At 32.2% G+C, this 57,671-nt stretch carries 67 protein-coding genes, 1 tRNA gene and 2 pseudogenes (1 of these 70 running past the window's edge); 52 read left to right on the forward strand and 18 right to left on the reverse strand.

Features of this window, described 5'->3' with window-relative positions:
- Positions 1 to 142: 142 nt before the first annotated feature.
- From CQA57_RS04040 to CQA57_RS04240, 41 genes and pseudogenes are all read left to right on the forward strand, one after another.
- Complete coding sequence (locus CQA57_RS04040) at positions 143 to 607, forward strand: MaoC/PaaZ C-terminal domain-containing protein (RefSeq protein ID WP_115578954.1); 465 nt, start codon at positions 143 to 145, stop codon at positions 605 to 607.
- An 80-nt stretch (positions 608 to 687) separates the two neighbouring features.
- Complete coding sequence (locus tag CQA57_RS04045; protein WP_115578955.1) at positions 688 to 1,524, forward strand: hypothetical protein; 837 nt, start codon at positions 688 to 690, stop codon at positions 1,522 to 1,524.
- A gap of 41 nt (positions 1,525 to 1,565) precedes the next feature.
- Complete coding sequence (locus CQA57_RS04050; protein ID WP_115578956.1) at positions 1,566 to 1,796, forward strand: acyl carrier protein; 231 nt, start codon at positions 1,566 to 1,568, stop codon at positions 1,794 to 1,796.
- Positions 1,780 to 2,189, forward strand: a pseudogene (locus CQA57_RS04055) (VOC family protein). The gene CQA57_RS04050 and the pseudogene CQA57_RS04055 overlap by 17 nt, the downstream one beginning before the upstream one ends.
- Entirely contained in the window at positions 2,186 to 3,763 is a 1,578-nt protein-coding gene (locus tag CQA57_RS04060) for an HAD-IIIC family phosphatase (protein ID WP_115578957.1), read from the forward strand. Before CQA57_RS04055 ends, CQA57_RS04060 begins: the two are co-directional and overlap by 4 nt.
- Positions 3,760 to 4,839, forward strand: coding sequence for a beta-ketoacyl-ACP synthase III (locus tag CQA57_RS04065; protein WP_115578958.1), 1,080 nt, complete (start codon positions 3,760 to 3,762; stop codon positions 4,837 to 4,839). The genes CQA57_RS04060 and CQA57_RS04065 overlap by 4 nt, the downstream gene beginning before the upstream one ends.
- Before the next feature lie 10 nt (positions 4,840 to 4,849).
- Positions 4,850 to 5,080, forward strand: a complete 231-nt coding sequence (locus CQA57_RS04070) for an acyl carrier protein (RefSeq protein WP_115578959.1) — start codon at positions 4,850 to 4,852, stop codon at positions 5,078 to 5,080.
- A complete protein-coding gene (locus tag CQA57_RS04075; RefSeq protein ID WP_115578960.1) occupies positions 5,077 to 5,835 on the forward strand; it encodes an SDR family NAD(P)-dependent oxidoreductase in 759 nt (252 codons plus the stop codon). The genes CQA57_RS04070 and CQA57_RS04075 overlap by 4 nt, the downstream gene beginning before the upstream one ends.
- Entirely contained in the window at positions 5,832 to 6,452 is a 621-nt protein-coding gene (locus tag CQA57_RS04080) for an acyltransferase (RefSeq protein ID WP_115578961.1), read from the forward strand. The genes CQA57_RS04075 and CQA57_RS04080 overlap by 4 nt, the downstream gene beginning before the upstream one ends.
- A 28-nt stretch (positions 6,453 to 6,480) precedes the next feature.
- Complete coding sequence (locus CQA57_RS04085; RefSeq protein WP_245941853.1) at positions 6,481 to 7,068, forward strand: acyltransferase; 588 nt, start codon at positions 6,481 to 6,483, stop codon at positions 7,066 to 7,068.
- 20 nt (positions 7,069 to 7,088) lie between these two features.
- Positions 7,089 to 8,096, forward strand: a complete 1,008-nt coding sequence (neuB, locus tag CQA57_RS04090; protein ID WP_115578962.1) for an N-acetylneuraminate synthase — start codon at positions 7,089 to 7,091, stop codon at positions 8,094 to 8,096.
- A 15-nt stretch (positions 8,097 to 8,111) separates the two neighbouring features.
- Positions 8,112 to 8,309 (forward strand): hypothetical protein, encoded by a 198-nt coding sequence (locus CQA57_RS04095; protein ID WP_115578963.1) that lies wholly within the window; start codon positions 8,112 to 8,114, stop codon positions 8,307 to 8,309.
- Positions 8,310 to 8,326: 17 nt separating this feature from the next.
- A complete protein-coding gene (locus CQA57_RS04100; protein WP_245941854.1) occupies positions 8,327 to 8,836 on the forward strand; it encodes a class I SAM-dependent methyltransferase in 510 nt (169 codons plus the stop codon).
- Positions 8,836 to 9,750 carry an NAD-dependent epimerase/dehydratase family protein gene (locus CQA57_RS04105; RefSeq protein ID WP_115578965.1) on the forward strand — a complete coding sequence of 305 codons (915 nt, stop codon included), beginning with the start codon at positions 8,836 to 8,838 and terminating at the stop codon, positions 9,748 to 9,750. The genes CQA57_RS04100 and CQA57_RS04105 overlap by 1 nt, the downstream gene beginning before the upstream one ends.
- Complete coding sequence (locus CQA57_RS04110) at positions 9,747 to 10,874, forward strand: DegT/DnrJ/EryC1/StrS family aminotransferase (RefSeq protein ID WP_115578966.1); 1,128 nt, start codon at positions 9,747 to 9,749, stop codon at positions 10,872 to 10,874. Before CQA57_RS04105 ends, CQA57_RS04110 begins: the two co-directional genes overlap by 4 nt.
- A 2-nt stretch (positions 10,875 to 10,876) precedes the next feature.
- A complete protein-coding gene (locus tag CQA57_RS04115) occupies positions 10,877 to 11,917 on the forward strand; it encodes an ATP-grasp domain-containing protein (RefSeq protein WP_170126819.1) in 1,041 nt (346 codons plus the stop codon).
- Positions 11,917 to 12,573 carry an HAD family hydrolase gene (locus CQA57_RS04120; protein ID WP_170126820.1) on the forward strand — a complete coding sequence of 219 codons (657 nt, stop codon included), beginning with the start codon at positions 11,917 to 11,919 and terminating at the stop codon, positions 12,571 to 12,573. Before CQA57_RS04115 ends, CQA57_RS04120 begins: the two co-directional genes overlap by 1 nt.
- A complete protein-coding gene (gene neuC / locus CQA57_RS04125; RefSeq protein WP_115578968.1) occupies positions 12,570 to 13,736 on the forward strand; it encodes a UDP-N-acetylglucosamine 2-epimerase in 1,167 nt (388 codons plus the stop codon). Before CQA57_RS04120 ends, neuC (CQA57_RS04125) begins: the two co-directional genes overlap by 4 nt.
- A complete protein-coding gene (locus CQA57_RS04130) occupies positions 13,714 to 14,442 on the forward strand; it encodes a PIG-L deacetylase family protein (RefSeq protein WP_115578969.1) in 729 nt (242 codons plus the stop codon). Before neuC (CQA57_RS04125) ends, CQA57_RS04130 begins: the two co-directional genes overlap by 23 nt.
- Entirely contained in the window at positions 14,387 to 15,601 is a 1,215-nt protein-coding gene (gene neuC, locus CQA57_RS04135; protein ID WP_245941855.1) for a UDP-N-acetylglucosamine 2-epimerase, read from the forward strand. Before CQA57_RS04130 ends, neuC (CQA57_RS04135) begins: the two co-directional genes overlap by 56 nt.
- A gap of 66 nt (positions 15,602 to 15,667) precedes the next feature.
- A complete protein-coding gene (locus CQA57_RS04140; RefSeq protein ID WP_115579026.1) occupies positions 15,668 to 16,717 on the forward strand; it encodes a nucleotidyltransferase family protein in 1,050 nt (349 codons plus the stop codon).
- Between the two features lie 2 nt (positions 16,718 to 16,719).
- Positions 16,720 to 17,439, forward strand: coding sequence for an acylneuraminate cytidylyltransferase family protein (locus tag CQA57_RS04145; RefSeq protein ID WP_115578971.1), 720 nt, complete (start codon positions 16,720 to 16,722; stop codon positions 17,437 to 17,439).
- Positions 17,440 to 17,448: 9 nt separating this feature from the next.
- Entirely contained in the window at positions 17,449 to 18,741 is a 1,293-nt protein-coding gene (locus tag CQA57_RS04150; RefSeq protein ID WP_115578972.1) for a glutamate-1-semialdehyde 2,1-aminomutase, read from the forward strand.
- 8 nt (positions 18,742 to 18,749) lie between these two features.
- Entirely contained in the window at positions 18,750 to 19,436 is a 687-nt protein-coding gene (locus tag CQA57_RS04155) for a GNAT family N-acetyltransferase (protein ID WP_115578973.1), read from the forward strand.
- 28 nt (positions 19,437 to 19,464) lie between these two features.
- A complete protein-coding gene (ptmA, locus tag CQA57_RS04160; protein ID WP_115578974.1) occupies positions 19,465 to 20,232 on the forward strand; it encodes a flagellin modification protein PtmA in 768 nt (255 codons plus the stop codon).
- Positions 20,229 to 21,629: a hypothetical protein gene (locus CQA57_RS04165; protein ID WP_115578975.1), complete on the forward strand. Its 1,401-nt coding sequence runs from the start codon at positions 20,229 to 20,231 to the stop codon at positions 21,627 to 21,629. Before ptmA ends, CQA57_RS04165 begins: the two co-directional genes overlap by 4 nt.
- Positions 21,613 to 23,022 carry a hypothetical protein gene (locus CQA57_RS04170; RefSeq protein WP_115578976.1) on the forward strand — a complete coding sequence of 470 codons (1,410 nt, stop codon included), beginning with the start codon at positions 21,613 to 21,615 and terminating at the stop codon, positions 23,020 to 23,022. Before CQA57_RS04165 ends, CQA57_RS04170 begins: the two co-directional genes overlap by 17 nt.
- Entirely contained in the window at positions 23,023 to 23,928 is a 906-nt protein-coding gene (locus CQA57_RS04175) for a glycosyltransferase (RefSeq protein ID WP_115578977.1), read from the forward strand.
- Positions 23,925 to 25,157, forward strand: a complete 1,233-nt coding sequence (locus CQA57_RS04180; RefSeq protein ID WP_115578978.1) for a glycosyltransferase — start codon at positions 23,925 to 23,927, stop codon at positions 25,155 to 25,157. The genes CQA57_RS04175 and CQA57_RS04180 overlap by 4 nt, the downstream gene beginning before the upstream one ends.
- On the forward strand, positions 25,154 to 25,855 hold the full coding sequence (locus tag CQA57_RS08280; protein WP_115578979.1) for a class I SAM-dependent methyltransferase: 702 nt from the start codon (positions 25,154 to 25,156) through the stop codon (positions 25,853 to 25,855). The genes CQA57_RS04180 and CQA57_RS08280 overlap by 4 nt, the downstream gene beginning before the upstream one ends.
- Positions 25,852 to 26,829 (forward strand): polysaccharide deacetylase family protein, encoded by a 978-nt coding sequence (locus CQA57_RS04190; protein ID WP_115578980.1) that lies wholly within the window; start codon positions 25,852 to 25,854, stop codon positions 26,827 to 26,829. The genes CQA57_RS08280 and CQA57_RS04190 overlap by 4 nt, the downstream gene beginning before the upstream one ends.
- Positions 26,830 to 26,842: 13 nt before the next feature.
- The gene (locus tag CQA57_RS04195) at positions 26,843 to 27,736 is read left to right on the forward strand and encodes a class I SAM-dependent methyltransferase (RefSeq protein ID WP_115578981.1); all 894 of its coding nucleotides are present in this window, start codon (positions 26,843 to 26,845) and stop codon (positions 27,734 to 27,736) included.
- Positions 27,737 to 27,773: 37 nt separating this feature from the next.
- Complete coding sequence (locus CQA57_RS04200) at positions 27,774 to 29,096, forward strand: UDP-glucose dehydrogenase family protein (RefSeq protein WP_115578982.1); 1,323 nt, start codon at positions 27,774 to 27,776, stop codon at positions 29,094 to 29,096.
- On the forward strand, positions 29,097 to 29,939 hold the full coding sequence (locus CQA57_RS04205) for a glycosyltransferase family 2 protein (protein ID WP_115578983.1): 843 nt from the start codon (positions 29,097 to 29,099) through the stop codon (positions 29,937 to 29,939).
- Positions 29,929 to 31,029, forward strand: a complete 1,101-nt coding sequence (locus CQA57_RS04210; RefSeq protein ID WP_115578984.1) for a glycosyltransferase — start codon at positions 29,929 to 29,931, stop codon at positions 31,027 to 31,029. The genes CQA57_RS04205 and CQA57_RS04210 overlap by 11 nt, the downstream gene beginning before the upstream one ends.
- Positions 31,029 to 32,087 (forward strand): non-hydrolyzing UDP-N-acetylglucosamine 2-epimerase, encoded by a 1,059-nt coding sequence (gene wecB / locus CQA57_RS04215; protein ID WP_245941856.1) that lies wholly within the window; start codon positions 31,029 to 31,031, stop codon positions 32,085 to 32,087. The genes CQA57_RS04210 and wecB overlap by 1 nt, the downstream gene beginning before the upstream one ends.
- Positions 32,084 to 33,025 carry a Gfo/Idh/MocA family protein gene (locus CQA57_RS04220; protein WP_115578986.1) on the forward strand — a complete coding sequence of 314 codons (942 nt, stop codon included), beginning with the start codon at positions 32,084 to 32,086 and terminating at the stop codon, positions 33,023 to 33,025. The genes wecB and CQA57_RS04220 overlap by 4 nt, the downstream gene beginning before the upstream one ends.
- Positions 33,007 to 33,597, forward strand: a complete 591-nt coding sequence (locus tag CQA57_RS04225; RefSeq protein WP_115578987.1) for an acyltransferase — start codon at positions 33,007 to 33,009, stop codon at positions 33,595 to 33,597. Before CQA57_RS04220 ends, CQA57_RS04225 begins: the two co-directional genes overlap by 19 nt.
- A complete protein-coding gene (locus tag CQA57_RS04230) occupies positions 33,590 to 34,687 on the forward strand; it encodes a DegT/DnrJ/EryC1/StrS family aminotransferase (RefSeq protein WP_115578988.1) in 1,098 nt (365 codons plus the stop codon). The genes CQA57_RS04225 and CQA57_RS04230 overlap by 8 nt, the downstream gene beginning before the upstream one ends.
- The gene (locus CQA57_RS04235; RefSeq protein ID WP_115578989.1) at positions 34,680 to 35,930 is read left to right on the forward strand and encodes a nucleotide sugar dehydrogenase; all 1,251 of its coding nucleotides are present in this window, start codon (positions 34,680 to 34,682) and stop codon (positions 35,928 to 35,930) included. The genes CQA57_RS04230 and CQA57_RS04235 overlap by 8 nt, the downstream gene beginning before the upstream one ends.
- 64 nt (positions 35,931 to 35,994) lie before the next feature.
- Positions 35,995 to 36,069: transfer RNA gene (locus tag CQA57_RS04240), tRNA-Asn, on the forward strand.
- Positions 36,070 to 36,124: 55 nt separating this feature from the next.
- Here the strand turns inward: CQA57_RS04240 and CQA57_RS04245 are convergent.
- Entirely contained in the window at positions 36,125 to 36,343 is a 219-nt protein-coding gene (locus CQA57_RS04245; protein WP_115578990.1) for a hypothetical protein, read from the reverse strand.
- Positions 36,344 to 36,434: 91 nt separating this feature from the next.
- Here CQA57_RS04245 and CQA57_RS04250 point away from each other — a divergent pair, with 91 nt between their 5' ends.
- The 9 genes and pseudogenes from CQA57_RS04250 to CQA57_RS04290 all read left to right on the forward strand — a co-directional run bounded on the left by CQA57_RS04250 (position 36,435) and on the right by CQA57_RS04290 (position 44,234).
- On the forward strand, positions 36,435 to 38,831 hold the full coding sequence (locus CQA57_RS04250) for a molybdopterin guanine dinucleotide-containing S/N-oxide reductase (protein ID WP_115578991.1): 2,397 nt from the start codon (positions 36,435 to 36,437) through the stop codon (positions 38,829 to 38,831).
- A gap of 2 nt (positions 38,832 to 38,833) precedes the next feature.
- Positions 38,834 to 39,385 carry a hypothetical protein gene (locus CQA57_RS04255; RefSeq protein WP_115578992.1) on the forward strand — a complete coding sequence of 184 codons (552 nt, stop codon included), beginning with the start codon at positions 38,834 to 38,836 and terminating at the stop codon, positions 39,383 to 39,385.
- Positions 39,382 to 39,747, forward strand: a complete 366-nt coding sequence (locus CQA57_RS04260; protein ID WP_115578993.1) for a hypothetical protein — start codon at positions 39,382 to 39,384, stop codon at positions 39,745 to 39,747. The genes CQA57_RS04255 and CQA57_RS04260 overlap by 4 nt, the downstream gene beginning before the upstream one ends.
- Entirely contained in the window at positions 39,734 to 40,339 is a 606-nt protein-coding gene (gene rsmD / locus CQA57_RS04265) for a 16S rRNA (guanine(966)-N(2))-methyltransferase RsmD (RefSeq protein WP_115578994.1), read from the forward strand. The genes CQA57_RS04260 and rsmD overlap by 14 nt, the downstream gene beginning before the upstream one ends.
- A 2-nt stretch (positions 40,340 to 40,341) precedes the next feature.
- A pseudogene (gene fliL, locus CQA57_RS04270) lies at positions 40,342 to 40,870 on the forward strand (flagellar basal body-associated protein FliL).
- A 3-nt stretch (positions 40,871 to 40,873) separates the two neighbouring features.
- Positions 40,874 to 41,224, forward strand: a complete 351-nt coding sequence (gene acpS, locus CQA57_RS04275) for a holo-ACP synthase (protein ID WP_115578995.1) — start codon at positions 40,874 to 40,876, stop codon at positions 41,222 to 41,224.
- A gap of 112 nt (positions 41,225 to 41,336) precedes the next feature.
- Positions 41,337 to 42,515 carry a NifS family cysteine desulfurase gene (locus CQA57_RS04280; RefSeq protein ID WP_115578996.1) on the forward strand — a complete coding sequence of 393 codons (1,179 nt, stop codon included), beginning with the start codon at positions 41,337 to 41,339 and terminating at the stop codon, positions 42,513 to 42,515.
- Positions 42,515 to 43,495, forward strand: a complete 981-nt coding sequence (locus CQA57_RS04285; protein WP_115578997.1) for an iron-sulfur cluster assembly scaffold protein — start codon at positions 42,515 to 42,517, stop codon at positions 43,493 to 43,495. The genes CQA57_RS04280 and CQA57_RS04285 overlap by 1 nt, the downstream gene beginning before the upstream one ends.
- Before the next feature lie 37 nt (positions 43,496 to 43,532).
- On the forward strand, positions 43,533 to 44,234 hold the full coding sequence (locus CQA57_RS04290) for an outer membrane beta-barrel protein (protein ID WP_115578998.1): 702 nt from the start codon (positions 43,533 to 43,535) through the stop codon (positions 44,232 to 44,234).
- 3 nt (positions 44,235 to 44,237) lie between these two features.
- On the opposite strand, the gene CQA57_RS04295 is transcribed toward CQA57_RS04290, so the two are convergent.
- The 4 genes from CQA57_RS04295 to fliQ are packed head-to-tail and all read right to left on the reverse strand — an operon-like array spanning position 44,238 to position 47,284.
- Complete coding sequence (locus CQA57_RS04295) at positions 44,238 to 44,438, reverse strand: tautomerase family protein (protein WP_115578999.1); 201 nt, start codon at positions 44,436 to 44,438, stop codon at positions 44,238 to 44,240.
- Between the two features lie 14 nt (positions 44,439 to 44,452).
- Positions 44,453 to 46,213 (reverse strand): conjugal transfer protein TraF, encoded by a 1,761-nt coding sequence (gene traF / locus CQA57_RS04300; RefSeq protein WP_115579000.1) that lies wholly within the window; start codon positions 46,211 to 46,213, stop codon positions 44,453 to 44,455.
- 21 nt (positions 46,214 to 46,234) lie between these two features.
- Positions 46,235 to 47,014: a UDP-N-acetylmuramate dehydrogenase gene (locus CQA57_RS04305; RefSeq protein ID WP_342767475.1), complete on the reverse strand. Its 780-nt coding sequence runs from the start codon at positions 47,012 to 47,014 to the stop codon at positions 46,235 to 46,237.
- A gap of 3 nt (positions 47,015 to 47,017) precedes the next feature.
- Positions 47,018 to 47,284: a flagellar biosynthesis protein FliQ gene (gene fliQ, locus CQA57_RS04310; RefSeq protein WP_115579002.1), complete on the reverse strand. Its 267-nt coding sequence runs from the start codon at positions 47,282 to 47,284 to the stop codon at positions 47,018 to 47,020.
- A 108-nt stretch (positions 47,285 to 47,392) separates the two neighbouring features.
- On the opposite strand from fliQ, the gene CQA57_RS04315 reads away from it, so the two are divergent.
- Positions 47,393 to 48,805 carry a beta/alpha barrel domain-containing protein gene (locus CQA57_RS04315; protein WP_170126821.1) on the forward strand — a complete coding sequence of 471 codons (1,413 nt, stop codon included), beginning with the start codon at positions 47,393 to 47,395 and terminating at the stop codon, positions 48,803 to 48,805.
- Between the two features lie 4 nt (positions 48,806 to 48,809).
- On the opposite strand, the gene mnmE is transcribed toward CQA57_RS04315, so the two are convergent.
- The 13 genes from mnmE to rdgB all read right to left on the reverse strand — a co-directional run bounded on the left by mnmE (position 48,810) and on the right by rdgB (position 57,136).
- Entirely contained in the window at positions 48,810 to 50,174 is a 1,365-nt protein-coding gene (mnmE, locus tag CQA57_RS04320; RefSeq protein ID WP_115579004.1) for a tRNA uridine-5-carboxymethylaminomethyl(34) synthesis GTPase MnmE, read from the reverse strand.
- Positions 50,174 to 50,845 (reverse strand): Jag N-terminal domain-containing protein, encoded by a 672-nt coding sequence (locus CQA57_RS04325; protein ID WP_115579005.1) that lies wholly within the window; start codon positions 50,843 to 50,845, stop codon positions 50,174 to 50,176. The genes mnmE and CQA57_RS04325 overlap by 1 nt, the downstream gene beginning before the upstream one ends.
- Entirely contained in the window at positions 50,832 to 52,472 is a 1,641-nt protein-coding gene (gene yidC, locus CQA57_RS04330) for a membrane protein insertase YidC (RefSeq protein WP_115579006.1), read from the reverse strand. Before yidC ends, CQA57_RS04325 begins: the two co-directional genes overlap by 14 nt.
- Positions 52,462 to 52,800: a membrane protein insertion efficiency factor YidD gene (gene yidD, locus CQA57_RS04335; RefSeq protein ID WP_115579007.1), complete on the reverse strand. Its 339-nt coding sequence runs from the start codon at positions 52,798 to 52,800 to the stop codon at positions 52,462 to 52,464. Before yidD ends, yidC begins: the two co-directional genes overlap by 11 nt.
- Before the next feature lie 3 nt (positions 52,801 to 52,803).
- Positions 52,804 to 53,136 (reverse strand): ribonuclease P protein component, encoded by a 333-nt coding sequence (rnpA, locus tag CQA57_RS04340; RefSeq protein WP_115579008.1) that lies wholly within the window; start codon positions 53,134 to 53,136, stop codon positions 52,804 to 52,806.
- A 4-nt stretch (positions 53,137 to 53,140) separates the two neighbouring features.
- Positions 53,141 to 53,275, reverse strand: coding sequence for a 50S ribosomal protein L34 (gene rpmH / locus CQA57_RS04345; protein ID WP_115579009.1), 135 nt, complete (start codon positions 53,273 to 53,275; stop codon positions 53,141 to 53,143).
- 64 nt (positions 53,276 to 53,339) lie between these two features.
- Entirely contained in the window at positions 53,340 to 53,735 is a 396-nt protein-coding gene (locus tag CQA57_RS04350) for an ExbD/TolR family protein (RefSeq protein ID WP_115579010.1), read from the reverse strand.
- Positions 53,735 to 54,193: a TonB-system energizer ExbB gene (gene exbB, locus CQA57_RS04355; RefSeq protein ID WP_115579011.1), complete on the reverse strand. Its 459-nt coding sequence runs from the start codon at positions 54,191 to 54,193 to the stop codon at positions 53,735 to 53,737. Before exbB ends, CQA57_RS04350 begins: the two co-directional genes overlap by 1 nt.
- On the reverse strand, positions 54,190 to 54,654 hold the full coding sequence (gene smpB, locus CQA57_RS04360) for an SsrA-binding protein SmpB (protein WP_115579012.1): 465 nt from the start codon (positions 54,652 to 54,654) through the stop codon (positions 54,190 to 54,192). The genes exbB and smpB overlap by 4 nt, the downstream gene beginning before the upstream one ends.
- A gap of 2 nt (positions 54,655 to 54,656) precedes the next feature.
- Entirely contained in the window at positions 54,657 to 55,439 is a 783-nt protein-coding gene (locus tag CQA57_RS04365) for a 4-(cytidine 5'-diphospho)-2-C-methyl-D-erythritol kinase (protein ID WP_115579013.1), read from the reverse strand.
- Complete coding sequence (locus CQA57_RS04370) at positions 55,433 to 55,675, reverse strand: carbon storage regulator (protein WP_115579014.1); 243 nt, start codon at positions 55,673 to 55,675, stop codon at positions 55,433 to 55,435. Before CQA57_RS04370 ends, CQA57_RS04365 begins: the two co-directional genes overlap by 7 nt.
- Positions 55,669 to 56,502, reverse strand: coding sequence for a tRNA pseudouridine(55) synthase TruB (gene truB / locus CQA57_RS04375; protein ID WP_115579015.1), 834 nt, complete (start codon positions 56,500 to 56,502; stop codon positions 55,669 to 55,671). Before truB ends, CQA57_RS04370 begins: the two co-directional genes overlap by 7 nt.
- The gene (rdgB, locus tag CQA57_RS04380) at positions 56,495 to 57,136 is read right to left on the reverse strand and encodes an RdgB/HAM1 family non-canonical purine NTP pyrophosphatase (RefSeq protein ID WP_245941857.1); all 642 of its coding nucleotides are present in this window, start codon (positions 57,134 to 57,136) and stop codon (positions 56,495 to 56,497) included. Before rdgB ends, truB begins: the two co-directional genes overlap by 8 nt.
- A gap of 90 nt (positions 57,137 to 57,226) precedes the next feature.
- On the opposite strand from rdgB, the gene CQA57_RS04385 reads away from it, so the two are divergent.
- Positions 57,227 to 57,671: the 5' end (the start) of an MFS transporter gene (locus CQA57_RS04385; protein ID WP_115579016.1), read on the forward strand. It continues 881 nt past the right edge of the window; 445 of the gene's 1,326 nt are visible here — the first part of the coding sequence; the start codon lies at positions 57,227 to 57,229; the stop codon falls past the right edge of the window.

Below are 57,671 nucleotides of genomic sequence, written 5' to 3' on the forward strand. Positions count from 1 at the left end.
AATCCGATCATTTTGTAAAGGAAAAATAGAAAATTACAAAATACCCTCAAAAGTAGTTGTAGTAGAATCTCTTGAAATTAGTGAGAGATTTAAGAAAAAGCGGTTATAATTCACCAAATCATTTAAATCAGAGGTTTAAAAAATGCAACAAATAAAAATCCCTGATAAGCATCTAAAAATCTTTGCTAAATTAAGTGGGGATTTCAATCCTATTCATCTTGATAAGACTTATGCTTCAAAATCAATTTTTAAAACTAAAATTATTTATGGTATTTTTCAAGTTTTTCTTGCTCTTGAAAAATTTCTAACAACAAACAAATCTCCTATACATCTATTAAAAATTTCAGCAAATTTTTTAACCCCCATACTTCATGGAGATAAATTTTATATACAAATAGATCAATCTCATAATAATGTAACATGCAACATATATCTTTCCAATCAGAACAAACCTGTCAGTAATATACATTTTTATTTTAAAAATAGTAAAAAACTGTTGGGATATAGAAAAAATTCTCATTTTCTTAATAAACAACCAATGGAGATAAATGAACTTTTACAGGGGGGGGGGGGGCTACAGAACTATTTTTCAATCCAGAGTTACTAAGAATAATTTTTCCAAATTGCCATAGAAAACTTGATAATTTTAGCACTGCAACCCTCCTAGCAATAACTAGAATAGTTGGTATGCAATGTCCTGGGCTAAATAGCATTTTTTCTTCTATGGAATTAGAATTTCCTCCATCCTATCCAAAGCCTATAAAGACATTATTTTATGATTTTAAAATACATCCTATTTTAAATTGCGCAAATATTTCAATCAACAACTTGCTAAAAGGAAAAATCAAAGCCTTTATTAGGCCAAAACCTATTGAAAATATAAAAACCAACACTCTACTCTTTAAATACCCATCCTTAAAAAAAGAGTTGCCATTCAAACATCAGCGCGCATTAGTCATTGGCGCAAGTAATGGGCTAGGTAATACTTGTTCAAAACTTTTGTCTATAGGTGGTGCAAGTGTTTTAGCAAGCTTTAACAATACTAAAGTTTTAGAAAGAGACTCTAATATCCATTTTTTTCAATACAATGCACTTAACCCAACAAAAGAGATGCTAACAACAATTGTAAATTTTTCACCAACGCATCTTTATTATTTTTCAACACCTAAAATTCAATCCATAAAAAACCCATATATCCAAGAAGAAAATTTACAAGATTTTATAAATCATTATATCTTTGGTTTAAACAAAATTTTAAAATTAAATATCATATCCCTAACAACAATCTTTTGTCCCTCTACTGCTTTTATAGAAACTCGTCCTCAAGACTTTAAAGAATACATCTTAGCAAAAAGCCTTTTAGAATCTTTTCTCTCCTTTTTATCACAACAATACATATGCATATATCCAAGAATAGAAAAAACCCTTACAAATCAAACTTTAGAAATCACAAAACAAAATCTACCGACCACAGATGAAGTCATCCTAAAAGAAATTCTTACCTTAAAAGCTAAAAATATGTGATAACATTCTAATTTCAATAGCATAAAAAGGATGTTAAAATTATGAAACAAAAGGTATATGAGATACTCAGTAAGATTTTAAAAACCAAAGTTGATGATACTACTTCAGTCTCTATGCAAAATTCTCAAGAATGGTCTTCAATTGTGCATATAGATATCATTATGAGTTTAGAAGAAGAATTTGATATTTTGTTTGCTGAAAATGATTTGGCTTCCCTAACATCGCAAGAATCCATCATAGCAAAAGTAGAAGAACTTGCTAAAGCTCAATAATCCCATCCATCATATCGGTGTTGCAACACAAAGTATTGACGTTGAATTTCCATTGTTTCAAAAACTTGGTTTTACATTAGAAGATGAGTTTATTGATGAAAATCAAGGAGTTAGAGGCTTATTTATCAAAAACCAATCCTATCGTCTAGAACTCCTAGAAAATCTCGATGACAAAGGACCTCTTTGCAACTATTTAAAAAATAATACAAAAATGTATCATATTGCCTATGAAACACAAGATATTTATAAGGATTTAGAAATACTAAGAAAGCGTGACATTCAGGGGGGGGGGGCATTATTGTGAAACCGGTTATGCCTGCTACATATTTCAAAAGACTTTGTTTTGTTATGATGAAAAATTATATGCTAATTGAACTTGTGGAGAAAAAATGAACATATTTTCAAATAACCTTAAGCGTACAGAAATATTAGATGCTAAAGATAAAATAAATCCATCTATTTTAAAACAAATTAAAATAAATATACATAGAAATCATGCCTTTGAACCCATAGAGAGTATTATTGCTCCTTTTTTAGCCTTTAGTAAAATATGGGCAAGATTCTTAATTGGATCTTATGATGATAGTCTTAGTTTTGACAATTTTCAAAAAAGTGATTTAGAAATTATATGGCTTGATCTTTCACGCTATAAAAACAACCCTACAGAGCATATCAACAAACAACTAAAATACCTAAAAAATCTAACAACAGATCCTATACTCATAATATTTATGGACTTAGAAATCAAACATCTAGTAGAGTTATCAGAATCAAACTTGAAAGTCATTAAACTTTCTGATTTTTTAACATCAAATGATCTTGATGATTCAAAATCAAGCATTACAGGAACCAGACTTAGCAATAAAGCTTGCATAAAAATAGCCCAAATGCTTGGATTAAAACATATTCCATCTTTACTTCTTCCTACACTAAAAGCCATTGTGCTAGATCTAGATAACACGCTATATCAAGGTATAATTGGCGAAGATGGTATAGAAAATATCAAGCTTACACAAGAGCATATAAAATTGCAAGAAAAAATTTTGGAATATAAAAAGCAAGGCTTTCTTTTGGCAATTGCCTCAAAAAATGAAGAAGAGGATGCTAAAAAACTTTTTGAAACAAGAAAGGATTTTATTCTTAAATGGGATGATTTTGATATCAAAAAAATCAATTGGGATCCAAAAGCCGAGAATATTAAATCCATAGCACAAATTTTTAACATAGGATTAGATTCTATACTTTTTATCGATGATAATATCGCAGAAATAGAATCTGTTAAAATCTTAGATATAAAAACAATCCTTGCCACATCTCCAAAAGAAGTTCTAGAGATTTTAAATCTTTTCCCACAAATGCAAAAAAACAATATCTTAAAAGAAGATCTTATCCGTTCACAAGATATCCAAGCAAACCAAATTCGAAAAAGTATTAAAAATCTCTCTCAGGAAGAATATTTTAAAAATTTAAAAATTACTTTGGACTTTTCTATCGACAATAAAGAACATATACAAAGAATTACAGAGCTACTTAATAAAACCAATCAATTTATTTCAAACTATACACGCCCAAGTCCTGAACAAGTCAATCAATGGTTTATTGATAAAACCATAGCAATAGTGACCATATCTATGGGTGATAAATTAAGTGATAGTGGCATTATTGCTATTTTTATTGGAAAACAGCATAAAGAAAAAATTGAAATTATAGATTTATGTATCAGTTGCAGAGCACTAGGCAGAAAACTTGAAGAAATCATGTTTTTTTATGCTATCAAACTAATAAGCAAAAAACTATCACTCCCATATGATGAATTTGATGTCTTTTTTCAAAATGGTGAAAGAAATGGTCCATTTTTAGAATTTTTGAGTAAAATAAGCCATCAGAAAAATATCAATCCTCCTTTTGTCACAATCAAGCCTAAAGAAATAAAGCTTGAGGGATTATGTATCAAGGAAAATGCATGAGAACTTCTTTTGAAAATGTCCAAATTAGTGGTATATCTGTCGTAGTGCCTTCTCATAAAATTAATATAGACGATGAACTTCATACAATCTATAATGGAGATATCCAAGCCCTTAAGAGAATTAAAAAAGTTATTGGTTTGCAAAGTCGCCATATTGCGAAAGACAATACAACTGCTAGCGATTTGGCTATTATGGCTATTTCTAGCTTGTTGCGCGATATGCATATTGATGTTAAAAATATAGATGCAATCATCATGGTTACACAAACTCCAGATTATTTCTTGCCAGCCACTGCGTGTTATATCCATGGAAAACTAAACTTTCCTGTCTCCACAATCGCTATGGATATCAATCAAGCCTGTGCTGGATATCTCTATGGACTATATATTGCTCATTCCTTAATAGAAAATGGTGGATGTAAAAAAGTTCTTTTAATCTGTGGAGATACCCTGAGTAAATATATAAATCCTCTAGATTCTAATCTCGCCCCTATTATTGGCGATGGTGTTAGTGCAACTCTTTTAGAATCACAAGAAAAAAAGCAAGAAAAAAGTTTTTTTGACTTAGGAACAGAAGGAAAAAAATTCTATCAACTTATTATTCCAGAAGGTGCATCAAGAATACCTGATCCACAAATCATACCAGAACCAAAAATATGGGAAACTTCAGAAAAAAGAAATCTAAGACAACTTTATATGGATGGATCAGAAATTTTTAATTTTGCAATCATGCAAGAACCAAAAGCTTTTTTAGAAATGCTTGATTATGCACAACAAGATAAAGATTCTTTAGATTTTGCTTTCTTTCATCAAGCAAATAAATATATCGTTGATAATATAACAAGACGCTTAAAGTTAGATCCTACTAAAGTACCTAACGCCACAACAAATAAATATGGAAATCTCAGTGGATGCTCAATTCCTGCAACAATCTGTGATACACTCAATACACAAGAAAACTCTTTAACAAAAAATCTAAGAGTTTCTCTTGCTGGTTTTGGAGCTGGTTTAAGTTGGGGGAATGCTATAATAACTCTCAATCAAAATTTTTATTGCAGAAATGTTCAATTCTATTAAAGGAGTTTATATGACACAACAAGAATTATTACTTCAAATCCAAGATGCATTACAAAGAGATGAGGCACTGGAACTTTCCACAAAGTTAAATGAAATTGAAGAATGGGATAGCCTTGCTATCGTATCAATGATTAGTTTATATGATACACTTTTTCATTTAAGCGTAACTGGAAATGAACTTAGAAACTGTAAAAGTGTTCAAGATTTAGTAGATATAGTAAAAGACAAACTTTCAAAATGAAAATAGATTTTTTTTCCAAACGATTTCTTATTACTGGTGCTAGCAGTGGAATGGGAGCACATATTGCTCTCACATTAAATACTCTTGGTGCAGAAATCATTGCTATAGCTAGAGATGAGCAAAAACTTTTAAAACAAAAATCATTTGCAAAGAATAAAGACCTTTTTCATATCTTACAAAAAGATATTTCAGAAATAAATAGTTTGGATAAATGGGCTCTAGAAATTACCAAACAATATGGCAGTTTTGATGGGGCGGTGCTATCTGCTGGTATCCAGCAGATAGCACCGATTTCATCGGTGCTGTCTGTAGAATCCGCGATCCCACTTTTTAATACAAACTATTTTGGGAATCTGCAAATTATTAAGGGATTAATTGATAGAAGAGCAAAAAGCAATAAAAATGCTAGCTTTGTATTTTTGAGCTCAAACTCAAGTGTCAAAGCACAAAAAGGCTTAACAAACTATGCCGCCACAAAAGGTGCAATAAATACGGCTATTAAATCTATAGCATTGGAGATTGCTCCATTATCATATCGTATCAATGCCATCTCTCCAGGTTTTGTCATGACAGAAATGATAGAAGATTGGAGCAAAGTCTATGACTCTACATATATTGAAAATATTAAAAAAGAATATCCTCTAGGAATAGGAAAAGTTGAAGATATTACTCCACTGATATGCTTTCTACTCTCTGAATATTCACATTGGATTACAGGACAAAATATAGTCATAGATGGTGGAGCAAGCCTGTGAAAGACTTTTTTCTCTCACAATACAATGAAGGGTTTTATACTCAAGATGAATTGAAACAAATTGGATTTGCATCTATTGGGAAAAATGTCCTTATTTCTAGGCTAGCTAGAATCTATGGAGCTTCAAATATCTCTATTGGAAACAATGTAAGAATTGATGATTTTGTAATTTTAAGTGGCAAAATAGAAATAGGAAGTTTTGTGCATATTGGAGCTTCTAGCAATATAACAGGTTCAGATGCTGGGATAGTAATTAAAGATTTTTGTGGAATTAGCAATCATGTCAAAGTACTAGCCATAACAGATGATTATAGCGGAGTAAGTATGACAAACCCATGTATTCCAGAGCAATATAAAAATAATTATAAGAAAAAAATTATTCTAGAAAAGCACTGTATCATTGGCTCTAGTAGTCTTATCTTGCCAGATGCTTATCTTGCAGAAGGGGTTGCTATCGGTGCTATGAGTATGGTAATAAGAAAAACAAACCCTTGGGGTATTTACTTTGGTATCCCAGCAAAAAGAATCAAAGAAAGACAAAAAGAGATACTCAAACTCGAGAAAGATTTTCTAGAAAACTTTATAAATAATCAGGGGGGGGGGATAAGCGCAAAATAATCTCCATAATCCCACAAAGGATTGCATCGTGAATACCCTAATGCAATCTCAATACAATGAAGGATTTTATACTCAAGAAGAGTTAAAAAATCTAGGTTTTGCCTCAATTGGTAAAGGGGTGCTAATATCAAAACTGACGAGAATCTATGGAGCTTCAAATATCTCTATTGGAAACAATGTGAGAATTGATGATTTTGTAATTTTAAGTGGCAAAATAGAAATAGGAAGTTTTGTGCATATTGGAGCTTTTGCTTCAATCACAGGAGGAAAAGCAGGAGTAAAAATTGGAGATTTTTGTGGAATGAGCTCGCAATCCAAAATATTTGCCGTAAGTGATGACTTTATCAATGGTTATCTTGTAGGACCTTGTGTGCCGATGCAATTCAGAAATGTGATAGAAAAACCAGTAATACTTACAAAACACTGCCACATTGGTAGTCACAGTTTGGTATTGCCTGGAAGTATCTTTTTGTTAGGTGCTTGTCTTGGACCAATGAGTCTAAATATGGGAAGAAAATTAAAAGAATGGAGTTACTATATAGGAAATCCTGCAAAAAAAGTGTATGATATCGATAAAAAAAAGATTACTGATCTGGAAATAAAACTAGAATATTAGATTTCTTAAGGATTATTAAAATGCAAAGAACCCTTATTATAGCTGAAGCTGGTGTTAATCATAACGGAGATTTAAATCTAGCAAAAAGACTTATAGAAGTTGCAAAAGAATCTGGTGCTGATATCATAAAGTTTCAAACAGGAAAGCCAGAAAATGTCATTAGTCGGTTTGCTCCAAAAGCTCAATATCAGATAGAAAATACAAAAAATTCTCAAGAAAATCAATTAGAAATGGTTAAAAAACTTGCTCTTAGAGATGATGATTGGACAACGCTCATTCAGCACTGCAAAAAAGTAGGAATCGAATTTCTCTCTACACCATTTGATTTTGAAAGCATTGAGCTGCTTGACAAACTTGGAATACAAACTTTCAAAATCCCAAGTGGAGAGATTACAAATCTCCCCTATCTTAGAAAAATTGGAAAGTTTAATAAAAACATCATCCTCTCCACAGGGATGTCAAACCTTGGAGAGATAGAGACGGCAATCTCTATCCTCACTGATGCAGGGACAAAACGAGAAAATATCACTATCTTGCATTGCAATACAGAATACCCTACCCCTATGCAAGATGTCAATCTCAAAGCTATGCAAACCATTGCCAATGCCTTTCATCTCCCTGTGGGTTATTCTGATCACACTCAAGGGATTCATATCCCCATCGCAGCCGTGGCAATGGGTGCAAAAGTGATAGAAAAGCACTTCACACTTGATAAAAATATGGATGGACCAGATCACAAGGCAAGTCTCGAACCTCATGAGCTCAAAGAGATGATTCGATGCATCAGAGAGATTGAGGTCGCACTTGGCAATGGTATCAAGCAAGAGAGTGAAAGTGAGAAAAAAAATAAACCAATCGCAAGAAAATCCATTGTCGCAAATAGAGTCATCAAAGCAGGTGAAGTTTTTAGCGAAGAAAATCTCTATGTCAAGCGTCCAGCAAATGGACTTTCTCCAATGGAATGGGATAATGTCATTGGAAAAATTGCAAAAAGAGATTTTGTTGAAGATGAAATTATTATATTGTAAAAATAAGGAGTAAAAATGGAAGACATTAAAAAACAATATTGGGAAGAGAGTTATAAAAGGCAAGAGAATTATATGTTTTACCCAAAAGAAGAGACTGTAAAATTTCTCAATCGCTTTATCCGCAAAAAAATAGGTTTTAATTCATATGGAGAATTCCTTATAGGGGGGGGGGGGCAGATAAAATTAGAGGTCTTGATTTCGGATGTGGAATAGGAAGAATCACGGCTTTGATGTGTGAATTTGGAATAGATGCCCATGGGATTGATATATCAGAAAATGCAATTTCTGAAGCAAAAAATGTGCTAGAACTTGCAGGTTTCAATACTTCAATAGTATCTATATACGATGGACAAAACATTCCTTTTAATAATAATTTTTTTGATTTTACCATCAGTGAGGGGGTAATAGATTCTCTACCATTTTCATTGGCCAAAAAACTATTAAAAGAAATAGAAAGAGTTACTAAGAAATTTTTCTATTTTAGTCTAATTAGTTCTTCTAGCGTTTCTCTTTTTAATTCTAATTCTTATCAAAAAGATGGAGAATTTAATGGAGAATTTGTAGTACAAGAAAAGCACGAGTTTGGCACAATACAGAGCTTTTATAATATGAAAAAAATAAAAGAATTAATCAAAGAAACAAAATTTCAAATAGTTTGGGGAGAGCTTATAGAAAATCATGATATTTTTACAAAGTATTCTCATGGAAGATATCATTTAGTATTGGAGAAAATAACTTAATGCAAACTATCCTTGTTACGGGTGCTACAGGTTTTTTAGGGACAGAGGTATGCAAACACCTTCTCTCCCTTGGATATCAAGTTATAGGAGTAGGAAGAAAAAAATATGGTTTTCTCCCACAAGAGGTTATTAATCATCCAAGCTTTTATTTTAAGCAACTTGAACTTAAAAATTTAGATGAAAAAACTTTTCAAAATTTTGACATAGACTCTTGCATTCATCTCGCTTCTATGGTAGAATACGCAAGTCATGATTATCATGATTATCATGATTACACGATTACACCAACTCTCAATCTCTTAAAATTAGCAAAGAGTAACAAACTACAGAAGATTATCTACTCCTCAACCTTTAGTGTTTTAGCAAACTCTCCTTCACTCATCACAAGCGAAGAAACTCCTGTCAATCCAAACACCAACTATGGATTAAGTAAATATATTTGTGAAAAATTATTAGAAATCGAATGTCTCAAAAACCCTTCCCTTTCTTGTATTGTTTTAAGATTCCCAGCAATCTATGGTGTAAATCATTTAGGAGGAATTATTCATACTCTCAAAGAGGAAATCATCAATAACAATCCTATTGAACTTTATGGGGAAGGTAAATACAAAAGAAATGTTCTTTATGTTCAAGATGCTGTAAATGCCATTATCTCTACTCTTCATTATGAAAAAAAAGGCTATGAGCTTTTTGGAATTGGGGCAAAAGAAAGCCTATCAGTTTTAGAAATTGCACAAAAACTCAAAGCATTACTAGATTCTCAATCAGAAATTATCCTAAGTCCAAAAAAATCCCCCAACAACTTTGACACGCAAATTGACACAACAAAGGCTCAAAAAATGCTAAACTTTACCCCACAAGATATTGTTGAGGGATTAAAAAAATATACGCAAGAGATTAAGGAGATTAGATGAGATATACCACAGCCTTTCCCCATTTCCCTCAAGAAGAAATCGATTGGATTTTGGAAGAAACTCGGCTTATTTTAAATGGAGAGAAGATGCTCTCTATGGGAGAAAATGTCAAGAAGTTTGAGCAGGATTTTGCCAAGTATTGTGGCAGATTATACGGTATCGCTACCAATTCTTGCACTTCTGCTCTTGATACCGTATTGCGCTCTCTTAATCTATCAGAATCTGATGAAGTGATTGTCCCTACGCAAACCTTTTTTGCCAATCTCTCTAGCATTGTCAATTCTAGGGCAAAACCAATTTTTTGCGATACTGATGAAAATTTTTTAATGAGCCTTGATGATCTAAAGAATAAAATCACACCACAAACCAAAGCCGTAGTGATTGTGCATTTCTCAGGAGCAATCTCTCAAGATATTTTCAAAATCAAAGAACTTTGTCTTCAACACAAGATTAAACTTATTGAAGATTGTGCCCACGCCCATGGTGCATATGCCATAGATTCTAGTGGAAAAATTTTCAAGGCTGGTTCTATTGGTGATTTTGCTTGTTTTTCTTTTTTTTCAACAAAAATTATAACAACAGGAGAGGGTGGGATGATTGTCTGTGATGATGAAGCACAGGCTCTTATTTTTCGCTCTATTGCAAATCGTGGATTAAATCCTCTTAAAAAAGTCGAAGAGTTTAACCACTATGGCGAAAATTTTCGTTTATCAGAGTTTAATGCCACGCTTGGATTAAGCCAATTACGTTGTCTTGAAGATTTTGTTACACATCGCAACCATATCGCCCAAATCTACAAAACAGAATTAGAGCCCTTAAAAGAATTATTACGCTTTCAAGATGTTGCTGAGGGTTATCGACACTCTTATTGGAGATTTATTGTCTTTCTTAAAAAACACAAACCTCAAGAGGTTGTCAAAAAACTAGCCCAAAAAGGAATTTGTGCTGATGCCCCCTACTCTCCCTTGCTTCATCAGCAACCAATTCTAGCTTATCAAGCGCTATGTCCAAAAGCCGAAGAGCTATCAAAAACTCACATCTCCCTGCCAATGCACTTAAAAATTACATCGCAAGATGCAAAAGTGATAGCAAATCATCTCAAAACCATATTACAGGAGAACTAGTAGTGAAAAAATTAAGAATTTTAATCACAACAATTGGTGGATTAACAAGTTCAGATCTTATCTATGCTCTTAGAAAAAACAAAGAGCGTGAAGTAGAGCTTTTTGGATTAGATGCGTTTGAATGGGCAGTATGCAAAACTATGGTAGATCATTTTTGTATATGCCCTAATAGCACTGAAGATGAAGAGATTTTTGCTAATTTTGTAAATAACTATGCTAGACAAAATGCTATTGACATCATCATTCCTTGTGGTAATGAGGATAATCTCGCTCTTGCAAAATATAAAGAAAAGTTCCAAACTCCTATTTTAGTGGGAAGCTATAATTCACTCATCAAAGCATACGACAAAGGTGCCGTGTATGATTTTTTAAGAGATCGCCTACCCCAACATGCCCCTAAGTTTAAAATAGTGAAAAACCTTCAAGAGTTTCAAGAAGCTCTTGCTTTTTTAAATTTTCCTCAAAATAAAATTGTCATTAAACCTCGTTTTGGTAGAGGAGGAAGAGGGGTTTATATCATTGGAAATTGTTTTAATTTTGATAATTTTTTCCATAAAAAGCCCGAGAATGAAGTCGATATCAAGACAATAGAGGCAATACTCAAACAACAAGAAAATTTTGAAGAGCTCATTGTAATGGAATATCTTACTTCACCCTTTCTCAGTGCATACTCCCTCTGTTATCAAGGCAAAAATATTCTTACACTTAAACACATTAGAGAATGGGGGAATGCTTCGCAAACTTACAGAGGGCTTGTATCTTACGACGAAGATATGGAAAAACTCTGCTCTAAAGTAATAGAAATTTTCAATCTAACTTATACCAACAATATGGAACTTGCCTTTAATCAGAATGGAAATATTGTATTATTTGATCTTAATCCACGCATTGGTGCAAGCAGTGCAATTGACACAGACATTGGCTTCAATTTCCCTTATCTTGCCATCAAACTTCTTCTTCAAGAAGAAATTAAGATTAACAAAGAACTTCTGCCAACCCAATCAAGATTCTTACGATATTTTTCATACTTATGGCTAAAATAATGGGCATAAAAGGTTTTATCCTTGATTTAGACAATACACTCTATGATGAAAATCAATATCTTTATAATGTTTTTTTGGATTTTTGGACAAAATACTTCTTTACTCAAGAAAATTTTGAAGATATTTGCACTCAAACTCTCAGTGATGAAACTCGTCTGCACTCCAAAGATATTTTTAGAACCTTTCTTGAACTCACACCTCTTGGATACGCTCAAAATTATCATGATGAGCTTTTTTCTATTTACGCAAGTATTCAATGTAAGCTTAGTCTTTATGAGGATGCACAAGAATTTTTAGATTTTTTAAAACAGCAAGACTATCAAATAGCCATTCTCACAAATGGTCCAATCCAAGCTCAAAAAAATAAAATAAATAATTTAAAAATCACAGGTATTCCTATTTTTTATGCTCGAGAAGATGGGATAGAATACGAAAAACCTCATCCAAAAGCTTTTTTAAAAGTTTTAAATCATTTTAGACTTTCTCCAAAAGACTGTTGTATGATAGGAGATAATCCATATACTGATATAGAAGGAGCAGATAAAGCAAGAATTCTGCCAATTCTTTTAAAAAGAGGCTACGCAAAAAATGTACAAAATCACATTCAATGTGATACCATTTCAAATTTTAAAGTATTAAAGGATTTAATAAAATGAGAAAAGTTTTAGCAGTTACAGGAATTAGAAGTGAATATGATATACTTTATCCCATTCTTAAAGAGTTTGAGAAACAAGGATTTGAAGTATGCGTTGCCGTTTGTAATGCACACTTAAGTGATGCTCAAAATAATACTTACAAGAAGATTGAAAAAGATGGCTTTAGGATTGCGGATAAGATTGATTGTCTGCTTAGCACAGATCGCCTAACTCAAAGAAGCAAGGGGGTAGGGTTGCTTATTGCAGGATTGACGCAAACCGCAGAAAGAGAAAAACCTGATTTTTTACTTGTTGTGGGAGATAGAGAAGAGAGCATTGCAACATGCGTAGTGGGAAATTATATGGATATTCTAACTATTCACCTAGGTGGTGGGGATCCTGTGTACGGAAATTCTGATGATCCTATCCGATTTGCTTGCTCTAAACTTGCTCATATTCATTGTGCAACAGCTGATGAATATGCAAAAAATCTCCTTAAAATTGGTGAAGATAATTGGAGAATTCTCAATTCTGGCAATCCTTCTTATGTCAATATTGCTAATATTCCACAAAAGACAAGAGAAGAATTATCAGGATTTTTAAATTTTGATATTGTTTCAAAAGATTACATAACTCTACTCAAACATCCACTAAGCTCTGAAGTTGAAGAATCTGGAGAGCAAATGCGTCTTGCAATCCAATCTTGCACAGAATTTGCCCAAACACATAATCTTCAAGTGGTAGGAATTTATCCAAATACAGATCCAGGAAGCTACAAAATTATTGAAGAAATAAAAAAAGGGGAGGAACTTTATCCAAATCTCAAGTTTTTCAAAACACTTCCTAGAGAAGTCTTTATCAACATCATTAGAAACACTCTTACCCTTGCAGGAAACTCAAGCATGGGAATCTTAGAGGCTCCTTTTTATAAGCTTCCTGTTGTCAATATCGGAAACCGACAAAAAGGTAGGCTTAATGCAGGAAATGTTGAATTTGTGGATTACAATAAATCTCATATCATCCAAGCATTACAAAAAGCTTGTTTTAATCAAAACTATCGTGCAAAGATCCAAGAACTTAAGAATCCTTATGGCGATGAAACCTCTTGCAAAAAAATCGTTGATTTTATAAAACAAATTGATACACAAGATAGGAGATGGTATGTCAAAACAAAATTGTGTTAAGCGAGTTATAGTTATTTCCACTCATCCTGATGATGAAACCCTAGGTGCAGGTGGAACACTACTCAAACATATTGCCAATGGTGATGAAGTGCATTGTGTCTTTTGCACTGATATCTTAGAAGAAGAAGGATTTTCCAAAGAAGCAATCGCTACAAGAGAAGAGGAAATCAAGCAAGTTACTAACTCCTATGGTTTTACCTCTACTCATCGTTTAGGATTAAAGACAATGAGGGTTGATGAATATACCAAAAGTAATTTAGTAACAAGATTCTCAAAAATTTTTCAACAAATACAGCCAAATATCCTCTATCTTCCTTTCTGTGATGATGCCCATAGTGATCATCGATATATCTTTGAAGCTGTATTTTCTTGCACCAAATCCTTTCGATATCCAAGCATTGAAAGAGTGCTAATGATGGAAACTTTAAGTGAAACAGAATTTGCTCCAAGTCTTCCTCACAAAAGCTTTATCCCCAATGTTTTTGTAGATATCACAGATTTTATAGACAAAAAATGTAAAATTATGCAAATCTACAAAAGCGAGGTTGCTCCACCACCCTTCCCTAGATCACTAGAAAATATCAAAGCTCTAGCACTCTATCGTGGAAGCACTATGGGATGTACCACATTAAATGGGGGGGGGGGTATAGATGATGTTTCTCCAAAATACGCCGAAAGTTTTATGCTCCTCAAGGAAAAATGGTAGAAAAATCTGTATTATCACAGGCACAAGAGCAGAATGGGGATTACTCTGTCACCTTGCCAAAGAAATTAGCTCTGACCCCCTACTAGAACTACAGATTATTGCAACAGGAATGCATCTTAGTCCTGAGTTTGGGCTTACCTACAAAGAAATTGAAAAAGAATTTGCAATCAATAAAAAAATAGAAATTATTCTTAGTGCTGATACTCCCACCTCAATTTGTAAGAGTATGGGATTAGCTCAGATTCTTATTGCTGATGCATATGAAGAACTTTCTCCTGATATTGTCGTAGTGCTAGGAGATAGATATGAGATTTTTGCTTGTGTAGCAAGTGCAATGATATGCAGAATCCCTGTGGCACATATCGCAGGGGGAGAGAAGACTGAGGGAGCATTTGATGATTCTCTTAGACATTGTATAAGCAAAATGAGTGTTTTGCACTTCACTGGGACTCAAGAATACGCCAATCGTGTCATACAACTCGGAGAGAATCCCTCAAGAGTATTTAATGTGGGAGGTTTTGGAATTGATAACATAAAAAACCTTCCCCTACTCTCTAAAAGTAATTTAGAGAAAGAATTAAATTTTGGTTTTAGAGATTACAATTTCTTAATTACCTTTCATCCTGTGACGCTAGAGAATTGCACAGCAAAAGCACAATTTGGAGCATTACTTGAAGCATTGCTAGAATTTGCTCAAGATAAAAATGTAGGAATGATTTTTACAAAAGCAAATTCTGATACTGATGGAAGAATTATCAATTCAATGATTGATGATTTTGTTGCAAATCATCATAATGCAATTGCTTTTACTTCTATGGGACAATTACGATATTTAAGCACTATGCAATATGTCGATGGAGCAGTAGGAAATAGCTCGAGTGGATTAGCAGAAGCACCAAGCTTTAAGATAGGGACAATCAACATTGGAGATAGACAAAAAGGAAGAAACAAAGCTTCAAGCGTGATTGACTGCTTACCACAAAAAGAAGATATCCTTAAAGCTTTTAAAAAGCTTTTCTCACCTAGTTTTCAAGCCAAACTTCCTAGCACTATCAATCCCTATGGAGAGGGAGGAAGCGCTAAGAAAACAAAAGAAATACTCAAAGAGATTGATTTAAATCAAATTATAAAGAAAGAATTTTGGGATATAAAGAAATAATAAATTTGTAAAAATTACAAATTTATTATTATAATTAGGTACAGATTATCTAGAAGGACAATGCCTTTGCAAGTTTTAAAAAAGATTACGATAACACAAGATTTTTCCATACTAGAAACACTAAAAATTTTTGGCACATATGACGGACTAAGACTCTTAATAGTAAATGATCTTAACAATAATTTTATTGGAATTATTACTGAACCAGATATTCGAAGAGGATTACTTAGTGGCTTAAAACTCGATGATAATATTTCTTCCATTATCAATAAAAATCCCATTATTGCAAATATTAAAGACTCTAAAGAATATCTACTTTCACTTGCAAGCCAGCACAATATTCACGAAATACCTCTTATGGATAATAACGGCAAAATTACTCAAATTATCTCCATTTCTTCATTATTAAAAACAAAACATTACCAAAATAATATTGTTATTATGGCAGGAGGATTAGGTACAAGACTTAAACCTCTCACAGACACACTTCCCAAGCCTATGTTAAAAGTGGGAAGCAAACCCATCTTACAAATCATCCTTGAACGGTTCAAGCAACAAGGTTTTAGAAATATCACTCTTTGTGTAAATTATAAATCTCATATTATTGAAGAATATTTTGAAGATGGTTCAAAGTTTGGCTTAAATATCAATTATGTTAAAGAAGAAAAAAGAATGGGGACAGCAGGAGCCTTAAGCCTTATAAAAAATATAGGGGAACATCCTTTTTTTGTAATGAATGGAGACATATTAACAGAAATTGATTTTTCAAAGATGCTAGAGTATCACCAAGATCAAAAATCTGATATTACAATGGGAATCAGAGAGTTTCACTATCAAGTCCCTTATGGCGTTGTTCAAACAGACAAGAAGGGTGGTATTGTTTCCATTACAGAAAAACCTAACTTGAATTTTAATGTAAGTGCTGGTATTTATCTTTTAAATCCATCAGTAATACATCTAATACCACAAGATACTTTTTTTGATATGCCAAATCTTTTTAACAAGATTTTATGTGAAAAAAGATATAATACCTCAACATATTTGGTCACGGACTATTGGATTGATATAGGAAGACATGAAGAATATAATAAAGCAAACAGTGATATAGAGGAGTAGGATTGTATCAAAATAAAACTTTTTTAGCCATTATACCTGCAAGAAGTGGAAGCAAGGGATTGCCGAACAAGAATATTAAAAATCTATGTGGAAAGCCACTTATGGCTTGGTCAATAGAAGCAGGTTTGCAATCAAAATATATTGATGAGGTAGTTGTAAGTACAGACTCTGAAGAATATGCAAAAATTGCGAGAGAACATGGGGCGCAAGTCCCATTTTTACGTCCTATGGAATTAAGTTTAGACACTAGCACCACCTTTGATAGCATTAAACACACCATCGATTTTTATAAAAACCAATTAAACAAAACCTTTGACTATATTGTTTTACTTGAACCAACAAGCCCATTAAGAGAGGTAAAGGATATTGATCAAGCAATTGAAATACTATTTTTAAATCAAAATACTGAAGCAATCGTTGGTATCTGCAAAACAGAATCACAAAATCCTGCTTTCTTAATCAATCTAACGCATACAAATACCATAGAGGGATATACTAATAAAAATTTTAAACCAATACGAAGACAAGAAATTGAAGATGTGTATTTTTTTGAGGGTACAATATATATCAGCAAAACAGAAATACTTCTTCAAAAACAAAATTTTTATCATCATAAAACCATGGGGTATATAGTTCCAAAATGGAAGAGTCTAGAAGTTGACGATGAAGATGATTTTCTCATGATTGAGACAATGATGAAAAAGCATATTCTAAAAAACTAAGGAGAATAAATGACATATCAAGACAGACTACTAAAAGCCATTCCTGGTGGTGCACATACATATTCTAGAGGATATGATCAATATCCAGATAATGCCCCTCAAATTCTCAAAAGAGGTGAAGGTGCATATGTATATGATCCTGATGAAAACGAATATCTAGATTATGGAATGGCTCTTCGTGCCGTGTGTTTAGGGTATTCTAATAAGGAGGTAAATCAAGCAGCTATACAGCAGATTGAATATGGAGATAATCTCACACGCCCATCGCTTATCGAATTAGAAGCCGCAGAAACTTTAATCAAAGCAATAGATTCTGTTGATATGGTTAAATTTACAAAAAATGGCTCCACTGCTACTAGTGCTGCTGTGAAACTATCTAGAGCCTACACAGGTAGAACACTGGTAGCAAGATGTTTAGAACATCCATTCTTTAGCTATGATGACTGGTTTATTGGAAGTACTGTAGTCACTAGAGGTGTTCCTCAAAATATCCAAAACGATACTCTAACTTTTAACTATAACAACATCCAATCCTTAGAAGAGCTATTTGAAAAATACCCCAATCAAATCGCCTGTGTTATTTTAGAACCAGCGAATTTTGAACATCCGAAAGATAATTTTTTGCACAATGTTAGGGATCTATGTACTAAAAATGGTGCAATAATGATACTTGATGAAATGATCACTGGTTTTAGATGGCATATTAAGGGGGCTCAACATTATTATGGCATTACTCCTGATCTTTGTACTTTTGGAAAAGCAATGGCAAATGGATTTTCCGTAGCAGCAGTTGCAGGAAAAAGAGAAATTATGGAATTAGGTAGCATAGAGTTTGAGGGAAGGGAAAGAGTTTTCTTGCTTTCAACAACGCATGGAGCAGAAATGGGACCCCTTGGTGCTTTTGTAAAAACATATGAAATTCTAAAGCGCGAAAATGTAGTAGATTATTGCTGGGAATATGGAAAAAAACTTAAAAATTCTATCAATCAAATATCAAAAGATTTAGGGCTAGAAAAAAACTTTATTATAGATGGTATAGATTGCCAACCCTTCTTCCTTACTTTTGATTCTCAAGGTAAAAGTAGCATGGAATTCAGAACCCTCTTTTTACAAGAAATGCTTAGGCATAAGGTTTTATTTCCTTGTATTTGCATGTCATATGCACATCAAGAAAAAGAATTTCAAAGAACACTTGATGCTACAGCAAAAAGTTTGGAAATTTACAAAAAAGCTCTAAATCGGGGTATAAATCAGTATTTACATGGAAATATTGTCAAACCTGTTTTTAGAAAATATAATTAAGGAATTTCATGGAACTTGACATTTTTATCGAGGGTGAAACCATTGATCTAAGAATTCCTACATTGGAGTTTGCAGAAAAATCAGATTGGTATAAATGGTTTAATAATCCTCATACCACTCGATATCTAGAACATGGAATACTTCCTAACACAAGAGAGAAACAGGTAAATTTTTTCTTACAAGAACGAAATAGACGACTTCTCCTAATCATAACAAACAAACAAGGAATGGCAATTGGTACAACAACTATAACAAATATTGATTATAAGAACTCTTCTGCGGGATTAGCAATTGTAACATCCAATATTTTTAGAACAAATCCTTTAGAACCCCTTGAGGCTATTGCAAGAATTACAGAACATACATTTGTTAACATAGGTGTTAAAAGAATTATTGCTAATCAGCATATTGGGCTTATTCCTTGGAGTCATAGAATGTCTCTATTAGGATATAAATTGGAAGGTATTAGAAAAAATGCCTTTATTAAAGGAAATGAAATTGCTGATATTCTCGAAATTACTTGTCACTATGAAAATTATCTAAGAATTATAGAAAATCGTGGGGGTGGTCTATGGGATTCTCAAGAAAAAATGCTTCAAAGAGTAAAAGCATTACCAAAAACCCCTATCCATAAAAAACTTCAGGATTTTTTCAAGGAAAATGAAAAATATTATAATGACATTTTTTCGTTATAATTTTTGAAATTTTTTTTAAGGAAAAAGAGTGTTAAAAGACAAAGTGGTTATAGTTACTGGTGGAGCTGGTCTAATTGGAAAAAAGTTTTGTCAAGAGATTATAAGACAAAATGGTATTGCTGTGATAGCTGATATCTCTGAAGAAATGGCAGGTAATGTTATACAAAAGATAGATTCAAAAGGTTTGAACTCGTTTTTTGTAAAATTGGATGTTACTTCAAAAGATAGTATTCAAGAGGCTATCAAAATTATTCATGAAAAATATGGCAAAATTGATGCTCTTGTCAATAATGCCTACCCTAGAACTAAAAAATGGGGAAAAAATAACTTTTATAACTTTGATTTTGAAGATTTTTGTGAAAATATGAAATTGCAACTTGGTGGATATGTCCTCACAAGTCAGCAATTTGCACTTTATTTCAAAAATCAAGGATTTGGCAATATTATTTCTATATCTTCCATTATGGGGGTTTATGCTCCAAAATTTGAAAATTATGAGGGAACAGAAATGCACAGCCCACTAGAATACTCTGTCATCAAGGCTGGTGTAAATCATATGACAAGATGGATGGCAAAATATCTTGCTAATACAGGCATAAGGACAAATACCATAGCTCCTGGTGGTATTTTTGATAATCAACCTCAAAGCTTCCTAGAAAAATATCGCAAATGTTGCACAAGTAAAGGAATGCTAGATTCTGAGGATATTAGCGGAACTTTGATTTATCTACTAAGTGATATGAGCAAATATGTCAATGGACAAACTATTATTGTCGATGATGGATGGGGATTGTGAAAAAAAATATTTTCATACTCGATTGCTCTGAAAACGGTATTTTTAAGAATTTTATCAAAAATGCCCATTTCAATGTCATTGGCTGCATTGTTTTTAACAAAAATGAGAAAGAATATTGTTTGCAACATGGAATTAAATATGTTTTTACCTCAGAAGAAATAGATTTTTTATCAGAGCTTGATTTATTTAATTTTTCTCTAATTGAAGATTACCGTCCCACGCAAAGAAAAGTTGAATTTGGTATGATGAGAAGCCTTAATAGTAATATGCTTATTGCAAATAAATACTACAATGCACTCTGCTTATTTGAAAAAATTTTTAAAGATAATAAAATAGATTGCATTTTTACCAATTGCATACCTCATGGATATATACCAGAAACGATTCTTTTAGATATGGGAAGAAAGTATCAAATTCCCACATATTGCATTTTTCCAGTCACCATGCAATATTCTTGTATTATTAGGTATGACACAAAAAAGAATGTCCAAGTATCCAATCCTATAGCCAAAGAAGAAGTCACACAAGATGTTTTTAATAAAAATAAAAATTCATATCAAGTCGAAAATATCAACCATAAACTTCCTAAAAGAATTCAAAAGATTTTTCACAATATTGGTGGTCAAATCACAATCGATATCTTATCTTGTCTCAAGCGTTTAAACCCTCGTATCCAAATGGGATTTTATCAAACACGACTCATAGAAAAAATATACTCATTATACAGACTTGGAGAGATGAAAAGATTTTATAAAAAAAACTCTGTTATTCCTGATTATACTCAAAAATATATTTTTTATGCTATACATTTTGAACCAGAAGCCGCAACTGGTGTAATCTGTGATTTACAAAATCAATTAACCATTATTCAGTTATTGGCAAAAAGTCTTCCTGATGGATGGTTACTCTATATCAAGGATCATCCACATCAGTATAATATCAACAACATTCTTGATCATTATTATCTAACTAATATTCATTTTTTTAAAGATAGGGATTTTTATGAAGAAGTATTAAAAATAAAAAATGTTCGCCTTATTACACTGCAAACACAATCTGAAGATCTATTACAACATGCACAAGCTGTTGCTACTATCAATGGTAGCATTATTCTAGAAAGTGTTACAAAAAATAAGGCTTGCATTACTTTTGATAATTATCTTATGCCCATCACTCAATCCAAACTATTTTCAAATATACATGTCTTTCAAAATCTCCAAAGATTAAAGGAATATTTTACATCAAGCAAATACCAACAAAAAATGTCTAATGAAGAGATTGACAGCGGCATTGAAAAGTTAAGATATTACTATTTCAATCACCATATTATGGGGGGGGGGGATTTAACTATAATGGAAACCATAATCAAAGATCTTAAAAATGAAAGCAATGCATAAAAACATCATCCTTTTGGATAGAGATGGAAAATCTCTTGAATATATTCTTAAAAACAGAAATGATCAAATCATAGTTTTAGTATGCGAGCAAAAAGAAAATATCAAACTCCTTATTGAAAAATATTCAGATAGAATACAGCATATTATTGATTATGAAAAGCTTTTAGATATTCAAAATGTTGAAAACATCGATTATGAAATCATACAAAAAATGAAATTTGCTCAAATAGATGTAGAAACCATGCTTCATCGTATTATGTTAAATAATCCTTTAGCAAAAGACATCTACCATCAACATTTGTCTTTTTTTATAGAAATTTTTAAGAAAAATAAGATTGATTTACTAATTTCATCCGAACCAAATCTCACCTCTCCCAATCACCATATCCCATTCTCTCTATGTACATTCTTAGGAATTCCATGCTATTCTATTGGCAATTACCACTATACAGCCACTGCTTTAGCAAATCATAACTATCCAGAAAAAAGACTTCACATACCCTATATACAAGGCACAGCATGCACAAATGCACAAGATATTATTTTTTATAATCTAAAAACATCAAATAAAACCAAGAAAAAAACTCTAAAAAGAATAATTAAAGATATGTGTCTCAAAATAGGAGGAGAAATGCTTACTCAATTTTTGGTATGCATTTCAAGATTTAGCTTTTTACAAAATAGGCTAGGTATTCCTTATTCTTACTGGGATAAATTTTATTATTTTTTAAAATACAAACAACTTAAAAAATTTTATGACAAACACTCAATACAACCAGATCTACAGGAAAAATACATCTACTATAGTATTCATTTTGAACCAGAAGCTGCAATCATTGGAAAGACAATTTTAGAAAGTCAGATTACTATCGTAAAAATGTTATCAAGAGCACTCCCAAAGGGCTGGAAACTCTATGTCAAGGAACACCCTCATCAATTCATGCTAAATAATGAAATAATGCATTATTTCATCAATAATTTAGATTTTTTTAAAAATATTAGCTTTTACAAGGAGATTATGAAACTAGAAAATGTTACCTTAGTATCTCTTAAAGTTTCATCAAAAGAACTCCTCCAAAATGCTGAAGCTATAGCTACTTTTGGAGGAACCATTAGCCTAGAATCTGCTTGTTATAATATTCCTGCAATCTTATTTAATCCGCTTGTAAGTGTTTATGGGGTTCTTGATAATACACTTCATGTAACTTCCTATGACCAACTTCAAGAAGCAATAAAAAAAATAAGTGTCAATTTCCTAAAAGATAAAAAGGTTGATATTTCAAAAATAAATCAATATCTTGCTAACCCCAATGATAAAAATTTCTATTCAAATCTCCTTGCTACAATTGAAGAACATGCAAAAACTATCCAGCCAACAGGCGAAAAACTCTAGATGAATTCTTTAGCTCCAATTATTTTATTTGTCTATAATCGCCCCTCTCATACACAACAAACCATCGAGGCATTGCTCAAAAATCCCCTAGCTAAAGAAAGTGAGTTTTTTATCTATTCTGATGCACCCAAAAGTCAAGAAGCTCAAGAAAAAGTCCAAGGGGTTAGAGAATATATCCGTAGCATTACTGGATTTAAAAATATCACAATCATCGAGCGTGAGAGAAATTTTGGATTAGCAGACAATATCATTGATGGAGTAACCACAATTATCAACCAATACAATAAGGTCATCGTGTTAGAAGATGATATCGTAGTCTCTCCTGTCTTTCTAAACTACATGAATGATGCACTCAATAAATATGAAAGCGAAAAAAAAGTATGGAATATTTCTGCATGGAATTATCCATTAGATCCAAATCCCATAAAAGACGATACTTTTTTTTGGAGAATTCCACATTGCTGGGGATGGGCAACCTGGAAGGATCGTTGGCAATACTTCAAAAGAGATATTGCATGGGTTGAAAATAATTTTTCTAAAGATGATATTTATGAAATCAGCTTGCATCATACTTCAGATTATTGGGAACATTTTCTTTTTAATAAAAAACAAAAGAAAAAAACTTGGGCTATTTTTTGGTATCTGATAGCTTATAAACACCAAGCATTGACGCTAATGCCAAAAATTTCTTTTATCAAACAAATCGGTTTTGATTCTAGTGGAACAAACTGTTCTTCAGATGACCCCTTGCAAAGTGATGTAGTATCAAATATCCTACCATCAAATTATCCTTCTGAAATTATTGAGAGTATGGAAGCCCTTCATGGTATTATGGACTTTCATAAAAAACATCGCAGAAATATCTTTCAAAAAATAACCTCACGGCTCAAAAGGTTCTTTTCTTGAAAATCTTACATCTTGTAAGTCAAGATAATGGTGGTGCTGGTAGGGCTGCTATCAGATTACATCTAGCATTATTAAAACAAGGTATTGATTCTCAAGTAATGGTTCAAAACAAAACCCAAGACCTCCCCACAATTCATAGCCTAACACAAACAAAAACACAAAAGTTTTTTATTCCTTTTAAAAAAGCCTTAGATCAGCTTCCATCAATGCTGTATAAAAATAGACATAATGATATTTTTTCATCAACCTTCTTTCCAAGCAATAAAAATCTTTTAAGAAAAATCAATGAGATTAACCCTGATATTATCCATTTACACTGGATAAATTCTGGCTTTATCTATCCAAGCGACTTAACACATTTTAATAGACCGATCATTTGGAGTCTTCATGATGCAAATCCTTATACTGGAGGATGTCATGTTGTTTATAATAATTGTGATAAATTTAAAACCCTATGCTACTCTTGCCCTTTTCTTGCGTCAAACTTTAAATATGATATTAGTTTTTTAAATTTCAAAAAGAAGCAAAAAGCTTACAATGCTTTAAAGCTCACTGTGAATGGACTTTCTTCTTGGATTGCCTCTGAAGCAAAAGCCTCGGCACTCTTTAAAAACAAAAACATTATCAATATTCCAAATCCCATCGACACAGATATTTTTCGACCTATAAAAAAAGATATTGCTAGAAAAATTCTAAACCTAAATTGTAAAGACAAAATATTGATAGGTTTTGGAGCAATTTCTGGAACACAAATAAAACGCAAAGGCTATTTACAATTAAAAGAAGCCTTAGAAATGCTTCCAAACAAACATCTTTATACACTTATAGTTTTTGGCTCAAGTGATGGGGAAAAAATTGCTGGTATTGATACAATATTTATGGGGCATTTATATGACGATACTACACTTACCCTACTCTATAATTCTCTTGATATTTTCATCACACCAAGTCTTGCAGAAAACCTGAGCAATACTATCATGGAATCCCTCTCATGTGGGGTACCTGTGGTTGCATTTGATATAGGAGGGAATGTAGATATGATTATCCATAAAACAAATGGTTATCTTGCAAGAGATGTATCAGATTTATCCTATGGTATATGCTGGGCACTAAAAAATCTACCTTATTTATCCCAAAATGCAAGAGAAATGGTTATAGAAAGATTTAGCTATAATGTAGTTGCCAAAAGATACATCGCACAATACCAATATATTTTGGAGAATCTATGAAAATTAAGAAAATAATCAAAAAAATAATATTTTTCTTTAAAAGGCTATTCCTACCAACATTACAGAGACAGATTGATTCAAAATCCCTTACACCGATTTCATCAAAATTTGGATTTGATTTTGGAACTCCTATAGATCGTGTTTATACAAATGACTTCCTTGCCAAAAATTCTCATCATATTAAAGGTATTGTGTGTGAAATCGCAGAGAATACCTATACTAGAGAGTTTGGTAAAAATGTTGTAAAATCAGAAATTCTTCATGTGGATCCCAATTTCTCAACAGCAACCATTATCGGAGACCTAACAAATCACAAAATCCTACCTAAAAATTATCTAGACTGCTTTATTGCTACTGTAACATTAAATTTTATTTATGATTATAAAAAAGCAATACAAGGTATTCATCAAATGCTTAAGGGGGGGGGGGTTGCATTGATTAGTGTTGCTGGATTACTACAAATAAGTCGTTATGATTATGAACGATGGGGAGACTACTGGAGATTTACAGATATGGGGATAAAACAAGTTTTTGAAGAAATCTTTGGGAATGAAGTTGAGTGCCATACTTATGGTAATATTTATTCGGCGATGGCAAGCCTTCAAGGAATGCCAGCAGAAAAACTTACAAATGAAGAATTATTTTTTCATGATCCAGACTATCAAATACTCATTACACTTGTTGCCAAAAAACAATGAAACAAACAATTAAAAATATTCTCTCAAACCTGCCTTATATCAAATCCTACTTTCATGGTGATGCAATCATTTTAATGCTACATCGCATTGCACCTCTTGATAATAAAAAGTTACCAGAAAACGAAAAGTTAAAAGTAGATCCCAAAGCCCTTGAAAACTTTATCATTGAAGCAAAAAACAATGGCTATAACTTCTTATCACTTGATGAACTGTATCAAAAACTTATAGATGGCACATTTTTAAACAAAAAAAATTTAGTTATTACCATAGATGATGGATATAAAGATAATTACACATATGGTTTTCCTATTTTTAAAAAATACCAGATTCCATTTTGCATCTATTTATGCACAGGTTTTCTTGAGAATCCAAATATGTGGTGGTTTTCAATAGAAGATTTTTTGCTAAAAAATTCTAGTATTTCACTCCATACAAAAAAAATTGATATTTCCAATATAAAGCAAAAATCCGAAGTTTTTTTAAATATTAGAAATGAAGTTTTAAATAAACTTGATAATCTACATAACGCAAAAGAAATTTTAAATATTTTTGGCATAAAACATTGTGAAAAGGACTATAAAAGCCTAGCATTAACAATAGAGGAAATACAAGAAATGTGCCAGTATAAAGGCTTTACATTAGGCTGTCATACACACACACACCCTGTTTTTAATAATCTTTCTTTTGAAGAGCTAAGAGATGACATAAAAAAATCACTAAATATCATTCATGAAACTTTTGGAAAAACACCCAAACATTTTTGTTTCCCATTTGGAGGAAAAGGAGAAATCAATAAAACATATTGTGATTTTATCAAAGAGTTTAATTTCAAAACAGCAGTTACTACACGAAATGGCACAATATACAAAACACATAAAAATTATATGCATGTTTTACCAAGAATCTTTGTACATAGTGATTTTAAACTCAAAGACTTAATAAAAATTCGCAAGAAAAAAATAATATCTTATTAAATAAGGAGTAATTATGAAATGCCCTTTATGTCATACAAATGCAAAACAAACTATATCTATTAATACTAAAAGTATTAATAATCTCTACAATACACTATATAAAATTGACACAAGCAAGCTTATTAATCAAAATATGTATTTTTCACATTGTCCAAGTTGTGATTTTAAATTTTTCTTTTTAGAGGATGAAAGTATTCCTACTGGGGATGATAACTTCTACAATGCTTTAAATAAAATTCCATGGTATTACTTCAGTGAAAAGCACGAGTATGATTTTGCCAAGCAATATATTCATAATGGAGATAGAGTTCTAGAGGTAGGTTGTGGCAAAGGTGCATTTGCCAAATACATTCCTCAAGCTCAGTATTTAGGACTTGAATTTAGCACAGATGCCAAAAAAATGGCTGAAGAAAATGGTGTAAATGTTCAAAATATCTCAATACAAGATTATGCAAAAAATCATAATGGTGAAGCTGATATGGTTTGTAGTTTCCAAGTCCTTGAGCATGTAAGTGACCCACACTCTTTTATCCAAGCAAAAGTTGATGCTTGTAGGGGGGGGGGGGTAATTCTAATTGCTGTTCCTAGCGAAGAGAGCTTTATTCAGTATGCTGTTAATGGTATTTTAAATATGCCTCCACATCATGTTGGACGATTTAGTGACAAGTGTCTTCATAATATTGCTCAAATCTTCAATCTCAAACTCATTGACCTTTATCACGAAAAAGTTCAGCCCGAGCATATCAATTTTTACAAATCTGTAATGTTTTCAAAAAGATTCTTTACTCCAAAGTTTTTGGATTCTAATCCTTTGAGAAAAATAACAAATTATCTTGGAAGATTTTTTGAAAAAATCCCAAATGAAGCTTATGGACATACCGTTGTCGCAGTTTATCAAAAACCATAATTTTTGATATAATCCTCTCTTTACACAGAGGGTTATGATGAAAATTACAATCGTAGGTTCAGGATATGTCGGACTAGTCAGCGGAGCATGTTTTGCTCAGATGGGAAATGAGGTAACTTGCTTTGATGTAGATGAGAGAAAAATCTCTATGCTTCAAAATGGCGAGATTCCCATCTATGAAAAAGGCTTAAAAGAGATTGTAGATGAAACTACCCAAAAGGGCAATCTCACCTTTACTACCTCTCCCAAAGAAGCTTACAGCAATACTTTGCTTATCTTTATCGCTGTAGGCACGCCTATGGGAGAAGATGGAAGTGCGGATTTGAGCTATGTGCTAAGTGCAGCCAAAGAGATAGGCAAGCACCTCACCTCCTATGCAATCATTGTGGATAAATCTACTGTTCCTATTGGCACCGCAAATCTTGTAAAAAACACTATTGCAGAAGAATTGCGCAGAAGAAATATAAAAATAGATTTTGATGTAGTGAGTAACCCCGAGTTCCTTAAAGAAGGAGTAGCTATCAAAGACTTTATGAGCCCTGATCGTGTCGTGATAGGCTCAGATTCTCCCAAAGCTATCAAAATCCTTCAAGAGCTCTACTCTCCATTCACTCTCAAAAAAGAGCGACTTTTGATAATGGATATCAAATCAGCTGAAATGACAAAATACGCAGCCAATGCAATGTTAGCTACAAAAATTAGCTTTATCAATGAGATGGCAAGGATTTGTGAGGCTGTGGGTGCAGATATCAACTCAGTGCGTCAAGGTATAGGCTCTGATCCAAGGATAGGTTATGACTTCATCTACCCAGGGTGTGGGTATGGAGGCAGTTGCTTTCCAAAAGATGTCAAAGCACTACAAAAAATTGCAAACTCCCATGGTGTGCAAACCCCAATGCTAGAAGCTACAGAATCTATCAATGCTTCTCAAAAGCTCATCTTAGTAAAAAAAATCAGAAAACTCTTTGGAGAGAACTTGAATGATAAAACTTTTGGTATGTGGGGATTGAGCTTTAAGCCAGAAACTGATGATATGCGTGAAGCTCCCTCACTTGTGATGATTCAAGCTCTCACGCAAATGGGTGCAAAAATAAAAGCCTATGACCCAAAAGCAAGTGAAAATGCACGATTTTATATCAGAGAAAATCCATTGCTAGAGTATTGTGAAGATAAATATTTAGCCTTGAGAGATTGTGATGCACTCATCATCTGCACTGAGTGGAAAGAATTTCGCTCACCAGATTTTGAAAAAATCACTTCTCTTTTAAAAGAAAAAATTATCTTTGATGGACGCAATATCTATCATCATCTCAACCTCTCTCATTTTGGATTAAAACATATTATGATTGGGAAGGCATAGATGACAAGTTTTTCTATCGTTACTATTGTTTATAATGATGTCACTCACATCAAAGAGACGATGGAAAGTGTCATCAATCAAAGCTATAAAAATATCGAGTATATTCTAGTTGATGGAAAAAGTAACGATGGGACAAAAGAAGCAATTTTGGAGCTTATTACCTCTTGTGCTACTATTACCTTAGAGGATCAAAAAGAAGATAGATTTTATCTTGAAGCCACACACAATACCTACCCTACCCTTACCTTTAAATTTTTGAGCGAAAAAGATAAGGGAATCTATGATGCAATGAATAAGGGCATAGCTTTAACTACCAAAGAATGGATCAATTTTATGAATTGTGGGGATAGATTCTACAATCTTAATGTCATTAGAGAAATTTCAAAAGATAATATAAAAAAATATGATGTAATATACGGTGATACAGAGATTATTTACAATAGTCAAAATAAAAAAATTATTAAAAAAACAACAAATCCAAAATATAGAATGCCTTTCTCACATCAAAGTGTTTTTACAAAAACCCAGATTCAAAAACTCCATCCCTTTGATCTAAGTTTTAAAATATGTTCAGATAATGATTTTTTTACCAAAATATATAACAATAAAAAAGTATTTCATAAAATCCCTATTGTAATTGCTTCTTGTCTATCTGGTGGTATTTCTTCAGTTTCCACATTTAGGTACATTTATGAAGAATATAAAATAGGATTAAAATATAATAAATTTTTTATTTTTTACTTTATTCCAACTCTTGCAACAGAACTACTAAAATTTATTGTAAAAAAAATACTTCCAAATTGCTTTTTACATTCAATTCAAGCGAGATATAATGCAAAATAATATTAAAATCCTACAATTTGGAAAATTTTATCCTCCAGATATTGGCGGAATCGAAGTTGTGATGGAAGACATTTGCGATGGTATCAATGCAAAACATATACAATGTGATGTTTTATGCTCAAATTCAAAAAATTATTATCAAGAGGATATCACTGCATTAAATGCAAAAATTTTTAGAACTGCTAGTTTTGGAAAAATTGCCTCTACTTCAATATCTCCACAAATGATTTTTAAACTTAGAGAGTTAATTTCTCAATATGATATTATACATGTGCATCTACCAGATCCCATGGCAACTCTTGCACTATTTTTATCTCCACACAAAACAAAAAAAATTATTCTTCATTGGCACTCAGATATCATCAATCAAAAATTTTTACTAAATTTTTTCTTGCCATTACAAAACTGGATTCTAAAGCGTGCAAATAAAATTATTGCAACAAGTGAGAAATATATCCTAGAATCTCCTTATCTTTCAAAATATAAAGAAAAATGTATCTGTATTCCCATTGGTATCAATATGCCAACCCCATCAAAAAAACCTTCAAAACAATCAAATATTATCCTATCAGTTGGCAGGCTTGTGACTTGGAAAGGATTTGAATATTTGATTGAAAGCCTAAAGTTTTTGCCTCAAAACTTTCAAGTGCAAATCATAGGAGAAGGGAATCAAGACTACAAAAAAAGACTTTTAGACCTCATCTATACACAAAAACTAGAAGATAGAGTTTTTTTACTTGGAAAAAAGAATAAAGAAGAATTAGCAAAACTTTATGAAAATGCCAATTGCTTTGTATTGCCATCATATCAAGAATCTTTTGGTATTGTCTTGCTTGAAGCAATGCATTATAGCTTGCCATTAGTCTGTGCTAAATTTGCCCCATCTGGGAGTGATTGGATCAATCAAGATAATATCACTGGCTTTGTAGTTTCACCAAAAGATTCCAAAGCCATTGCTCAAGCTATACTTAAAATCCAAGAAAATTATGATTTTTTAAGCAATAATGCCCATCAAAGATTTCAAGCACTTTTCACTAAAGAAAAGATGATTGAAAAAGTAGCCCAACTCTATCTTAATCTATCAAAATAATGAAAATTTTAACCATACTTGGTGCAAGACCACAATTTATCAAATCAGCTCCACTAAGTCTAGCTTTTAAAAAAAATCAGATTCAAGAAGTTGTAATTCACACAGGGCAACATTATGATTTTTCAATGAGTGAAATTTTTTTTAAAACTCTAAAGCTCAAAAAACCTCTCTATCAACTTAACCACGGATCAAAATCTCACGCACAAATGACTGCTGATATCCTCAAAGACACAGAAGCGATTTTATTGCAAGAAAAACCTGATTTTACACTTGTATATGGGGACACAAACTCTACTCTTGCTGGGGCTTTAGCAAGTATCAAACTACAAATTCCTATTATCCATATAGAATCTGGATTAAGAAGTTTTGATCATACAATGCCAGAAGAAATCAACCGTATTCTTACAGATAAAATCTCTAAAATTTTATTTTGTCCTACAAAAAATGCACTCTCAAATCTCAAAAAAGAAGGTTTTAAAGCCCCTCAATACCTTATAAAAAATGTTGGGGATATTATGTTTGATGCTAGCAAACTCTTTGCAACTTATGCAACAAAACCAAATCTTTCTATACAATCACATTTTTGTATATGCACCTTGCATCGTGCAGAAAATACTGATGATTCTAAAAAATTGCACACCATCTTAAAAGCAATTGATAAAATAGCTTCTAAACAACAGGTTATTTTTCCCATACATCCAAGAATTCAAACACTTTTTTCTACAAAGGATTATCCTCATATTACTTTTTGCCCGCCATTAGGATATTTAGAAATGCTTTGGTTATTGCAAAAAACCCAAATAGTCTTAACAGATTCTGGAGGGTTGCAAAAAGAAGCTTATTTTTTTAAAAAGCATTGCATTGTTTTAAGGGAAAATAGCGAGTGGATGGAACTTATAGAAAATAATTACAATTTTTTAACAGGAAGTGATGAAGAAAAAATCCTCACAACTTTTGATAATATTTCACAAATTTCTAATTCTTCTTTTTGTGAAAAATTTTATGGGAATGGAAAAAGTGCTCAAAAAATCATTAGTGTGCTAAAAGGGTTTGAATGAAAAATTTTGCAATCATTGGAGTGGGTGGCTATGTCGCACCAAAACACTTACAAGCCATAAAAGATACAAACAATCAATTACTCTGTGCCCTAGATCCTAGAGATTCTGTTGGGATTTTGGATTCTTATTTTCCCAAAACACATTTTTTTACAGAATTTGAAAGATTTGATAGACATATCAGCAAATTAGAATCAAAAAATATTTCTATAGATTTTGTTAGCATTTGTTCTCCAAACTATCTACACGATAGTCATATCCGTTTTGCACTTAAAAACAATGCACACGCAATTTGCGAAAAGCCACTAGTCTTAAATCCTTGGAATCTTGATACCCTTGAAGAATTAGAAAAGAAAAGTCAAAAAAAAGTCTATAACATTTTACAACTCAGACACCACTCAAGCATCATTGCACTCAAGCAAAAAATTCAAAATGAACTCAAAAACAACCCCTCAAAAAAATATTGCGTTGAGCTAACTTATATTACTTCAAGAGGAAATTGGTATTTTGCTTCTTGGAAAGGTGATATAAGCAAAAGTGGGGGAATTGCGACAAATATTGGGGTGCACTTTTTTGATATGTTGCAATACTTATTTGGCACTCCTAAAGAATCTAAACTTAACATTAGCACAAAAGATACAGCTAGTGGGATTTTGGAATTGGAAAATGCAAATATCTCCTGGTTTTTATCTATCAATGCAAATTATTTACCCAATACCTCTAAACGCACCTATCGTTCAATCAAAATTGAGGGAGAAGAGATTGAATTTAGTGATGGTTTTGAAAATCTACATACAAAAAGCTATGAGGCTATCTTAAATCATCAAGGTTTTACAATCAAAGATGTAAGACCTTGTATCGAGATGGTATATCACATCAGAAATGCTAATCCCATTGGACTACAAGGAGAATACCACCCCTTATGCAAAAAAATAATCTAATAGAATATTTTATCCACCCTACAAGTATCATAGATACAAATGTAACTATAGGAAAAAATACTAAGATTTGGCATTTTTGTCATATTTTACAAAATAGTCTTATCGGAGAATCTTGCTCTTTTGGGCAAAATTGTGTAATAGGTCCAAATGTAAAAATAGGCAATCAATGCAAAGTGCAAAATAATGTCAGTATATATGAAGGCGTAGAATGTCAAGATGATGTCTTTATAGGTCCTTCTGTGGTTTTTAGCAATGTGCTTAATCCACGAGCATTTATTATTAGAAAAAATGAATACAAAAAAACATTGCTAAAAAGAGGTTGCTCCATAGGCGCAAATGCCACCATAATCTGTGGAAATACAATTGGTAAATATGCACTTATTGGCGCTGGATCTGTTATTACAAAAGATGTTGAGGATTATGCATTAGTAGTAGGAAATCCTGCAAGAATTATTGGTTGGGTGGATAAAAGTGCTAAAAAATTAGTTTTTAAAGACAATAAGGCTTATAGTGAAAATGAAGCGTGTTTTTATTATCTAGAACATGGGCGAGTAATTTGTGAAAATGATTGATTTTGCAAACTTAAAACAAGAATATTTGGCACATCGCAAAGAAATTGATCAAGCAATCAAAGATACCTTAGAATCTGCTCATTTTATTATGGGTGATGGGATAGAAAAATTTGAAAGAGAATTGGAAGATTTTGTAGGTTGCAAATATGCCATAACTTGCTCTAGTGGAACTTCAGCTCTTATTTTAGCCCTAATGGCACTAGATATTAAACCTAATGATGAAATTATTACCACAAGTTTTAGTTTTTTTGCAAGTGCGGAAGCCATTGCCTTAGTTGGAGCAAAACCTATCTTTGTTGATATCAATCCACAAACTTTCAATCTTGATGAAAAATATATCACCCAAGCAATCACACCAAAAACTAGAGCCATTATAGCCGTAAGTCTTTTTGGACAAATACCTAATATCAACATCATCAATGATATTGCAAAAAAATACCATCTAAGTGTGATTGAAGATGGAGCTCAAAGCTTTGGTGCTAGTTTTTGTGGCAAAAAAAGTGGGAATCTCTGCACTATTGGCACCACAAGTTTCTTTCCAGCAAAACCTTTAGGGTGTTTTGGAGATGGGGGCGCACTCTTTTGTAATGATGATTTTTTAAGTGAAAAAATCAAAGCCCTAAGAATCCACGGACAAACAAAAAGATATACTCATAAATATATTGGCATTGGTGCAAGAATGGATACATTACAAGCAAATATTCTTAGGGTTAAACTCAAATATTTTCAAGAAAAAATACTCAAACGCCAAGAAATAGCAAAACTTTATTTTCATCTTTTACAAAATCTACCTCTACAACTACCCACAATTACATCAGAATGCTCAAGCACTTTTGCACAATTTAGCATTTTGAGCAAACAAAGAGATGCTTTACAAGAATTCTTGAAACAAAAAAATATTCCAACTGCCATACACTACCCTATTCCTTTGCCTTTACAAGAGGCTTTTTCTTATCTCATTTATTCAAAAGATGATTTTCCTTGTGCTCAAAAATGTGCTAATGAGATTTTAAGTCTCCCTATCAATCCATATTTAAAGAAAGAAGAAATAGAATACATTAGCGATAGCATAAAGGAATTTTATGGATAAAATTGCAATCATTGGACTAGGTTATGTCGGGCTTCCTCTTGCAATAGAGTTTGGAAAAAAATATCCCACTATAGGCTTTGATATAAACAAACAGCGTATTCAATCACTCAAAGAATCTAAAGATTTTAATAATGAAATTAAAGATTTTTCAGAATCTTCAATGCTTTGTTTTACTTCAGAACAAGAGGACTTAAGAGAGGCAAATATCTATATCATCACAGTTCCAACCCCTGTGGATTCTTATAAAAAACCAGATATTTCACTTCTATTAGAGGCAACAAAATGTGTGGGAAAATTTTTGCAAAAAGATGATATTGTCATTTATGAATCTACCACCTATCCTACCTGCACAAAAAAAGAATGTGTTCCACTACTAGAAAAAACTAGTAATTTGGTCTTTAATAAGGATTTTTTTGTAGGTTACTCTCCAGAGAGAATCAACCCTGGAGATAAAAATCACACACTAACAAATATCACAAAAATCACTTCTGGTAGCACAGAAAAAAGTGCTCAAAAAATTGATATGCTTTATAAAAGTATTATTAAAAATACTTACCTTGCCCCAAGTATTGAAGTGGCAGAAGCAGCAAAAGCCATAGAAAATGCTCAAAGGGATTTGAATATTGCCTTTGTCAATGAACTAAGTATTATTTTTGATAGATTAGGCATTGAAACACAAGAAGTCTTAAAAGCAGCTCAAACAAAATGGAATTTCCTATCCTTCACCCCTGGTCTTGTTGGAGGTCATTGCATCAGCGTAGATCCTTATTACCTTACCCATATTTCAAATGAGTATGGATATCACCCTAAAGTTATTTCTTCAGGAAGATTTATCAATGATATGATGCCAAGTTTTATTGTACAAAAAATTATCAAACTCCTAGCAAAGCACCAAATCAATCCTATTGGTGCAAAGATTGCTATATTTGGTGCAAGTTTTAAAGAAAATTGCAAGGATATCCGTAATGCCAAAGTGTTTGAGGTTTTAAAAGAATTACAAGAATATGGCTGTATTGTTAAAATTTTTGATTCTTTAGTGGATAGTGATGAGGTTTTCAAAACCTATCACATCCATCTCTCCAAATTAGAAGAATTACAAGATCTTTTTGATGTATGTCTTGTTGCAATTGCTCATGATTATTTTTTGGATTTCAACTATGAAAAAATCCTTCAACCACATGGTTTTATTTTTGATCTTAAGGGTTTTTTGCCAAAACAAACAAAAAAAGTCTATAAACTCTAAAAAAAATCTTGACTTTGATATTTTTTTTATCTATAATTGCATTCTTTAAAATTTAACTCTACATTCCGGATTAGCTCAGCGGTAGAGTAGGCGGCTGTTAACCGCTTGGTCGTAGGTTCGAATCCTACATCCGGAGCCACTTTATTATTTCAATCTTAAATTTTTATTTTTTCCCTAATCGTTATACAAATAATTTAATAATTCTTGCTTTCTGAATGATATGCTTCTTTGCAGGCTACCTCATCACCAAAAAGACATTTTTTTTGCAAATCTAAAAATTGCTGTTTTTCCACTTGCTTTTTTACCTCAGCCTTGTGCTCTTGATATTTATTTACCCCCCACATAGCCACACACACAAAAACAATCCAAAAAAAATCATATTTTTTTATTTTTGGACAAATCCTACAAGCCAATTTTCTTCCTTTGAATAATTCATTAAAATCATCATTTATTTGTTGTTGTATAATAACAAACTTAAAAAAACAAAATTAAAGAGGAAATAAAATGGGTGTTTCAAGACGTGGTATATTGAAATTTGCTGCAAGTAGCACATTAGGCTTACAACTACAACCACTTGGAGCTGTAGGAGTATTTAAAAAAATTGAAAAAATACCACATGCAACCCATTTTGGTCCATTTTATGCAAAAGTTGAAGATGGCATTATCAAAGATATTGAACCCCAAAAAAGTGATGCAAACCCATCAGTTATGATAAAAGCAATTATTGATAGAACATATTCTGATACAAGAATCAAATACCCCTGTATTAGAAAAAGCTATCTTGAAGGCAAGGAAAATCACAAAGAATTACGAGGAAGAGAGGAATTTGTAAGAGTTAGCTGGGATGAAGCACTTAATCTCTTAGTAGAAAAGCTAAAAGCAACTCCTAGAGACAATATATACAATGCTAGTTATGGTGGATGGGGGCATGTTGGAAGATTGCACAATTCAAATATTGTTGCTGGTAGATTTTTTAATACTGTGTTTGGAGGCGCTGTTGGAACAGATGGTGAATATAGCAATGGTGCTGCTGGTAGAGTAAATCCTGGAATTATGGGGGATATGGAAGTATATTCCCTACAAACCACCCATGAAGAAATGATTGAAAATTGCAAGGTTTATGTGCTTTGGGGCACAGATCTCTTTAAATGTAATCGTATAGACTATGTCGTTCCAAATCATCTAAATGATATTTACTATCCAAAATATAAAAAAGCTGGTATTAAATTTATTTCCATAGATCCTATTTACACAGAAACAGCTCAAATGTTTGATGCACAATGGATTAAAATTCGTCCAAATACAGATGTCGCACTAATGCTTGGTATGATGCACTATCTCTATACTTCAAAAAAATACAATAAAACCTTTATTGCCAAATATACCGATGGGTTTGATAAATTTTTACCCTACTTGCTAGGAAAAACAGATAAGATTCCAAAAACCCCCGAGTGGGCTGAAAAAATCACAGAAGTTCCAGCCAAAAAAATTAAAGAACTAGCTGATCTTTTTGTATCAACTAGAACTTTTTTAGCCGGAAACTGGGCAATGCAAAGAGCCCATTACGGTGAACAAGCAGATTGGGCACTTATTACTCTTGCTTGCATGATTGGTCAAATCGGATTATCTGGAGGTGGGTTTGGTTTTTCAATGCATTATGCAGGAGGTGGTCAAGCAAATTCTGGATATAGAACTACACCAGGCTTAGCACAAGGTCGCAATCGTGTAAAATATACAATTCCAGCATCAAGAGTATCTGAAGCAATTTTAAATCCCAATAAAGAAATCAACTTTAAAGGCAAAAAAATTACTTACCCAAAAATTGATATGGTATATGTCTGTGGTGCTTCGTTACTTGGTCATGAGCCAGATACCAATGAACTTATCCAAGCACTCAGAAGTGTAGATACAGTAGTTGTGCATGAACCTTGGTGGACACCTACTGCAAAAATGGCTGATATTATACTACCCTCAACTACAACTCTTGAGCGTGATGATATTACCTCAGGTGGCTCTTACTCAAGAAATGTAATTTATGCAATGAGAAAAGCAATTGAGCCTCTTTATGAATCAAAAGATGATTTTGAGATTTTTAAGACATTGGCAAGAAAAATAGGTGGAGAGCAATTAGAAAGAAGATATAGCGGTGGCAAAACTTATATGCAATGGATAGAAAGTTTTTATGAAAAAAGCGATGGTCCTTCTTTTAAAGATTTTGCACAATTTTGGAAAGATGGTTTTGTGGAGTTTGAGATTCCAAAAGAAGCATATCAATATGTAAGACACTCTGATTTTAGAAAAGATCCAATTGCCAATAAACTTGCTACAGAAAGTGGAAAAATACAGATTTTTTCTGAAAAATTTGCCTCTTATAATCTACCAGATTTCAAAGGACATGCAACATGGTTTGAACCTGCTGAATGGCTTGGTGCAAAAGAAGCTAAAACTTATCCATTCCATCTACTTTCTCCACATCCGCGCTATCGTGTGCATTCTCAATTGGATAATACTTGGATTAGAAATCTCTATAAAATTCAAGGAAGGGAGCCAGTGATGATTCATCCAAAAGATGCAAATAAGCTTAACATTAAACATGGAGAAATTGTCGAGGTATTTAATGCTAGAGGAAGAATTCTAGCTGGTGCTTATATCACAGAAAATATCAGAGAAGGAGTTGTTGCTATTCAAGAAGGCGCTTGGTATGACCCTGAAAACCCATCTGAAGAAAAACCTAGATGTAATGCTGGGCATGTCAATGTTTTAACCTCTTCTCGTCCAACAAGTCAAATGGCACAAGCCACATCTGTAAATTCAACATTAGTAAATATTAGAAAACTAGAATCTGATGAAATCATAAAACCCTACAAATCAACACTACCCCCAAGTGTTATAGGAGCTTAGTAATGAAAAAAATATTATTAGGTTTTATTTTTTTAAAGACTTTTATGTTTGCAGAAACACTTTATGTTATCAATGATGATGTCATAGCCTTTAATCCAAAAAATCATTCAAGGATTGGCATTTTATCTAGAGGCATTAGTGGGGAAAAGATTGGTGAGAATAGCAAAGAGATTATTATAAAAATTCAAGGTTATTTAAAAAAAGATGACAATAAAGTGCTTTATGCCACAAAAAATATAACATTACCGCTCTTGACTTTTGACAAAGACAACAAACTTAATACTCTTGAGATTGCGGTTCCAAAAGAACAACTTTCCACTTCCCAATCTGAGGCTTGGGCTGATGCAGAATTCCTTTACTATGATACTTGTTCTATGTGCCATGCCGCACATTCTCCAAAAGAGCATACGATGTTAGAATGGGACGGTATTTTTAATACTATGAGAACTTTTGCAATGCCAACTGACACAGAAGCTAAAACTATTATCCAATATCTAAGAGCACACGCCAATGATGGATATGCCACAGATGATGAAGATGAGGGCGCAGAATGAAAATTTGTATTATGTGCGAATCAACCTTATTGCAAAAATCACTTGAATATTACCTTCAAGAATATCTCACTTCCTATACAGAATCTGAATTTGTAATTTCTGATATTGCCCTACAGATTGAAAAGCCAGTATGTCTTTTAGATTCAACAAGCAATACACACATCAAAAAACCCTTTACACCAGTAAGCTTGTTTAAAGATTTGCAAAGTTTTTACCACACGCGCATCAAAAAAAATACTATTTCTCATATAATCCCTAGCGAGCTAGATTTGCAAGATCCAAAAATACAAACTAAAATTGATCATCTCTTACAAGAATTTTCAAAGCAAATCTACAATACTTTGCAAAATGATAAAAAATAAAAGCACTATAAAAATTATAGGAGGGCTACTTAAACATCATAAGCTTCATATGGTAGATTCTGAAGCCACAAGATCAAGTAAGGCTATCTTAAAAGAATCTTTGTTTAATACTTTAGCTCCTCTAATTTCTCATGTTAATTTTATCGAGGTTTTTGCAGGAACAGGTTCTATAGGCATAGAAGCACTCAGCAGAGGAGCACAAAAAGCAATTTTTATTGAAAAAAATCCAAAAAGCTTCAACATACTTAATCAAAACCTCAATGAAATCAAACAAAAAATTCCTACTTTAAATTTTCAAAGTTTTCTTGGAGATAGTTTTGAATTATTACCAGATATTCTTAAGCAACAAGATGAGAATTCAAAAAATATACTTTTTTTTGATCCTCCCTTTCCAATAAGAGAAAATTTTGCCGATATTTATTCTAGGTGTTTTAAAGTTATAGAAAAAATACAAAACAAAAATAACTTACTTGTTATTTTTGAATGCTATACATCCCATGAAATGCCACAAAACATAAAAGATTTTAGTATAATAAAGGCTAAAAAATTTGGAAAAAGCAGTTTAGTCTATTATGCCAATAAGGAGTTCTAAAGATGGCTGAAGAAAAAGTCGAACAAGAAGAAAAAAAGAGTAAAGCTCTACTTTTTATCGTTATAGGAGCTGTTGTCTTTTTAGTCATCATTATAATACTAGTTGCCTTTTTGCTCATTGGTAGTGGAGGAGAAAAACATTCTGATGCATCTCAACAATCAGAAGCCCAGCAAGCACAGCAAAAACAACCAGCAATTTCTTCAAAAGATGCAAATCTACTAAACATTGGTCCATTGTATGCCATAAATCCTTCTTTTGTTGTAAATCTTGTAACACAAAATGGAAGAAGGTATCTTAAAACTTCAATCACTCTAGAGCTTAGCAATCCAAAACTTGAAGTAGAAATTGATCAAAAAAGCAACTGTTGTGAAAGACATTATCATTGATATTCTTTCATCCAAATCCATCGAAGAAATCGTTACTACTAAAGGCAAAGAGCGTATAAAAGATGAGATATTACAAAGAGTAAATCAGATTCTTGCTGATGGGGTTATAAAAAATGTTTTCTTTACTGAGTTTGTTGTGCAATAATAGATGGAAATAGGGGTTGATATCGTTTCAATTTTCAGAATAAAAAAAATTCTTGATAAACATGCAGATGCATTTTTAAAAAAATTTCTCTCCTTAGAAGAAATTGCTCTCACAAAATATAATCCACAGACAATTGCAGGTTTTTGGGCAGCAAAAGAAGCTTGCTCAAAAGCCTTAGGCGTTGGAATTGGAAAGCATTTAAGCTTTTTAGATATTCAACTTACAAAAAATCACAATAATGCTCCGCTTATAACACTTATAAACAATAAAATGGAATATTTTGAAATTAAAAACCTCAAAGTTAGCATAACTCACGAAACTGAATTTGCAATAGCTGTTGTAATTGCTCAATAATTTTTATTTTTTTATGGGTTATTATCACATTTTCACTATAATATGCGCGCTCTAAAAGAGCATAATAAATAATTAAAAACTAATTTATATTTAGAATTAACATTAGGAGACAATGATGCAAAAACGCATTTATTTAGATAATAATGCCACTACAATGGTGGATCCAAAAGTAGAAAAAATAATGCAACCTTTTTTCTGCGAACACTACGGAAATCCAAATTCTCTACACAAATTTGGAACAGAAATTCATCCAGCCCTACACGATGCATTTAATAAACTCTATGAGGGTATCAATGCATCAGAAGAAGATGATATCATTATCACTTCTTGTGCCACAGAATCTAATAACTGGGTTTTAAAAGGGGTATATTTTGATCTTATTGCTAAAGGTGAAAAAAATCATATTATCACCACTGATGTAGAGCATCCTGCTATAGGTGCTACTTGCAGATTTTTAGAATCACTTGGTGTCAAAGTAACTTATCTTAGCATCAATAAAGATGGAAATATCTCAGCAAATCAAGTTAGAGAAGCAATCACAGAGCAAACTGCTTTAGTAAGTATTATGTGGGCAAATAATGAAACAGGGCTTATCTTTCCTATAGAAGAGATAGGAGCGATTTGTAAGGAAAAAGGTGTTTTATTTCACACAGATGCAGTTCAAGCAATTGGAAAGATTCCAGTGGATGTGCAAAAAGCAAATGTAGATTTTTTATCTTTCTCTGCTCATAAATTCCATGGACCAAAGGGAATAGGAGCTCTATATATCAAAAAAGGTAGACAACTCACTCCTCTTTTGCATGGTGGAGAACATATGAGAGGTAGAAGAAGTGGGACATTAAATGTGCCTTATATTATTGGTATGGGCGAGGCAATGAGTCTAGCACAAAGCTATCTTGATTATGAAAATTCTACGATTTTAGAATTACGCAATTATCTTGAAGATGCTTTATTGAAAATCCCTGATGTTTTTGTAATTGGTGATAGAAAACATCGTGTACCAAATACTACACTCATTAGTATCAGGGGTATTGAAGGAGAAGCGATGCTTTGGGATTTAAATAAAGCTGGTATTGCTTGCTCTACAGGAAGTGCTTGTGCAAGTGAAGATTTGGAAGCAAATCCCGTTATGGTGGCAATTGGTGCTGATAAGGAACTCGCACATACTGCGGTAAGAATCTCACTATCTAGATTTAATACAAAAGAAGAAATTGACTATACAATCGAGGTATTCAACAAGGCGGTTGAAAGACTTAGAAAAATTTCAAGTTCATATGAAGGAAAAATATAATGGCAAAGAATGATTTAATTGGTGGCGCACTTTGGGATGCTTACTCAAAAAAAGTAAGTGAAAGAATGGATAATCCGACACATTTGGGAGTATTGACCCAAAAAGATGCGGATGCAAAAAATGCAAAGTTAATAGTTGCAGACTATGGAGCAGAATCTTGTGGTGATGCTGTGAGACTTTATTGGCTTGTGGATAAAGATGACATTATTATTGATGCAAAGTTTAAGAGCTTTGGTTGTGGAACCGCTATTGCTAGTAGTGATATGATGGTAGAACTTTGTCTAGGAAAAAAAGTGCAAGATGCAGTAAAAATTACCAATCTTGATGTAGAAAATGCCCTAAGAGATGATCCAGACACTCCTGCTGTACCAGGTCAAAAAATGCACTGCTCGGTAATGGCATATGATGTAATTAAAAAAGCTGCGGGACTTTATCTTGGGAAAAATATGGAAGATTTTGAAGATGAAATCATCGTATGTGAGTGTGCAAGAGTAAGTCTTTCTACTATAAAAGAAGTTATTAGATTAAATGATCTAAAAAGTGTTGAAGAAATCACACAATATACAAAAGCTGGGGCTTTTTGCAAGAGCTGTATTAAGCCTGGTGGTCATGAAAAACGAGATTATTATCTTGTAGATATCTTACGAGATGTTAGAACAGAAATGGAAGCAGAAAAGCTTAAAGAAAATGCTCAAAAAGTAAATCTTGGAGAACTTGATTTTGTGGATATGACAATGGTTCAAAAAATCAAGGCGGTAGATAAAACCATTGATGAAACAATACGTCCTATGTTAATGATGGATGGCGGCGATATGGAAATATTAGATATTAAAGACAGCACTGATGGATATATTGATATTTATATACGCTATATGGGTGCTTGCAATGGTTGTGCTAGTGCTTCTACTGGAACACTATATGCAATTGAAAATGTATTGCAAGAGAGATTGCATCCAAAAATAAGAGTTCTACCTATTTAATTTTGTTACAATGCAAAAAAATTATAAAGGTTGCTGATTGAAAAGAATATGTTTTGCATTATTATGTTGCTATTCTTTTCTTTTAGCACAAATGCCAACTTCTAATATCAGCCCTACATATATTCAAGATCTCATACAAGGCAAAAACAAAAGTGGAATTATTCTTGGTATTGGTGTTGGCATTCCTTCTACTGGGATTCAATTTCTGAGTGGTGAAAAATTTGAAAACACTACATCTTATGGATATCATTTTTTAATTGGTTATCAAGATTTTTCAAGATTTCTCACACCCTTTCCACAAAATATATTTGGTGCAAGAGCAACTCTAGAATTTATTGATACCTATCATATTGATTTTTCTTCTTCAAAAAGCATCAATTCAAGTAGTTTTCTAATAAATTATGATTTATTGTTTGATATTTTTGCTAGAAAAAAGAGAAATACTGCTGGATTTATCGTTGGTCTTAATACAGGTCTTACAAAAATTGAAACTTTTCAAAGTTTTTCTTTTAGTATTGGTTTAAATCTTGGTGTTAGTTTAGCATTTGATACAGATAATAGATTAGACATAACTTATAAGATATCTGCTTCTGGACCACTTCAGGGAGACAGATTGCACTTTTATAGCCCCTATACCATCAATCTTACCTATACCCATAGATTTAGTATTCCAACAAAACCTCAAAAAATAGAAGATTCAAACAATACATTTGACAATACAAAATTTCTAATAAAATAAAAACTATTTTTGCTTATTATCTAAATCACTAAGGATATTTTCACCTTTAGCAAAACTCTCTCTTTCAAATTCACTGAAAGAAATATAAACACTTTCTTTTGGCTTTTTGGCTATACGCTCTAGGGTTTCTGAGACTTCTTTTGCTATCTCTCTCTTTTGCTCAATATTTAATTTACCCGCAACTCTTATATCTACATAAGGCATTTATCTTACTCCTTTTACCAACTAAAGCCCCCACCTACTTTTATGCTAAAATGATTGGGTATCTTATATTTATCATAAGTGATAGTCTTTAATCCACTTTGCACTGCTATATCTAAAAATCCAAATAAATTGATACCTCCAGTTAAAATCACTCCCTCATCTGTTGTATTTCTAATATCATACATAGCACCAACCCTAAAATCAAAATACTTGAAATCAAACATTACTCCACCACCAATCATTTGATTTTTTGGTGATGTATATGAAAGTGTATTATTTGGCAATAAATCTGCATCAAATGCTAAATTTAAAATACCCCACTCATAAGCTACCCCTGCTCTCACCTGAGGATCTAAATAAAATGTCCTATCACTGCTAATCTTAAAGCTTGGGTTGTTGATATTTTTTGCAACAATACCTGTGCTAAAACCACCAATAGTGTATAAAGCACCAATATCTAGACCAAAATTTTGTGAAAAAATTGGAGTATTAGGAATCTTAATCTTTGAGATACTATCTATCGCCACATTTTGAGAAATGCTATATCCTATACCTTGCAGATATTTTATTGTCGCTCCTATACTTAAAGCTCCAGCACCCACATCAAAGCTATGACCATAGCCTACAGGAACCTCAACGATAGCCAATCCAGCAGCATTAATATGATGTTTGGCATCTGGGCTAAAAATTGACGAACTTTTATAGTTATTCTCATCTGACTTACTCAAGGTAATATCTCCATTACCAATTCCAAGCTCCACATAATTGCTACCTGATTGCACAATAATCTTATTATGATTTTCATCAAAACTTGCAGAACCACTTGCAAATGCATTCAAGAAGATTCCCATACCAAAGCCACCTACATTATCTCTAGGAGCAAGTTGTAAAACAATACCATTCTGAGACATTAAAGAGAAATCATTGCGCTTTAAAGTATCTTGAATAGTAGAAATATCTTTAATTGCACGATTCAAATCTGCATTATCTGATAGAGAAATTTTTACACCACCAAGTTTATCTAATACCTTATCTACATCAATATTGCCCCCATTGGTAGTGCCATCTTTTACTAAATCTACCAATCCTTTTACATTTTCTGGCGTAAGATTACCAAGTATAGAATCAAAGATTGCATTTCCTCCAGCAGCTTCACTCGCACTTTCAAGCTTGTCTTTAAATTTTTCAATAAGCTGATCACCTGTTTTCTCGTCATTTATCTGTTTTTTAAATTCCTCTATAGTCGCACTTAAATCACCGCTACTACCTCCATTATTCCCCATCAAATCTTTTAAAAAAGTATTAAGACTATCATCTGTGGGTTTTGTTCCATTTGTTGTGCCCAAAAGATTATTTAACACATCTCCAAAATATCCACCCATATTTATATCATTAGCCTTAGTGGTAGCACCAGAAAGAGAAATAGGATTTGCTAATGTAGTTTTAGTTTTTGTGTTAGAAAATAAAGAGCCAATTTGACTTGGAAGTTTCTGTAAATTTTTAAAATCTACCTTTGTAAGGCTTAATATATTTTCCTCTTTCACAGAAACACCAAAACTATATGCAAAACGACTTTTTTTACTTACTCCAAGTAATGCAGGATTGTAATATAATGCCCATTGAGAATTCTTCAAAGCTACTCCAGCTCCACCCATACCAGCAGATACATTACCCAATCCACCAAACTCTAGAGCAGATACTTCAGAGCAAGAAAAAAATACCCCAGCAAGCGCCAAACTAAGATACTTATAATGATATTTTTTTGAAGTATTCATAACACAATCCTTTTGCTACGATTATTCTACTATTATAACCTCTTTTTCCAGTTTTATACCAAAAGCATCAAAAACTTTTTTTTGTGCCAAAGCAATTACTTCTAGCGCAGAATCAAAATCTGCTCTTTGCTTATCAATATTAACTAAAAAATTTGCATGCTTATCAGAAAAACCCACCCCATTGATATAATACCCTTTCATACCAACAGCTTCAATCAACCTACCCGCGTAATCTCCTTTAGGATTTTTAAAGCAACTTCCACAACTAGGAACGCTAGGATGACTTTTTCTAAGAATTTGAAATTGCTCTAACAAATTATGATTAAATCCAGAGTTTTTTTTAAATCTTGCTGCAAAAATAATCCCTTTAATATCAGTGCTGCGATAAGAAAAATTAAGTTCTTTTATATTAACCCATTCTCCATCTATACACACAGATTCTAAAGTATCTTTCATCTCATATGCCTTCATACCTGCATTCATTTTCACCAATCCACCAATGCTACCAGGAAGAGAGCGTAAAAATTCCAAACCCCTCAAATCATTTTCAAAAAAGAATCTAAATAACTTTGAGCTTCTTGTGCTAGCCCCCACCTCAATAAATTCTCCAATATCCCTAATATAATCAAAACAATCATCCAAAATTGCTAATTTTTCTGCTTTTGGCGAAACCAAAAGATTATAACCAAAGCCTAAGATTCTTAAATCCTTATTGTATTCAAAGCCATCAATAATCTCAACAGGTAAAATTGTCCCTATCTTTAAACTCAAATACTTAGAAAAATCAATATTTTTAATCAAAATCTATCCAATAAAACTTGGGATCATATCTATCAAACGCCTTGTATAATCTAAAAGCATATTCAACATCCAAGGCATTGTAAAGATAATCACTACTATAACTGCTAAAATTTTTGGAACAAAAGAGAGTGTCATTTCATTTATTTGAGTAGTAGCTTGAAAAATACTCACCAAAAGCCCCACTACAAGACCCACCAATAATACAGGCAAAGAAATAATCAGAGTAATTTTGTATGTTTCAATAGCTAAAGCCATAAGTTGGGATTCCAAAAGACACTTCCTTAAGAATTTATTTTATGTAAAGTATTCAAAATAATACCCTAAAAGTGTGTATTTTGTGTATTATTTGAAAACCAATACGATCCCCAAGGAATAGGTGTGCAAAAAAATCTAAAAACACTTCTATCAGAAAGAAGCAATGAAATCTTAAAAAATGGTTTTGCTTTTGGTATCAATATTCCTCAGCAAAGATCTGCTCCCCTATGTCCCCCACAATCTGATAGCACACTCATTATTGTAGAAATAAATCACACTTTTTTAAACAAAAATAATAATCCTATTGCAACTGCCTCATACTATCTTGATCGTGGAGCAAATATTATTGCCATATCTGCACAAGATGGTTTTTTCAAAGAGAGCATTACATATCTCATGCAAATTAAAAATACTTTTAAAAAATCCACTATTTTAAGAAAAGATTGGATTAAATCTCCAGAAGAAATAGAAGTCAGCTATAAAATAGGTGCGGATATAGTTTGGCTTAGTATTGCAACTTTTATTAACCAGATAGATATTTTTGAAACAATCCTACAGGAAATAGAAAAATATCAAATTACCCCAATCTTTCAAATCCAAAATCTTGAGGAATTTAATTTTTTAAAACCATATAACCCTCAATTTATAAGTCTTGCTTTAGATTCTGTTAGTAACCGCCAGGATATTTTTATCTTAAAACAAGAAATCTCCTCAATATCCAATCAAATCAAAATTATTTTTCAATCACATATCAATAATAATCATGATGGCTATTTGATTGGAGCTAGTGGATTTGATGGAATATTTTTTAATGTCATCAATCAAACAACCCCACTACCAAATCTTATAAAAAGCTATAAAAAAGGGACTAAACAAACTAATATTTTTTATCAGAAGCTTTTTGATAATCTTGCGTTTAAAAATAAGCCTCTTATTAAAATTTGCGGTATTACAAATATTGATGATGCAATATCTTGTGCTCAAATGGGTGCTAATATGATTGGATATATACTTTCTGCAAAAAATCCAAAATATATAGATAATAAAACTATCAAACAGATTTCAAAAGCTTTAAAAACTCTCTATCCAGATGTATTACTTATTGGTGTTATATGTGAAGATTCTCTTGAATTAAAAAATGCAAAAGAGCTTCTTGGGCAAAATATTTTAGATGCCCTGCAATTGCAAATGCCCTCCAATCCTCCCTATTTTGCAAATCAAAATCTCACACAAGCAGACTTTAATTTTTATCTTTCCACCACGATAGAAAAATACACCTCCTTGCAAGAAAGCTATCCCCCATTTATTCTTTTAGATTCTATAAATAAATCTCCTAATCTAGAAAAATTAAAAACTTTTAAGCAACTTTTTGTAGCTATCCAAAATGAAAGAGATTTATCGGAGTTGCTAGAATTTGATATTGCAATGCTAGATATAGATATTACAAAAGAGAATGATGCTAGAAAAAAAGACTTGGAAAAAATAAACCAAATAATTTATAAAATAAAAGATTACTCTAAAATTACAAAACACTAAATTTTTATTTACCCAAACAAAACTCTCCAAACATCTTATCAAACATCTCATCAATACTATAAGGTTTGACCAATAATGACAATTGCTCAATACTTTCTTTTATATGATAGGAAAATAGCTCTAATTCATAATTCTTTAATACCACTTGAGCCTCCTGCAATGATTTAATTGTCATCTCAACAGCTTTTATTTGATATTCTGCACTCAATAAAATATCTTCTTTAAAATCCTGTTTTCTATTGATAATTTCTAGTAGAAGTTTTTTTATCTCTAAAATATATGCATTTTCTTTTGTGTTGATATTAAGAAAATATTGTGCTTTGATGTGTTTTTTTAATTCCTCAAGATTTGTTTTAGTATAAAGATCACTTTTATTATTTAAAACAACAATATCTTTATTATCTAAGAGATTTAGCTGCTTAATAATCTCTAAATCTTGCATATCCAACATCTTTGAAGAATCAAACATAGCCAATATCATATCACTCTTTAACATTGCCTCTACGCTTCTTTTAATGCCCATATTCTCGACCTCATCAGCACCCTCCCTAATGCCTGCTGTGTCAATGATTTTTATCACATTACCTTCAAGGTTAATTTTTTCCTCTATTGTATCTCTTGTAGTTCCAGCTAAATCACTCACTATTGCCCTATCTTGCATTAAAAATGCATTTAAAAGCGAACTTTTCCCAACATTTGGCTTCCCAATAATGCTTAACTCATAATCCTCTAAAATAAGATTTCGCATCTTAGAAAACTCCAAAATTTCTTGTAATCTTTTTTCAAGACTGATGATATCATGTAGCAATGTATCAATCAAATCTTGAGGAATATCCTCATCGCTATAATCAATCATCACTTCAGAATAAGCTAAAGCTTTTAACAAAGCCTCTCTACTACTATCTACAAATACACTCAAAGAACCCTTAAGTTGTTTAGCGAGCAATTTTGCACTATTTAAACTTTGAGCTTGAATAAGTTGCGATACTGCTTGCACTTGTGAGAGATCCATTCTTCCGTTTAAAAGCGCTCTTTTTGTAAATTCTCCAGCTTTAGCAAGCCTTGCGCCATATTCTATACATAAAGATAAAATTGCTCGAGCTAATACTTGTCCTCCATGGCATTGAATCTCGCAAACATCTTCTCTTGTATAACTTCTAGGATTTTTAAAAAAAATTACAATAGCTTCATCAAGCAAATTCTCCTCTAAATCAAAAATATTACACAAAGTTGCAAGACGATCTTGAAAATCTTCCTTCTTTGTAAGTTTCCTTACAATCATTAAAGATTGACTCCCACTCATTCTAACAACACTCATTGCTCCAATGCCAGATGGTGTAGAGATTGCTACTATTGTATGTGATTGCATCAAGGATTACTTATAGAAATATATTGTTCTTGTTCTTCTTGTTTTAAACAAATATAGCGACCAGGGTAAAGTTCTCTTAATCTTTTTAATGCAATAACCCCCAAGATTCCACTTAAATTTTTAGTTTTAAAACTCTGATGATTAAAAATTTGATCTGCAATACTCTTTAAATATTGCTCCACTATCTCTTCTTGCATCTTTAAAAATTGAGCAATTTCAAGCCTTACACCATAACCATACTGCAAATGTATCCAATTAAATAATAGATAGGATAATGCCTGATAACGATAACCCTTTTCACCAATCAATAATGCAGTATCTTTGCCATCTAAAAAAATAGATACAACCTGCCTTCCATATGGCTCCACTTTTATGGTATCAATCTCATAAGGCATTAGAGATAAAAGTTCTTTAAGCTCTGATTGTATTTTTACACAATCCTCTTGAATATTACTTTTTTTATCCTCAGTTTTCTTGTCCATCTCCTGTGGCAATAAACTCTCTTCTTTTTGAATACTTGCAACAATAATGGCCTCTTTTTTACCAATTCCCAAAAAACCACCACTTGGATATTGGATAATTTCATAATCTAGCTTAGTTACAGAACAACCAAGCTCTATTGATGCATTAGTAATTGCTTCTTGAAGATTCTTGCCACTAATTTTTTTCATGTTTTTTGTGTTCTTGAATTTCTTTTTGCTTCTTTTTATCTAACATTCTATTGATGGAGAGTTGTTGGAATATACTTAAAATATTATTTACCGTCCAATAAAGCACCAATCCTGCTGGAAAGAAAATCAAAAAGAATGTAAAAAATACTGGCAACATTCTAAAAATCTTTGCTTGCATTGGATCTGTAAAAGTATTAGGTGTTAAGATTTGTTGAATATACATCGAAACTCCCATTAAGATAGGTAAAACAAAAAATGGATCCATTACAGATAAATCATGAATCCAAAAAATAAAATCCGCACTTTTTAACTCCACAGAATTATACAAAACACGATAAATTGCATAAAAAATAGGAATCTGTATCAATAATGGGAAACAACCCCCCATTGGATTAGCACCATGTTTTTTATAAAGTTGCATCATATGCATTTGCATTTTTTGTGCATCACCCTTATATTTTTCTTGGATTTCTTTCATCTTTGGTGTTAAATCTTTTAATTTTTGCATACTCACCATACCCTTATAACTCAAAGGATAAAGAATAATTTTTACAATAATTGTAAGTGCTATAATCGCCCATCCCCAATTATTCAAATATTGATACAAAAACTCTAAGAGCAAAAATAAAGGTTTTGCAAAAAAAGTTATCAATCCATACTCCACAACATCAACTAATACAGGATTTATAGATTTTAAATCTTGATAATCCTTTGGTCCTATAAACCCTCCAAAACTCAAATCTCCTTTTGCATATAAATATGGAATAGGATTTTTTGTCTTGGCTTCTCCATCAACCATTGCATAGATTTTTTGTTCTTTGGCAAAAAATAGTGTTGTATAATATCTATCTACACTTGCTACAAATTTAGCTTCATCAAAAGTTTTTAATTCTTTTGCATCACCATCTTCAATTTTTTCAATCTTATCATCAGACTTTTCTAAAATCACCCCATTAAAAGCATAATTTTCTTTATCCGTTACAGGTCTTGCACCATTGGTAATAAAATATTGTTCCTTAGGATCGCTCACCTCTATTTTTATGTCATAGCTTAAATTCTCATAAAATGTAATGATTTTTTTAATCTCTAATTGACTAAGTTTTTGAGTTAAAGTAATAATTTGAGGTTGCTTTCCTATATTAAGATGTGATTGTGAGGCCTGATAAGCAACCTTAAAAGCTTCATCATTGATACTAGCATTTGAAAAACGCACTTCAAGAGGTTTTAAAGCTTGAGGATTAAGCAATGGGAGTTTTTCTAAAGGCTGAGGTTTTGGCATCAAACCAAACAAAACTTTAAAATGATCAAAGAAACCAATCTCTGGAGCAGTAGTATATTTTTTATCCTTGAGATATACTTGCGCAATTCTTCCAAGAGAATCAATTTGAATTTCAAAATCTTTTGAATCAATTGTTGCAATAATCTTATCTGCTTCATTTTGCACTGATACTATACTAGTGTTATTAGCTTTTATATCTGGCGCACTATTATTTTTATTTTGCATCTCTACTGAATGCAATTGTTTGTTTTCCTGTTGTGGTGTAACAAAAAAATGACTATACAGCACGATAAACAAAAAAGAAAAGGCAACGGCTAAAATTACTCTTAAATTTGAATTATCTTTCATATAAGGCTTCCTTAGGTAATGATTTTATTATATAAAATTTTTGCGAATTACTAGCAAGTGGCACAAACCAAAATTTTATAGCACAAGGCTGAAAATGATTTGGCTTTATTGCTTTTTTTACTATGGGATAATCTATCCCTCCTGCAAAAAACTGATTACATTTTAAAATTCTTTTTAAAATACACCATAATGCAATTATGATATTTTGATTTTTCAGAATCCATAGTGCATAATTGGAACAGGTGGGAAAATAACGACAAGTCTGTGGAAATAAAACAGAAATACATTTTTGATAAAACTCTACACACCATATAAGCAAAGAATGCATTTCTTACCTTTTATGTTTGCCAAAAAATCTTAAGCCCTTTAAAAATTCTTGTTGCATTTCCTGATATGCCAAATCTAAAATTCCTTGCTTTGGAACAACAATCAAAGAAATACCTGTAAGCTCTGATATGTGCAAAGCACACAGACTTCTAAACCTTCTTTTAATAAGGTTGCGTTGGCAAGCATTGCCAACCTTTTTAGATACGCTTAAGCCTAAAAAAAAATTTGTATCCTGACGTCTTAAAAGATACAAAACAAAACATCTTGCATACACCCTTTTTGCATTCTTATAGACAAAATCAAAATCTTGCTTTGTCTTTAGGGTTTCAAAAGGCAAAAGATTAAACCGCTAAACGCTTTCTACCTTTTGCTCTGCGAGCATTGATTACTTTTCTACCATTTTTAGTTTTCATTCTTACGCGAAAACCATGAGTTCTTTTTCTTGGAGTGTTGTGAGGCTGATATGTTCTTTTCATAATAAATCCTTAAAAATATTTCAAACAAAAAGTGAGATTATACAACAAAAACCCTTAATATAACTTATGGTTTCTTTTTTTCCTCTACTAAAACATAAACTTCTTTAAGATTCATATTTTGTAAAATATCAAATATTTGTATAAAACTATTTAAATTACTTTCCTTATCTCCCCTTAAAACAATTGGGGTATCCTTTGCAAAACCTCTTATCCTTTGCTTAAGAGTATCTAAACTCACTAATTCATCATTAAGAAAATAATCTCCTTGCTGATTGATAGTAATATCTACTTGTTTTTTATCAAATTCTTGCTGATTTTTGGAAGAATTTTCATCTACTTGTGGAATTGCAATTGGCATTTTTGAAGTTGTCACAAAAGAAGCTGTAGTAAGCACAATCACCAACAATACAAGCATAATGTCAATAAAAGGCACAAGATTTAAAGAATCTATTTTCTTCATTATTCCTTATCCAATCTTTTATTTTGTCTGTCATTTGTCTTAACTGGATTGTGATAAATATCCCATTTTGTAATAATCACCTCACTCTTTCTAATCAACATATTGTAAAACACAATTGAAGGAATAGCAACCACTAGCCCCATAGCCGTAGCCTTAAGTGCCAAAGCCAAACCCTTCATAATCTCTGAAGTATCTCCCATTGAAGTATTGCTAATCCCCATAAAAGTGATCATAATCCCAGCTACAGTTCCAAGAAGACCTACATAAGGAGCATTAGATCCTATCGTGGCTATCAATGTTAAGCGTCTATGCAAATCTAGCTCTAATTCTCTTTTATCATTATAATCATCAACCCTAACAGTCGCATAAAACCATATTCTCTCAATACCTATACTCACCACAATAAAAGATAAGAAAAGCAAAAAACCTATCACTCCATAATCAACCCATTCTTTCATAACAATCCCTTAGCATAATTTTTCATACTTGCTTGTGCCTCTCTATCTAAAATTTTTCTCTTAATGCTCTCTCGCTTATCGTGGAGATTCTTGCCTCTCACAAGTGCGATTTCTAGCTTTGCCCTATTGTGTTTATTAAAATAAATTTTTAATGGCACAATGCTCAAACCATTTTGAGAAACATTTCCAAATAATTTGTCAATTTGTTTTTTGTGCAACAAAAGTTTTCGTTCTCTTGTTTCTTTTGGTCTAAAATAACTATTTGTTGTTTCTAAACAAGAAATATGCATTCCAAAGACAAAAGCTTCTGCTTTTATGATTTTTATAAAGCTATCCTTAAGATTTACGCGTGTTTTTCTTAAAGCTTTAACTTCTGAACCAAGCAAAACAATTCCAGCTTCATAGGTCTCTAAAATCTCATAATCAAAAAAAGCTTTTTTATTTCTTGCAATGATATTCAATATTATTTCCTCAATCTAAAAAAACTACTGCCACTACCACTAAAAAACCACTCATCACCCAAACTCTCCTCAAAATCCCTTAATGCAGGATAAAGTTCTAAGGCTGGAATCAGTAAATCATTTAGTTGTTTTCTATCATAAATTTTTAAAATATCACAACTTGGCATTTTTGCAAATTTTTGATAGCTATAAGATAATAGTGTTTTTTTTGCTTTGGTTTTGTCATATTGATGATAGACCTGCTTAGTATTACAATAAATATTTGGGGTTAGTATCTCAAACTCCAAATTTTTTTCCTCAAATTTTTCTACCCTATCTCCAATCTCATAAACATTTGCACTTGCACATTGCATTACAAAAAATGGCACATCTGCACCCACTCTTTTTGCAATAAAACAAAGATCTTCATTAGAGAGATTAAAGAATTTTTGATTAAGAAAAAAAAGCACATTTCCAGCATCAGCACTACCACCACCAAGTCCAGCACCACAGGGTATTTTTTTTTCTACTTCAATAGCAATTTGCTTAAGAGGTTGTGCGGAGAGATTTTTAGATTCTAAAAATTTTTGAAGCTCCATTACTGCCAAATAAATAGTATTTTGATGAAGCGGGCAATCAAAATCACCTTTAAGAGAGAAAAAATCTGAAGTTTTTATTGCAATAATATCTTTTAACTCGCCTCTTGCTAAGCAAAAGCGAGAATCTAACAAATGATACTTTGCCTCATTTATTCCTATGATTTTTAAAAAAATATTAACCTTTGGGAAAACATCAAAAACTAGCATTTTTTCTCAATATGAAAATGCTTACCCAACACATCAAGTGTATCTTTTGGAGCTTCTTTGATTGCTTTTTGATTCTCTTGCACGACTGCCTCTTTAAGCTCTGCGCGTAGTATCAAAGTATCTGGAGGAGCTTCAAAACCAAGCTTAACATTCCCTCTATCAACAGAAATCACTTTTACAACAATATCATCTCCAATCACGATACTTTCTTCACTTTTTCGAGACAAAATTAGCATTTAATCATCCTATTGAGTATATATCTTATTGACGCATCTTTTTTTACTTCAATTATAGAAAAAAAATCATCAAAATTTGTCACATAAAGACCATTTTCTAAATTTTTTAGATGAAATTTTTGTCCTTTAGAAATTTTGTCTTTTATATCATTTGAGAGATTCTCTAAGATTGGATAATCTAAAGCCTTTAGTGGATCAAGCACCATTTCCTCCCTATTTCTTACTCTAAAACCTCCATCTTCTATACGCTCTAGCATAGATAATACCCCATTAACACCCAAAGCATTAGCAATCATCTCTCCAATACTTCTAACATAAGCACCGCTACTTACACTCACCTCAAAACTCAAAAAAGGATGCGTATAACTTAGTAGTTTTATATCAAAAATTTGCATTTCACACTTTGGTAATTCAAACTCCACTCCCCTCCTTGCTAGATCATAAGCCCTTTGACCCTGAATGTGTTTTGCACTAAATTTTGGAGGTGTGTATGCAATAGTGCCTAGCAGAGAATCTAAAATAGATTGCACTCTTGAAATATCAAAACTTGGCACCTCTTTTATCTCAAGAATATTTTCAATATCCAAACTCTCACTTAATGCTCCTAGCCACAAAGTAGCACGATAAACTTTTTTTTCTTTTTTAAGATGAGGCAAAAGCTTTGTATATTGCCCAAATGCAATAATCATTGCTCCTTTTGCAAAAGGATCTAATGTCCCTAGATACCCCCCTGATTTTATCTTATATTTCCTTTTTAAAGATGACAAATAGTGATTAGAACTTACAAATATAGGCTTATAGCCTACTAATAATAGATTATTATGCATCTAAAAAATCTTGCAATTGTTTTTTAAGATTCTCTAGGGCTTTAAACCGATGTGAAATTTGATTTTTTTGCACTAATTCCATCTCTGCCATTCTCTTATCAAATCCCAAAGGCTCAAACAAACTATCATAACCAAAACCCTTATCTCCTTTTTGATTATCATATACTCTCCCTAAGCATTCTCCTTGTGCTATAAATTGCACTTTTTGAGATTTGAGATTACCAAGTAAAACCATAGCGGCAATAAATCTTGCATTACTTTTTTCTATTTTCTTTTCTTGCAATTTTTGTATCAAAGCAAGATTGTTTTGCAAATCGCTAGAATTTTCATCTATGCCTTTTAGCCAATTAGCATATCTTGCACTATAAATATTTGGCTCATCTGCCAATGCCTCGACACACAAACCACTATCATCACTCAAAATCAAAACATTTTCTTTTTGAATCAATGCGTCAAACACTGCCCTAGCCTTTATCAATGCATTTTCTTCAAAACTCTTGCCATCTTCTTTGATATCCAAAATAATCCCCTCTTCAGCCATACTAACAATCTCAAAGCTCTTAAAAAATTCTTTAATTTCTAGAATCTTTCCCTTATTGGAGCTTGCCACAACAATTTTGATATTTTTTTGCAATCCTTCCCCTTTTATTTTAAATCTTAGTTAGATTTGTGAAGTTATAATCATAGCCTAAAAACATAAGGAAAACTAAATTAAAGGCTAATTATGATAAAACAAATACTCCCACTTACAAGTATTGTAGTGTTGAGATTCTTGGGTTTATTTATTGTTTTGCCCGTAATCTCACTTTATGCAAATAGTTTTAATGAAACCTCTGCATTTATGATAGGACTTGCTGTTGGAGGTGCTTACCTCACACAGCTTATTTTTCAAACCCCCTTTGGAATCTTGAGTGATAAATATAATCGAAAAGTTATAGTGCTTATTGGTCTAGTCATCTTTCTTATAGGCTCTTTGATTTGTGCCTTTGCACATACAATCCAATTGCTTATCATTGGTAGGCTTATTCAAGGAGTGGGTGCTGTTGGAGGAGTAGTAAGTGCTCAAGTTGCAGATATGGTAAAAGAAGAGCAAAGAACCAAAGCAATGGCAATTATGGGTGGAGGAATCTTTGCAAGCTTTACCCTTGCAATGGTAGTTGGGCCTATCA

It is taken from the genome of Helicobacter anseris (assembly GCF_003364335.1).
Lineage (GTDB): Bacteria > Campylobacterota > Campylobacteria > Campylobacterales > Helicobacteraceae > Helicobacter_H > Helicobacter_H anseris.

Excerpts from the sequence above, each read along its gene's own strand:
- CQA57_RS04100 (WP_245941854.1), top strand. The coding sequence starts at position 8,327 with ATGTGTGAATTTGGAATAGATGCCCATGGGATTGATATATCAGAAAAT.
- acpS (WP_115578995.1), top strand. The coding sequence starts at position 40,874 with ATGGAAATAGGGGTTGATATCGTTTCAATTTTCAGAATAAAAAAAATT.
- CQA57_RS04370 (WP_115579014.1), bottom strand. The coding sequence starts at position 55,675 with ATGCTAATTTTGTCTCGAAAAAGTGAAGAAAGTATCGTGATTGGAGAT.
- CQA57_RS04230 (WP_115578988.1), top strand. The coding sequence starts at position 33,590 with ATGATTGATTTTGCAAACTTAAAACAAGAATATTTGGCACATCGCAAA.
- CQA57_RS04260 (WP_115578993.1), top strand. The coding sequence starts at position 39,382 with ATGAAAATTTGTATTATGTGCGAATCAACCTTATTGCAAAAATCACTT.
- CQA57_RS04220 (WP_115578986.1), top strand. The coding sequence starts at position 32,084 with ATGAAAAATTTTGCAATCATTGGAGTGGGTGGCTATGTCGCACCAAAA.
- yidC (WP_115579006.1), bottom strand. The coding sequence starts at position 52,472 with ATGAAAGATAATTCAAATTTAAGAGTAATTTTAGCCGTTGCCTTTTCT.
- CQA57_RS04225 (WP_115578987.1), top strand. The coding sequence starts at position 33,007 with ATGCAAAAAAATAATCTAATAGAATATTTTATCCACCCTACAAGTATC.
- CQA57_RS04365 (WP_115579013.1), bottom strand. The coding sequence starts at position 55,439 with ATGCTAGTTTTTGATGTTTTCCCAAAGGTTAATATTTTTTTAAAAATC.
- CQA57_RS04350 (WP_115579010.1), bottom strand. The coding sequence starts at position 53,735 with ATGAAGAAAATAGATTCTTTAAATCTTGTGCCTTTTATTGACATTATG.
- CQA57_RS04200 (WP_115578982.1), top strand. The coding sequence starts at position 27,774 with ATGAAAATTACAATCGTAGGTTCAGGATATGTCGGACTAGTCAGCGGA.
- CQA57_RS04210 (WP_115578984.1), top strand. The coding sequence starts at position 29,929 with ATGCAAAATAATATTAAAATCCTACAATTTGGAAAATTTTATCCTCCA.
- CQA57_RS04070 (WP_115578959.1), top strand. The coding sequence starts at position 4,850 with ATGACACAACAAGAATTATTACTTCAAATCCAAGATGCATTACAAAGA.
- CQA57_RS04095 (WP_115578963.1), top strand. The coding sequence starts at position 8,112 with ATGGAAGACATTAAAAAACAATATTGGGAAGAGAGTTATAAAAGGCAA.
- CQA57_RS04190 (WP_115578980.1), top strand. The coding sequence starts at position 25,852 with ATGAAACAAACAATTAAAAATATTCTCTCAAACCTGCCTTATATCAAA.
- CQA57_RS04045 (WP_115578955.1), top strand. The coding sequence starts at position 688 with ATGCAATGTCCTGGGCTAAATAGCATTTTTTCTTCTATGGAATTAGAA.
- truB (WP_115579015.1), bottom strand. The coding sequence starts at position 56,502 with ATGCATAATAATCTATTATTAGTAGGCTATAAGCCTATATTTGTAAGT.
- neuC (WP_115578968.1), top strand. The coding sequence starts at position 12,570 with ATGAGAAAAGTTTTAGCAGTTACAGGAATTAGAAGTGAATATGATATA.
- CQA57_RS04280 (WP_115578996.1), top strand. The coding sequence starts at position 41,337 with ATGATGCAAAAACGCATTTATTTAGATAATAATGCCACTACAATGGTG.
- CQA57_RS04130 (WP_115578969.1), top strand. The coding sequence starts at position 13,714 with ATGTCAAAACAAAATTGTGTTAAGCGAGTTATAGTTATTTCCACTCAT.
- CQA57_RS04250 (WP_115578991.1), top strand. The coding sequence starts at position 36,435 with ATGGGTGTTTCAAGACGTGGTATATTGAAATTTGCTGCAAGTAGCACA.
- CQA57_RS04050 (WP_115578956.1), top strand. The coding sequence starts at position 1,566 with ATGAAACAAAAGGTATATGAGATACTCAGTAAGATTTTAAAAACCAAA.
- exbB (WP_115579011.1), bottom strand. The coding sequence starts at position 54,193 with ATGAAAGAATGGGTTGATTATGGAGTGATAGGTTTTTTGCTTTTCTTA.
- neuC (WP_245941855.1), top strand. The coding sequence starts at position 14,387 with ATGATGTTTCTCCAAAATACGCCGAAAGTTTTATGCTCCTCAAGGAAA.
- CQA57_RS04110 (WP_115578966.1), top strand. The coding sequence starts at position 9,747 with ATGAGATATACCACAGCCTTTCCCCATTTCCCTCAAGAAGAAATCGAT.
- CQA57_RS04325 (WP_115579005.1), bottom strand. The coding sequence starts at position 50,845 with ATGAAAAAAATTAGTGGCAAGAATCTTCAAGAAGCAATTACTAATGCA.
- traF (WP_115579000.1), bottom strand. The coding sequence starts at position 46,213 with ATGAATACTTCAAAAAAATATCATTATAAGTATCTTAGTTTGGCGCTT.
- CQA57_RS04295 (WP_115578999.1), bottom strand. The coding sequence starts at position 44,438 with ATGCCTTATGTAGATATAAGAGTTGCGGGTAAATTAAATATTGAGCAA.
- CQA57_RS04060 (WP_115578957.1), top strand. The coding sequence starts at position 2,186 with ATGAACATATTTTCAAATAACCTTAAGCGTACAGAAATATTAGATGCT.
- CQA57_RS04255 (WP_115578992.1), top strand. The coding sequence starts at position 38,834 with ATGAAAAAAATATTATTAGGTTTTATTTTTTTAAAGACTTTTATGTTT.
- wecB (WP_245941856.1), top strand. The coding sequence starts at position 31,029 with ATGAAAATTTTAACCATACTTGGTGCAAGACCACAATTTATCAAATCA.
- yidD (WP_115579007.1), bottom strand. The coding sequence starts at position 52,800 with ATGCATTCTTTGCTTATATGGTGTGTAGAGTTTTATCAAAAATGTATT.
- rpmH (WP_115579009.1), bottom strand. The coding sequence starts at position 53,275 with ATGAAAAGAACATATCAGCCTCACAACACTCCAAGAAAAAGAACTCAT.
- CQA57_RS04150 (WP_115578972.1), top strand. The coding sequence starts at position 17,449 with ATGACATATCAAGACAGACTACTAAAAGCCATTCCTGGTGGTGCACAT.
- CQA57_RS04040 (WP_115578954.1), top strand. The coding sequence starts at position 143 with ATGCAACAAATAAAAATCCCTGATAAGCATCTAAAAATCTTTGCTAAA.
- neuB (WP_115578962.1), top strand. The coding sequence starts at position 7,089 with ATGCAAAGAACCCTTATTATAGCTGAAGCTGGTGTTAATCATAACGGA.
- CQA57_RS04175 (WP_115578977.1), top strand. The coding sequence starts at position 23,023 with ATGAATTCTTTAGCTCCAATTATTTTATTTGTCTATAATCGCCCCTCT.
- CQA57_RS04205 (WP_115578983.1), top strand. The coding sequence starts at position 29,097 with ATGACAAGTTTTTCTATCGTTACTATTGTTTATAATGATGTCACTCAC.
- CQA57_RS04235 (WP_115578989.1), top strand. The coding sequence starts at position 34,680 with ATGGATAAAATTGCAATCATTGGACTAGGTTATGTCGGGCTTCCTCTT.
- CQA57_RS04105 (WP_115578965.1), top strand. The coding sequence starts at position 8,836 with ATGCAAACTATCCTTGTTACGGGTGCTACAGGTTTTTTAGGGACAGAG.
- CQA57_RS04155 (WP_115578973.1), top strand. The coding sequence starts at position 18,750 with ATGGAACTTGACATTTTTATCGAGGGTGAAACCATTGATCTAAGAATT.
- CQA57_RS04170 (WP_115578976.1), top strand. The coding sequence starts at position 21,613 with ATGAAAGCAATGCATAAAAACATCATCCTTTTGGATAGAGATGGAAAA.
- CQA57_RS04075 (WP_115578960.1), top strand. The coding sequence starts at position 5,077 with ATGAAAATAGATTTTTTTTCCAAACGATTTCTTATTACTGGTGCTAGC.
- CQA57_RS04195 (WP_115578981.1), top strand. The coding sequence starts at position 26,843 with ATGAAATGCCCTTTATGTCATACAAATGCAAAACAAACTATATCTATT.
- rsmD (WP_115578994.1), top strand. The coding sequence starts at position 39,734 with ATGATAAAAAATAAAAGCACTATAAAAATTATAGGAGGGCTACTTAAA.
- CQA57_RS04120 (WP_170126820.1), top strand. The coding sequence starts at position 11,917 with ATGGGCATAAAAGGTTTTATCCTTGATTTAGACAATACACTCTATGAT.
- CQA57_RS04065 (WP_115578958.1), top strand. The coding sequence starts at position 3,760 with ATGAGAACTTCTTTTGAAAATGTCCAAATTAGTGGTATATCTGTCGTA.
- mnmE (WP_115579004.1), bottom strand. The coding sequence starts at position 50,174 with ATGCAATCACATACAATAGTAGCAATCTCTACACCATCTGGCATTGGA.
- CQA57_RS08280 (WP_115578979.1), top strand. The coding sequence starts at position 25,154 with ATGAAAATTAAGAAAATAATCAAAAAAATAATATTTTTCTTTAAAAGG.
- CQA57_RS04285 (WP_115578997.1), top strand. The coding sequence starts at position 42,515 with ATGGCAAAGAATGATTTAATTGGTGGCGCACTTTGGGATGCTTACTCA.